Annotated in this window: 39 protein-coding genes (2 of these 39 running past the window's edge); 13 read left to right on the forward strand and 26 right to left on the reverse strand. The window is 45.0% G+C overall.

All coding sequences use genetic code 11. The features are described 5' to 3' along the window. From NB463_RS11055 to NB463_RS11085, 7 genes are all read right to left on the reverse strand, one after another. A protein-coding gene (locus NB463_RS11055; protein ID WP_258431206.1) for a vWA domain-containing protein crosses the window boundary here: on the reverse strand, nt 1–636 show its 5' portion. It extends 1,095 nt beyond the left edge of the window; the window shows 636 of its 1,731 coding nt (coding positions 1–636); the start codon lies at nt 634–636; its stop codon lies beyond the left edge, outside the window. Beyond that, on the reverse strand, nt 629–1,699 hold the full coding sequence (locus NB463_RS11060; RefSeq protein WP_258431207.1) for a vWA domain-containing protein: 1,071 nt from the start codon (nt 1,697–1,699) through the stop codon (nt 629–631). The genes NB463_RS11055 and NB463_RS11060 overlap by 8 nt, the downstream gene beginning before the upstream one ends. Further along, on the reverse strand, nt 1,692–2,270 hold the full coding sequence (locus tag NB463_RS11065; protein WP_258431208.1) for a DUF4381 domain-containing protein: 579 nt from the start codon (nt 2,268–2,270) through the stop codon (nt 1,692–1,694). Before NB463_RS11065 ends, NB463_RS11060 begins: the two co-directional genes overlap by 8 nt. Next, nucleotides 2,271–3,233 (reverse strand): DUF58 domain-containing protein, encoded by a 963-nt coding sequence (locus NB463_RS11070; RefSeq protein ID WP_015313118.1) that lies wholly within the window; start codon nt 3,231–3,233, stop codon nt 2,271–2,273. Nucleotides 3,234–3,245: 12 nt separating this feature from the next. Beyond that, nucleotides 3,246–4,229, reverse strand: a complete 984-nt coding sequence (locus tag NB463_RS11075; protein WP_258431209.1) for an AAA family ATPase — start codon at nt 4,227–4,229, stop codon at nt 3,246–3,248. 85 nt (nt 4,230–4,314) lie between these two features. Continuing rightward, the gene (locus NB463_RS11080; RefSeq protein WP_258431210.1) at nt 4,315–5,616 is read right to left on the reverse strand and encodes an anaerobic sulfatase maturase; all 1,302 of its coding nucleotides are present in this window, start codon (nt 5,614–5,616) and stop codon (nt 4,315–4,317) included. Between the two features lie 114 nt (nt 5,617–5,730). Continuing rightward, the gene (locus NB463_RS11085; RefSeq protein WP_258431211.1) at nt 5,731–7,257 is read right to left on the reverse strand and encodes an arylsulfatase; all 1,527 of its coding nucleotides are present in this window, start codon (nt 7,255–7,257) and stop codon (nt 5,731–5,733) included. Nucleotides 7,258–7,397: 140 nt separating this feature from the next. Between NB463_RS11085 and NB463_RS11090 the strand changes: the two genes are divergently transcribed. Continuing rightward, a complete protein-coding gene (locus tag NB463_RS11090; protein ID WP_005396661.1) occupies nt 7,398–8,255 on the forward strand; it encodes a LysR family transcriptional regulator in 858 nt (285 codons plus the stop codon). Between the two features lie 123 nt (nt 8,256–8,378). On the opposite strand, the gene NB463_RS11095 is transcribed toward NB463_RS11090, so the two are convergent. Continuing rightward, nucleotides 8,379–9,926 carry an arylsulfatase gene (locus NB463_RS11095; RefSeq protein ID WP_258431213.1) on the reverse strand — a complete coding sequence of 516 codons (1,548 nt, stop codon included), beginning with the start codon at nt 9,924–9,926 and terminating at the stop codon, nt 8,379–8,381. Nucleotides 9,927–10,256: 330 nt separating this feature from the next. Here NB463_RS11095 and NB463_RS11100 point away from each other — a divergent pair, with 330 nt between their 5' ends. The 3 genes from NB463_RS11100 to NB463_RS11110 all read left to right on the forward strand — a co-directional run bounded on the left by NB463_RS11100 (nt 10,257) and on the right by NB463_RS11110 (nt 13,282). After that, nucleotides 10,257–10,628 (forward strand): winged helix-turn-helix domain-containing protein, encoded by a 372-nt coding sequence (locus NB463_RS11100; RefSeq protein ID WP_258431214.1) that lies wholly within the window; start codon nt 10,257–10,259, stop codon nt 10,626–10,628. Nucleotides 10,629–10,717: 89 nt separating this feature from the next. Further along, nucleotides 10,718–13,072, forward strand: a complete 2,355-nt coding sequence (locus tag NB463_RS11105; protein ID WP_258431215.1) for a fatty acid cis/trans isomerase — start codon at nt 10,718–10,720, stop codon at nt 13,070–13,072. A gap of 18 nt (nt 13,073–13,090) precedes the next feature. Then, complete coding sequence (locus tag NB463_RS11110) at nt 13,091–13,282, forward strand: hypothetical protein (protein ID WP_005376565.1); 192 nt, start codon at nt 13,091–13,093, stop codon at nt 13,280–13,282. Nucleotides 13,283–13,331: 49 nt separating this feature from the next. Here NB463_RS11110 and torS read toward each other — a convergent pair whose 3' ends face one another. Next, nucleotides 13,332–16,295, reverse strand: a complete 2,964-nt coding sequence (gene torS, locus NB463_RS11115; protein WP_258431216.1) for a TMAO reductase system sensor histidine kinase/response regulator TorS — start codon at nt 16,293–16,295, stop codon at nt 13,332–13,334. Nucleotides 16,296–16,338: 43 nt separating this feature from the next. Between torS and torT the strand changes: the two genes are divergently transcribed. Both torT and NB463_RS11125 read left to right on the forward strand, forming a co-directional pair. Further along, entirely contained in the window at nt 16,339–17,388 is a 1,050-nt protein-coding gene (gene torT / locus NB463_RS11120; protein ID WP_258431224.1) for a TMAO reductase system periplasmic protein TorT, read from the forward strand. A gap of 64 nt (nt 17,389–17,452) precedes the next feature. Next, complete coding sequence (locus NB463_RS11125; RefSeq protein ID WP_005376571.1) at nt 17,453–17,908, forward strand: methylglyoxal synthase; 456 nt, start codon at nt 17,453–17,455, stop codon at nt 17,906–17,908. Nucleotides 17,909–17,985: 77 nt separating this feature from the next. Here the strand turns inward: NB463_RS11125 and helD are convergent, their stop codons facing one another. Beyond that, the gene (gene helD, locus NB463_RS11130; RefSeq protein ID WP_258431217.1) at nt 17,986–20,055 is read right to left on the reverse strand and encodes a DNA helicase IV; all 2,070 of its coding nucleotides are present in this window, start codon (nt 20,053–20,055) and stop codon (nt 17,986–17,988) included. 323 nt (nt 20,056–20,378) lie between these two features. Here helD and yccS point away from each other — a divergent pair, with 323 nt between their 5' ends. From yccS to NB463_RS11145, 3 genes are all read left to right on the forward strand, one after another. After that, nucleotides 20,379–22,532, forward strand: coding sequence for a YccS family putative transporter (gene yccS, locus NB463_RS11135; RefSeq protein WP_258431218.1), 2,154 nt, complete (start codon nt 20,379–20,381; stop codon nt 22,530–22,532). A gap of 184 nt (nt 22,533–22,716) precedes the next feature. Then, nucleotides 22,717–22,947, forward strand: coding sequence for a hypothetical protein (locus tag NB463_RS11140; protein WP_041853076.1), 231 nt, complete (start codon nt 22,717–22,719; stop codon nt 22,945–22,947). 80 nt (nt 22,948–23,027) lie between these two features. Then, nucleotides 23,028–23,330 carry a hypothetical protein gene (locus tag NB463_RS11145; protein ID WP_104973607.1) on the forward strand — a complete coding sequence of 101 codons (303 nt, stop codon included), beginning with the start codon at nt 23,028–23,030 and terminating at the stop codon, nt 23,328–23,330. Nucleotides 23,331–23,489: 159 nt separating this feature from the next. Here NB463_RS11145 and NB463_RS11150 read toward each other — a convergent pair whose 3' ends face one another. Continuing rightward, entirely contained in the window at nt 23,490–38,867 is a 15,378-nt protein-coding gene (locus tag NB463_RS11150; RefSeq protein ID WP_258431220.1) for a retention module-containing protein, read from the reverse strand. An 861-nt stretch (nt 38,868–39,728) separates the two neighbouring features. Between NB463_RS11150 and NB463_RS11155 the strand changes: the two genes are divergently transcribed. Further along, nucleotides 39,729–39,980, forward strand: coding sequence for a YgjV family protein (locus NB463_RS11155; protein ID WP_130546280.1), 252 nt, complete (start codon nt 39,729–39,731; stop codon nt 39,978–39,980). An 88-nt stretch (nt 39,981–40,068) separates the two neighbouring features. On the opposite strand, the gene NB463_RS11160 is transcribed toward NB463_RS11155, so the two are convergent. Further along, nucleotides 40,069–40,350, reverse strand: a complete 282-nt coding sequence (locus tag NB463_RS11160) for a DUF2218 domain-containing protein (protein ID WP_033906471.1) — start codon at nt 40,348–40,350, stop codon at nt 40,069–40,071. A gap of 42 nt (nt 40,351–40,392) precedes the next feature. Next, a complete protein-coding gene (locus tag NB463_RS11165) occupies nt 40,393–42,399 on the reverse strand; it encodes a TonB-dependent siderophore receptor (protein WP_258515991.1) in 2,007 nt (668 codons plus the stop codon). Nucleotides 42,400–42,515: 116 nt separating this feature from the next. On the opposite strand from NB463_RS11165, the gene NB463_RS11170 reads away from it, so the two are divergent. Together NB463_RS11170 and cueR are read left to right on the forward strand one after the other, a co-directional pair. After that, the gene (locus NB463_RS11170; protein ID WP_258430987.1) at nt 42,516–43,484 is read left to right on the forward strand and encodes a helix-turn-helix domain-containing protein; all 969 of its coding nucleotides are present in this window, start codon (nt 42,516–42,518) and stop codon (nt 43,482–43,484) included. Between the two features lie 87 nt (nt 43,485–43,571). Further along, nucleotides 43,572–43,958, forward strand: coding sequence for a Cu(I)-responsive transcriptional regulator (gene cueR / locus NB463_RS11175; protein WP_012842332.1), 387 nt, complete (start codon nt 43,572–43,574; stop codon nt 43,956–43,958). A gap of 54 nt (nt 43,959–44,012) precedes the next feature. On the opposite strand, the gene vctC is transcribed toward cueR, so the two are convergent. From vctC to rbsD, 13 genes are all read right to left on the reverse strand, one after another. Further along, nucleotides 44,013–44,768, reverse strand: a complete 756-nt coding sequence (gene vctC, locus NB463_RS11180; protein WP_005397181.1) for an iron chelate ABC transporter ATP-binding protein VctC — start codon at nt 44,766–44,768, stop codon at nt 44,013–44,015. Nucleotides 44,769–44,770: 2 nt separating this feature from the next. Further along, a complete protein-coding gene (gene vctG, locus NB463_RS11185; RefSeq protein ID WP_046875986.1) occupies nt 44,771–45,721 on the reverse strand; it encodes an iron chelate uptake ABC transporter permease subunit VctG in 951 nt (316 codons plus the stop codon). Further along, entirely contained in the window at nt 45,714–46,649 is a 936-nt protein-coding gene (gene vctD / locus NB463_RS11190; RefSeq protein ID WP_170892597.1) for an iron chelate uptake ABC transporter permease subunit VctD, read from the reverse strand. Before vctD ends, vctG begins: the two co-directional genes overlap by 8 nt. A gap of 22 nt (nt 46,650–46,671) precedes the next feature. After that, nucleotides 46,672–47,580, reverse strand: coding sequence for a siderophore ABC transporter substrate-binding protein (locus tag NB463_RS11195; protein ID WP_258430988.1), 909 nt, complete (start codon nt 47,578–47,580; stop codon nt 46,672–46,674). A 163-nt stretch (nt 47,581–47,743) separates the two neighbouring features. After that, nucleotides 47,744–48,424 carry a Crp/Fnr family transcriptional regulator gene (locus tag NB463_RS11200; protein WP_006741007.1) on the reverse strand — a complete coding sequence of 227 codons (681 nt, stop codon included), beginning with the start codon at nt 48,422–48,424 and terminating at the stop codon, nt 47,744–47,746. Between the two features lie 132 nt (nt 48,425–48,556). Continuing rightward, complete coding sequence (locus NB463_RS11205) at nt 48,557–49,288, reverse strand: nucleoside phosphorylase (RefSeq protein WP_005397170.1); 732 nt, start codon at nt 49,286–49,288, stop codon at nt 48,557–48,559. A gap of 10 nt (nt 49,289–49,298) precedes the next feature. Next, on the reverse strand, nt 49,299–50,030 hold the full coding sequence (gene pnuC, locus NB463_RS11210; protein WP_193447225.1) for a nicotinamide riboside transporter PnuC: 732 nt from the start codon (nt 50,028–50,030) through the stop codon (nt 49,299–49,301). 500 nt (nt 50,031–50,530) lie between these two features. Beyond that, the gene (locus tag NB463_RS11215; RefSeq protein WP_258431025.1) at nt 50,531–51,553 is read right to left on the reverse strand and encodes a substrate-binding domain-containing protein; all 1,023 of its coding nucleotides are present in this window, start codon (nt 51,551–51,553) and stop codon (nt 50,531–50,533) included. A 35-nt stretch (nt 51,554–51,588) separates the two neighbouring features. Then, nucleotides 51,589–52,506, reverse strand: coding sequence for a ribokinase (gene rbsK / locus NB463_RS11220; RefSeq protein WP_258431024.1), 918 nt, complete (start codon nt 52,504–52,506; stop codon nt 51,589–51,591). A gap of 224 nt (nt 52,507–52,730) precedes the next feature. Beyond that, entirely contained in the window at nt 52,731–53,609 is an 879-nt protein-coding gene (gene rbsB / locus NB463_RS11225) for a ribose ABC transporter substrate-binding protein RbsB (protein ID WP_005397160.1), read from the reverse strand. A gap of 77 nt (nt 53,610–53,686) precedes the next feature. Next, nucleotides 53,687–54,670, reverse strand: coding sequence for a ribose ABC transporter permease (gene rbsC / locus NB463_RS11230; RefSeq protein WP_258431023.1), 984 nt, complete (start codon nt 54,668–54,670; stop codon nt 53,687–53,689). Further along, on the reverse strand, nt 54,667–56,172 hold the full coding sequence (rbsA, locus tag NB463_RS11235; RefSeq protein WP_065645898.1) for a ribose ABC transporter ATP-binding protein RbsA: 1,506 nt from the start codon (nt 56,170–56,172) through the stop codon (nt 54,667–54,669). Before rbsA ends, rbsC begins: the two co-directional genes overlap by 4 nt. A 23-nt stretch (nt 56,173–56,195) precedes the next feature. After that, the gene (gene rbsD, locus NB463_RS11240) at nt 56,196–56,615 is read right to left on the reverse strand and encodes a D-ribose pyranase (protein WP_258431022.1); all 420 of its coding nucleotides are present in this window, start codon (nt 56,613–56,615) and stop codon (nt 56,196–56,198) included. Between the two features lie 472 nt (nt 56,616–57,087). Between rbsD and NB463_RS11245 the strand changes: the two genes are divergently transcribed. After that, a protein-coding gene (locus tag NB463_RS11245; protein ID WP_085344715.1) for an EAL domain-containing protein crosses the window boundary here: on the forward strand, nt 57,088–57,671 show its start. It continues 1,783 nt past the right edge of the window; the window shows 584 of its 2,367 coding nt (coding positions 1–584); its start codon is at nt 57,088–57,090; its stop codon lies beyond the right edge, outside the window.

A 57,671-nucleotide genomic window follows, 5' to 3' on the forward strand; every position in this document is an offset into this window, starting at 1 on the left:
CGTGGCCGGGTTCACGCCGTCGCTCACCAACAGAACGGTGGAGCCTGGTTGACCTTGCAATTGTTGATCAATTAACGGCAAGGCTTTTTCAGCAAGCTTACCTTGCACGGGCATGATTTCTGGCATAATGGCCGCCAAAAATGGGTCAAATACTTTGCTGTCTTGAGTCACAGGCATCGCCACATGAGCACTGCCCGCAAACACAACTAAACCCGTTTTTCCGCCTTTTCGAGCGGCTAACAGATCGCGTACTTTCTGTTTAGAACGCTCAAGGCGGCTTGGTGGGAGATCTTTTTGCAGCATCGAATCGCTGTTATCAAGCACCACAAGCAGAGAGGCTTTATCTTCGCCAAAGGGGGAAGATTCACGTTGCCACGTTGGGCCTGCACAAATCACAATGGCAATTAGCACAATCAGCATCAAGAGCTTAAGCGGCAGTTGCTTACGCCAACCTTGCTCGCCAATCGTCAAAGCATTGCGTAAATGTTCGGGCAGAATATCCTTCCAGCTTGGTTTGCTTTCTTCTCGCCAGCGCAACCACACCAAGAAAAACATAGGGATCAAAGCCAGTAACCACAGCGGTCGGATAAAATGAAACTGCGTAAAGAATTGCGTCCAACTAAGAGAATCAAACATCGCTCTCTCCTAATGATGATCGTGTTGCAGCCCTTCTTTTGAGTGTCGCGACGCTGAACGCGAGTAAATGCATGATGACCACTAACGCCATCAAGTAATGGTGAAGACTTTGTTTCGGCCGGTATGTGGTGCTTTCGTAAAGTTGAGGTTCCAGTTTGCCAATCTCGTCGTAGGCAGCCGACAGTTCATCACGGTTGAGTGCTTCAAACGCTTCACCGCCGGATTCTTTCGCAATGCGATGAATCGTGTCCATATCCAACGCGGTTTCACCTATCGTTTCCGGATCACCCATCGCAATCACGTGCACTCGCACGCCTTTGGCTTTCGCAACTTTCGCCGCATCAATCGGTTCGACAAAGCTGCCCGTGTCGTTACCATCGGTTAATACAATCGCGACTTTTTCACGGTTTTGATTTTGTTCTAAAGCACCACGCGACTTATCGCTTTGCTCAAAAACTTTAATCGCTAAGCCAATCGCATCACCAAGATGGGTACTCTGCCCTGCCATCGCCACATCGGTTTGGTTAAGCAGTTCGAGCCACACTTTTTGGTCAGCGGTAAATGGCGTTTGCACAAAAGCGGCATCACCAAAAAGAACCAAGCCTAATCGGTCACCTTTACGAGACTGAACAAACTCCGTCAGCACTTCTTTCGCCGCATCAAGGCGAGAAATTTTTTCGCCCGTACGAGAGGTGAAATCAGGCTCAGCCATGGAACCAGAAAGATCCACCACGACCATCACATCGCGCCCTAAACTCTCGCGTACTTGAGGCTCGCCTAGCACGGTGGGTTTGGCCATCGCACACACCACCAAAAGCCATGAGAGAATTAACGTTGCTCGTTGCCACCAGCTTGGGGTTAACTGGCTTGCACCCTCTGATGGCGTCTCGCCAATCGCTTCCACAAGCTGACTAAAAAACGGCACTTTGATCGCCATTTGCTTAGTGCGATATGCAGGCACCAAGTAGTACACCACCAATGGCAGCGGCAAAATCAGAAACCACATTGGGTGAGCAAATTCAAAACCAGACAAACCAGTTAGCGATACAAGAAGATCATTCATGTTGACCTCCCTGATGTTCTTTGCGTTTCAATAATGGAGATTTCTTTGCCGCGCTTTTTTGAGCATCACAACGGTGTTCACTCACCCAGTTTTTCGCACGAGCAATAAGTGTTACTCGTTCTTCATTGGTTAGCGTAACGCTGGGGTCAACAATACTTTGTAGCCAGCGCTTTGAAAGCTCATCGTTAAAGACCACTTGCGAGTTTGCTTGAGAATCTCCGGTTTGCGGATATAGCGCATCAAGCTTACGCAGAAAGGCGGTATCAAACAATTTCGCGTTACGGCTATCAACATGAATCAGCACAATTTTAAGCACAGAGAACAATGCTTTAGACATGCCTTTGTCGCTCGGTTTGATTTGCGAAATCGTCAACAGAGCTTCTTGTCGGTAGCGGTTACACCACCACTGTTGAGCCAAGCGATACGCGACATACACTAATGCAATGAGCGCAACCGCCGCTAAAATCTTCCAGCCAATAGTTTGCGGATACCAACTCACGCTTGGTGGCACGGCCACATCATGTAGGTCTCTGAGTATGTAGGTACTCGGAGGCGTAGGAAGACCACTCATTTAACGCCCTCCTACCAGTTTTTGAAATTGTTTAATGTGCTCGCCTGTCGTATCGAGTTCGATGTGCGGAAGGTGTTTCATCGCCATAAGTTGAGAGAGTGATTGTCGCTGTAAGCTAGTTCGAGCCTCAAGCTTTGCGCTCGCGGCTTCTACCTTTGCTTTGCTGTCTAAATTGAGTTGATACTGCCCATCACCAACCACCCATTTCGATTTTGCCAAATCGTCTGGTAGCGCTTGTTCTAATGGGTCACTGACCATCACTGCGAGAACATCGTTGTGCTGTTGTAGCTGTTTAAGGTGGTCAAGATGGTGCTCCTCGCAGTCGCTCCAGTCGCTGATAAAAATCAAAGTGGATTGTTTGAGCTTCATGCGTTTAATGAGCTCAATCCATTGACTGAACGTCACTTTTTCGGAATTGCGGGAGTCCACATTGAGCGATTGATTGGCTTTAGCGAGACGCTTAAGTTGCGCCAGAAGATCGTTTTGCGAACGCTGCGCCTTGCTGTGAAACAATGCCTGTTGGGATGCGATGACAAAACCAACTCGGTCGCCATCTTTTAACACGCGCCACCCGCACATGGCCGCGATTTCTGCCGCAACAACCGATTTCATTACTTGTGTCGAAGCAAAAAACATTGCGCTGCGCTGGTCGACACACACGATCACGTTGCGATCTTTTTCTTCGGTGTAGCTGCGCACATGCGGCTTGCCTGTGCGCATCGTGACTTTCCAATCCAGGTTACGAATGTCGTCACCCAATTGATAATGGCGCAGCTCTTCGAAGTTCAATCCACGACCGCGAAACAGCGAATTGTGGCGGCCTGAGAGTACGCTACCCGCTTTTAGGTGAGGAAGTAAACTGAATGATTCTGCTTGTGCTTGCAGACGTACTAAGCGAGCGTAATCGCAGTACAAACGGGGATCCATCCCCTGTGATTTTGGCGCAAGAGTTGGCTTAGCCATAATGCCTCCCGCTTACCCAATTTCTACACAATCTAGCAGCTCTTGCACGACGCGTTGGTGATCGACTCCGTCTGCTAATGCATCGTAGGTCAAAGAAAAACGGTGGCCCAGTACAGACGGAATCATGGCTCGCACATCGTCAGGAGTGACATGGTCACGTCCTTGCATCCACGCATACGCACGAGCGCATTTGTCTAGTGCGATGGAAGCACGAGGACTAGAGCCAATCTCAATCCATTTTGCTAAGTTTGAATCGGCATAACGCTCTGGCTTACGAGTCGCCATCACTAACGCGACAATGTAGTTTTCCACTAGATCTGACACAACAATATCAGGTAGTTGACGACGTGCTTCTAGCACCACGTCAGGTTCGATGTGTTTTGGCGTAATAATTTCGCTGCTGGTTTCCGCACCTAATTCTTCACTGCGCACCAAACGAATGATGTCACGTTCGGCTTCATCTTCTGGGTAATCGACGGTAACCTTCATGATAAAACGGTCCATTTGTGCTTCTGGCAGCGGATACGTGCCCTCTTGTTCTACTGGGTTTTGCGTTGCAAGCACCAGAAACAAGTCTGGCAATACGTGAGTTTTATCACCTACCGTGATTGTGCCTTCGGCCATGGCTTCAAGCAATGCTGCTTGTACTTTGGCTGGCGCACGGTTGACCTCATCGGCAAGCACAATGCTGTTAAAAATTGGCCCTGGCTGAAAATGGAGTTGCGGCTTGCCATCCAACTCTTGATAAACCTCGGTCCCCGTCACGTCCGATGGCAAAAGGTCCGGCGTAAACTGGATTCGACCAAAACTGGTGTTTAACAAGTTCGCCAACGATTTTACAGAACGTGTTTTTGCCGTTCCCGGCAAACCTTCTAGAAGAATGTGCCCGTTCGTTAATAACCCGATGACTAAAGCTCGAACCACGTGGCTTTGTCCAATGACGCTTTTTTCTGTTTGTTCGATGAGTTCTTTTATCGCTTGTTGTGCGTGGTTCATAGGGTACCTTTTCAGTGGTTTAAGCCGTCTTTTCAATAGTTAAGTATAAGAACAAATGAAATAACTTAAGGTTATATTCACTATGTTATCTTTGCGGTTCTTCAGATTGGAGAAGCTGTACAAGACCAACCAACATCGGTAATGCGTAATCAAAGAACATTTTGATTCCCGAACACAGATAGTTTAGTCCAGCCTCGCCATTCGGCGTTTTGATCAGACGGTTTTTCGGACACTCGCCCCAGCAATAAGGCAAGTAGGGACACTGCTTACAATACGTCGGCAAAGATTCGCGTTTTGCCATGCCAAAGGTGTATTGTCGTGTAGAGAAGGCCATGTCATTCAATGAGTGTTCATGAATGTTGGCGAGTTTGTATTCTGGGTACACATAGTGGTCGCAACTGAACACGTCGCCATTGTGCTCAATCGCCAAGCCTTTGCCACAAAACTCAGCTGTCACGCAAAGCTGAGACGGTTTCCCCATTACTTGCGCTACCGCGGTTTCAAACAGGTTAACCAGTACACGGCCAAGATCGTTATTCACCCATTCTTCAAAGGTCGCCATTAAAAAGCGTCCCCAGTCTTCAGGATCAACCGACCAATCCGTCACAACAGACATTGGGTGACCCGGTTTCGCCAGATCACTGCCTTTGGTTGGGATCATCTGTTCGTTCCAAAACTGCGGTGCGGTTGTTTGGAAGTCGTTCGCTTCTACCACCGGTGCAAACTGAATGTAAGTCACACCCAATTCTTGGGTTAAAAATCGATACACTTCGAGCGGGTATTTCGCATTGTGACGATTCACCGTGACCAACGCGTTGAATTTCACGCTATGTGCTTGGAGCTTATCTACCGCTTTCATCACCAGATCAAAAGTCGGCTTACCGCTGCGGGTTTTGCGATATTTGTCGTGCAGCTCTCGTGGCCCATCAATCGACAAGCCAACTAGGAAGTTGTGCTCTTTTAAAAACGCACACCACTCATCGTTTAGCAAAATGCCGTTGGTCTGAAAGTCGTTTTCAATGCGAACGCCTTTCGGCTGATGTTTCCTTTGCAGAGCTACAACATTGCGGAAATAGTCCAACCCAAGTAGAGTTGGCTCCCCGCCCTGCCATGAGAATACAATTTCTTCGCCATCCTGACTTTCGATGTAGCTTTTCACGAACGCTTCCAATGTTGCGTCGTCCATTTTTGGCTGCTTTTCTTGGTGCAGTAGATTTTCTTTATGCAGATAAAAGCAGTATTGACAATCGATATTGCATTTTGCTCCGCCTGGCTTTGCCATCACATGGAATCGACGGTCGTACGCACCCGGAATCGGTGCTTTAGACGCCGTTTTAAGAGGAACAATAGGCATGGTAGAAGAATGGCGAGGGGAAATCTTACTCATACGTTTCTCACTATTAAATATACCCAAATAACCTCGTAAGCGTAGTGCAGTAAACGGGAAGCTATTTGGGTATATAGCGCTCCGAAGAGCGCTATGGATTATCGATATTCTTAATTATTTCGAAGTTCTAGGTACGAACGTACCTGCTTCCATGCGAGGTGGGAACTCTTTGAACGTACCCATGATTTCTTTTGCTTTCGCCACTGCTGGCATGATCAAGAATGAACGCTCGTACATCCAACGAGAGTAGCCCATACCTTGGTCACCACGTTCGAATGGGTCGATGCTCAAATCGAAGATCAATGGAACACGAAGCTTGGTGAATGGTTTACGCCATACATCCATACCCGTTTCATTTTCTTGGATCATGAAGTGGAATTTGTATTTACCGTCACGTAATGCAACCAAATCACCTTCATCACTCCAATAAGCGAATTCGTTACGAGCAGATTTGTCTGACTTACCTGTTAGATATGGCAATTGGTTGTAACCATCTAGGTGAACTTTATAGTCCATATCACCAACTTTCTTGCCTTTTAGTAATTCATCTTTAACTTTGGTGTCACCCGCTGCAGCAACCAATGTTGGGAAAAAGTCCTCTAATGACATCATGCCGTTGAACGTTTTACCTGCTTCGATGTTTCCAGGCCATTTAATCAACATCGGCACACGGAAACTGCCTTCCCAGCCAGTGTTTTTCTCAGAGCGGAATGGGGTCATCCCTGCATCAGGCCACAAATCAACCATAGGGCCGTTGTCAGTGGTGTAAACAATGATTGTATTGTCATCCACACCCAACTCTTTGATCTTGTTAAGTAGCTGACCGATTTGGTCATCGTGCTGCTTCACGCCATCTGCATAAAAGCCAGCTCCTGTTTTGCCTTTATAATCATCAGGCACGTGCGTGAAGTTGTGCATGCGAGTGGTGTTAAACCAAGTAAAGAACGGCTTATCCGCTTTTACTTGTTTTTCTATGAAGGTTTCCGCGGCATCAAGGAATTCACCGTCAACATTTTCCATACGCTTACGCGTAAGTGGACCGGTATCTTCAATTTTGCCGTCAGCGTAAGAGTGGATTACGCCACGAGGGCCAAATTTCTTCTTGAACTCTGGATCTTTAGGATAATCCACGTTCTCTGGCTCTTCTTCCGCGTTCAAGTGATATAGGTTGCCGAAAAACTCATCAAAACCGTGGTTGGTAGGAAGGTGTTCGTCTCGGTCGCCTAAATGGTTCTTACCAAATTGTCCGGTTGCATAACCCATTTGCTTAAGCACGGTTGCAATCGTTGGATCTTTTTCCGAGATACCTTGCGGAGCGCCTGGTAAGCCCACTTTTGATAGACCAGTACGTTTTGGCATTTGACCAGTAATGAATGCAGAACGGCCTGCTGTCGAACTTTGCTGTGCGTAGAAGTTAGTGAACTTCGCACCTTCTTTAGCAATGCTATCGATGTTCGGCGTATTGTACGCCATCATGCCTTGGTTGTAGGTACTAAGGTTCCAGTAACCAACATCATCACCAAAGATGACAAGAATGTTGGGTTTGTCCGCTGCGTGTGCAACTGCAGATGCAGCGCCTAATGCTAACGTACATGCGTTAAGTACGAGTTTTTTACTGCTCGTTTTGGTCGCATTTTTCATATTATCTCCAAGAGTTCGCTAGTGCGTAAAAATGGTATTCGCTTTTCAATACCATTGTTGATATAAGATAAAGCACTAATTTCAGGCGATAAATGCAGTCAGAATTAGTTAACCTATAAATTAAATTTATGAGTAACGTTATGGACTTGAATTTGATCCAAACTTTTCTTGTTGTCGCGGAGTTCCAATCTTATACGAAAGCCGCGGAACAATTGGGGCTGACACAACCCGCTGTGAGCGCTGCAATAAAGCGTTTAGAACAAGTGGTCGATAAGCAATTATTTGTCAAAAAAGGGCGAGGTATCGCACTAACATCCACCGCCTATCAACTGCTACCACAATTCCAGCAAGCGGTTAATATCATTGATAATGCGATATCCGATAAGAATCATTTTGAAGTGTGTTGTTCCGAAATTTTATTGCACATTATGGATCCGATAAAGAACACTATTTTTTATGAATCGCCACCCGAAAAGTTCTTATTATTTGAGCTTCTAAGACAACAAAAAGTCGATCTTGTCATTGATACTGTTATCACAAAAGATGCCGCATTTATTATTGAAGATGCCTACGAAGAAGAGGCGGTGATTATCTGTCGTGAGAATCATCCCCGCGTGCAAGGCTCGCTCTCAAAAGAACAGTTTTATGAGGAAACTCACTGTTTGTTTTCAGGGAAATGGAACAACATGAGCGGTTTTGAACAGCTATCCCAAGAAACTATTCAAGAGAGAAAAGTCGATTTGATCACATCTTCGCTTGCTGGTATGGCGTTGTACGTCGCGCAACGCGATTGTTTAGGCTTAGTGTCTCAATCTTTTGCAAACAAATGGAGTAAAGCCCTTAAGCTTCAAGTTCTGCAGTGCCCTATTTCTATATGCGCTATCCCTTACAAGTTTGTTTACCATAAGCGAGAGATGAACAACCCTGCTCATATTGCGCTACGTGAAAAAATTAAAGCGAACTTAACGGCTGCCCACTACGAGCCAGTTTCCTTGTAGGCCTTGTTGATTCGCATTTTCTTTGCCATTCTTTGCTCTTGGGGCTTTTATTAGACGGAAAAAAGAGGCTCATATGAGCCTCTTTTCTATATGGTTGCATCGTATTGCTTACGTAGCACTAGCCTACTTATTTGGGTTCTCTTTTAATTTCTCCATCACCTGATCGAGCGAGAAGCTTGCCGCTTTTTGCCTTGGTGGGAACTCTTTAAACGTTTCGAGGAATCGTCCTACGTAAGCTTGGGCGGGAACCAACATATAAGCACGGTCTAGCATCCAATCATAGTAGGTGTTGGAAGTGATATCAGCGACTTCGTAAGGATCCATACGTAAGTTGAAGATCTTAGGAACTCGAAGTGTGGTGAATGGTTCCGCCCAAATGCGCAGCGTACCTTTTGCTCGTTGCTCCATGAAAACCAGTTTCCACTTGTTATAACGAAGTGCGGTTAAGTCTCCATCATCCGAGAAGTAAAAAATCTCTTCACGCGGTGCTTTCTCTTCTTCGCCAGTTAAATATGGCAGGAAGTTGTAACCATCGAGATGCACTTTGAATTTCTTACCATTCGCACTATAGCCTTTGAGTAATTTCTCTTTGATACTGTCATCACCCGCGGCAGCAACGAAAGTTGGCATCCAGTCCATATGGTGCATGATATCATTCGAGACAGAGCCAGCTTTAATTTTACCCGGCCAACGTACCATCGCTGGGACTCGATATGCACCTTCCCAGTTGGTATTTTTCTCTCCACGGAATGGCGTTGTACCTGCATCTGGCCATGAGTTCATGTGTGGACCATTATCGGTTGAATAAAAGACTATCGTGTTGTCTTTTATGCCCAAATCGTCCACTTTTTTCAGTAGTTGGCCGACATGATTATCATGCTCAACCATACCATCTGCATACTCACTGATGCCTGTTTTTCCCGAGTTCTCTTCTTTCACGTGGGTACGGAAATGCATACGCGTTGCGTTCCACCAGACGAAGAAAGGTTTTTCAGCTTTGACGGCACGATCCATAAAATCGAGAGCCGCATCCAACGTCTCTTCATCTACGGTTTCCATACGCTTGCGAGTCAGAGGCCCGGTGTCCTCGATTTTGCCGTCAGCGTATGAGCGAATAACGCCTCGTGGACCAAACTTTTTACGAAATTCTGGATCTTTAGGGTAATCGACGTTTTCTGGTTCTTCCTCGGCGTTCAAGTGATAAAGGTTGCCAAAAAATTCATCGAAGCCGTGGTTAGTAGGCAGGTGTTCGTCTTTGTCGCCTAAATGATTTTTACCAAATTGACCCGTCATATAGCCCATCGGCTTCAACATTTCGGCAATGGTGGCATCTTCTTCCTTCAAGCCAAGATCCGCGCCAGGAAGCCCTACTTTACTTAAACCCGTTCTAAGGACGGTCTGGCCGGTGATAAAAGTAGAACGACCCGCAGTACAAGATTGTTCACCGTAATAATCCGTGAACATCATGCCCTCTTTCGCGATGCTGTCTATATTTGGTGTTTTGTATCCCATCAAGCCGAAGGTGTAAGCACTGAGATTGGACTGGCCAATATCATCACCCCAAATGACGAGAATGTTAGGTTTCTCTGCCGCGATACTGCTACTTGTCGCGCCAATTAAGGCGGCAGCAAGAATCGCTAATCGACGTTTTACGCCATATTTCGCTGTCATATAAACCTCTGTGTGTATTAGAAAAGAGCTTCCTGCAACAGAATGTATAGTCTAGAAATAGTGGATAAGCGAATCTTAGAAATAAGAACTTTAGATACATTAACAGCTGCTCTAGTCCCCAAAATAGCTGATTATTTGCTTTAGAAATTGTGGTAATACCTATTGATTTGGCGATTTAAATTGGTGCTCTTTCCGTTGTAGAGTTATTTCTTCCATATCAGAATTTTGATATGACTCAGACATATTGCATTACAAATAAAATACAGCATTGATTTCAAGCTAACATTAATGATAATAGTTTTTACTATCATTATTAATTAAAATGCCAATATGTTTGAGTCTACCCTTTCGTCTGCTCCTAAGACGGCAGCTTCCGATAACGGTCTCAATAATGAATATGAGCTCGTACTGGATAAGCACAGCCATACTGTGATGATAAATCGTCCGCCAGACAAAAAGTTAGTTCAGCTTACAAGCGTTCAATTCGAGCTGCTCCGTACTCTGACTCATTATCAAGATCAAGTACTTAGCAAACCTTTCCTTTATGAAACGGTACTGAAGCGCACGTTCTCAGAGCATGACCGCGCACTCGATATGCACATTAGTAGAATAAGAAAACGACTGGTTAGCGAAGGGATTAACGCGGATCGAATTCAGACTGTTCATCGACAAGGTTATGTATTTAAGCATTCAAAAAAGTAAAGAAATCGCGGCGAATTGCTCCAACTTTTGGTAATTGACCGCTTATTTTGCTTTAATTAATGCAAATTCTAATCACGTAAAATAACTCAATGAATTTGCGCTTAATTTTTATACTTTGCATTGCTACATTGTTTGCTGGCTGTGCAACCTATGCGGGCCTTAACTATGACCAACTGTTTGGTCCACAGCTCGTTCGTGAACGTACGGCGGACGTGGCTACACCTCAAGCAAACTTCTTCCAAAGCGAAGTCAAACCCATTATGGATAACCGCTGTGTCGTCTGTCATGCGTGCTACGATGCACCATGCCAGCTTAAGCTTTCTTCCGTTGAGGGTATTGACCGTGGCGCGAGCAAAGCACTGGTATATGAAGGAACAAGACTTACTGCCGCCGCGCCAACACGCTTATTCGAAGATGCAGAAACAACCCAAGAGTGGCGCGATGCGGGTTTTCATCCGGTACTTAACGAACGTGATCAGAGCATGGCGGCCAACATTGATGCAGGCCTCATTGCACGTTTGCTACAACAAAAAGAACGCCACCCGCTGCCTGATCAAGTCCAGTTAGAAGGTTTTGATTTTTCGATAGATCGAGAACAAACCTGTCCAACAATTGAAGAGTACGAACAGTACGAAAAAGATAACCCAACCTGGGGAATGCCTTTTGGTATGCCAAACCTATCAAACAGTGAATACCACACACTGATGACTTGGCTGGAAAACGGCGCGATAATGAACGTTCACCAACCAATTAGTGAACAAGAGCAAGCTCAAATCGACAAGTATGAAACTTTGCTCAATCGCGCTGATCTAAAAAATCAACTGATGGCTCGCTATATTTACGAGCATTTGTTTTTGTCTCACCTCTACTTTTCAGAACTCACTGAAGATCCTCGATTCTTTACGTTAGTTCGTTCTTCTACTCCACCGGGGCAACCAGTAAAACGTATTTCAACACGTCGCCCGTACGATGCTCCCGGGGTTGAGCGCGTGTTTTATCGAATTATTCCAGAACAAGGGACGATTGTAGATAAAACACACATGCCGTTCGCGTTAAACAAGCAACGTATTGAAAACTGGAACACTTGGTTTATCGATGCTGATTACACGGTTAATCAACTACCGAGTTATGAACCTGAAGTTGCTGCAAACCCGATGACATCATTTATCGATCTTCCGGTTAAATCACGCTTCAAGTTTATGTTGGACAATGCGCAAAACACGATCATGGCTTACATTAAAGGGCCTGTTTGTCGTGGCCAACTTGCACTGAATGTTATCAATGATCGCTTTTGGATATTCTTTCTAGATCCAGATAAAGCAGATATCCCTGAAGTAAATGAGTTTTACCGCTCTCAGGCTGATAACCTAAGACTGCCAGCAGAGCAGGAAAGCAACACTCTGCCGGTTACCAACTGGGTTAAATACGCGCGTCAGCAAGCTCGCTACCTAGAAGCCAAGTCTGAATTTACCAATAACTGGTTTAAGGAAGGCGAAAACCTATCCACCGACGTAATTTGGGACGGTAATGGCACCAACCACAATGCGGCATTAACGATTTTCCGCCACTTTGACAGCGCGTCAGTCGTACAAGGGTTAGTTGGCGAGCAGCCGAAAACGGTATGGATTCTTGACTACGCGTTACTAGAACGCATCCACTATTTGCTCGTTGCTGGGTTTGATGTGTACGGCAACTTCGGCCACCAACTCATGACACGAATGTTCATGGACTTTTTGCGTCTGGAAGGCGAAAGTAACTTTATCTCGTTGCTGCCAACCGACATGCGTCATGAACTGCAATCAAGCTGGTATAAAGATCAAAGTCCACAGTTAAGTGACTTTTTACAACGCAACGTGAAGCCATTTAACCAACCAACCAGCGTCGAGTACAAAACTGACGATCCAAAAACAGAGTTAGTCGAGTTGCTTAGAGAACGAGTATCAGATGTTCTTCTTCCGCGCTACGAGATTAAAGATACTGAGCTTTCTGCTCAAAGTGAAAAACAGCTCAGACGTATTGGCGAAGTTCGTGGAGAAGGCCTGAAAACCGTTCCGCAAATCACCATGCTTATGGTGAGAAGCCAGTCTGGAAAAGATGAGTTATTCACCCTACTTCACAATAATGCACACACGAATATTTCTAGCTTGTTTGATGAAGAAAGCAACCGCGACTTTGCTAACGATGATATGACCATCGTACGTGGCGTTGTGGGAAGCTACCCAGCGGCATTTTTCTCTATAAACGAAAATCAAGTAAAAGAATTTGTCGATCAATTTAGTGCCATCCAAAATGAATCCGATTACGTTAAGTTATTGGATAATTTTGCGATTCGCAGAAGCTCAGAAAAATTCTGGCCGTTTAGCGATCGTCTGCACAATTGGTACCGTACAAAACAACCGATCGAATTTGGATTACTTGACTATAATCGTTTTGAGAATCGATGATGATTTAAGGGGGTTCTCATGGGTATCCGAGATAACATTGCCGCTCTTGAACAACAGATTTACGTTGCTTGTTCTGAGGGAGACTACGAAACGGTCAACATGCTTGAGCATCAACTCGAATACTTGCGTGGCAAAGTGGAGCATCCTTTTGATGACGACCCTTATGCCCTAGACACTCGATTCGAGTGGGAAGATGACATGACCGAATAGAAAAAACCTCCGGCTTGCCGGAGGTTTTTGTTTTTGGGATGCAATTGATTTACTTCGCCATCAACTCATCAAGAGCTTGAATTGATTCAGACACTTGAGACGCCAATTGATCTTTAGTCGCCATATAGGTATCTAAAGGTTGAGGCGCAGCTTCAATTGCTTGGCAAGAGTTCATTAATGCAGTAAGCCCTAAACTCCCTGCGCTGCCTTTTAGTTTGTGAGCAAGGTTCTTCACTTCTTTACTGTCATTACCACCAGCAGACGCTTGCAGTTTGCTTAGTACATCGGCACTGGTCGTTCTAAACAGATTAATGATGTGCAACATCTTCTCTCTGCCCAAGATTTTCATATCGGACTCAATCACGCTCGGGTTAATGATGACCACATCTGATTCCTCTGCTTTAGGGACTTGAACAACCTTTGATTGTATCGCTTGTTCTTGAGGCGAAGTTTGATCAAACGGGGTACAGTCGGCATTTTGTGGCAACAACAACGGTTTTCCATCCAGCGCATCCTGAATCAATGCCGCTAGAGCTTCTTTTGCCAATGGTTTAGGTAAATACCCGTCAAAACCTGCAGCTAAATAGCGCTCAACTTCTTCGGCAAAAACGTGCGCAGACACTGCAATCATAGGCGTAGCAGCAAGGGCTTTATTGGCTGGTTTGTTACATTCAATTTGTTTTAAACGTTGGATTAACTCGGTTCCATCACAGTCTGGCAAGTTGATGTCGACTAAAGCGATATCAAAATCCTGCGTGCTGATCAGTTGCTCTGCTTGTGAGCCGTTTTCTGCCATCACGACCTGGTGGCCCATGCTTTCTAAAAAGCCTTCCGCAACCACTCGGTTTACTTCATTGTCTTCTACCAACAAGACTTTCGCTTTCACTTTGCAGCGCGCGGTTGCCACTGCACCGGTTTCAACAGGTTCACTTTCCTCTAATGGAATGGAGAACCAGAATCGACTGCCATGTCCTTCTTCAGAATCGACTTCTAAAATGCCGCCCATCGCTTCAATGATTCGTTTACTGATGGCAAGGCCAAGCCCCGTTCCTCCAGTTTGACTCATCCCACCTTCGGCTTGCGTGAAGGCATCAAACAACGTTCTCTGATCTTTTTTGGCAATACCTATCCCGGTATCTGATACTTCGAATAGGACTTGCGACTCATCCTCTGGGTTGAGGCTAACATAGATATCAATTTCACCTTCGTCAGTAAATTTAATCGCGTTTCCGACGAGGTTGTTCAGCACTTGACTGATTCTGGTGACATCCCCTTTCCAATAGCGACTTACATCACTTTCAATATGATAGGAAAACAACAGCTTCTTCTCTTGAGCTCGGCTGTTCATTAACTGGAAAGTGTCTTCAATCATTTGGTGTAAATCGAAGCCCATGTGGCGAATCTCTAAATGCCCTGCTTCAATCTTGGAGTAGTCCAGCACATCATTCAGAATCGCGAGCAACGTTTTACCACTGCGGTTGATGATTTCCGCATAACGCTTTTGAATGGGGTTGAGGCCTGAGTCAATCAACAGACGTGCTGTTCCGAGCACTCCATTCATCGGCGTTCTGATCTCATGGCTCATGGTCGCCAAGAATGCTGATTTAGCTCGACTCGCTTGCTCTGCTTGCTTACGAGCTTTCGCGTGATTCAAAACCTCTTCATTCAAACGACGGTTCGCTTGTTTTAACTGTGAAGTGCGTTGCTCAACGAGCTCTTCCAAATGCTCTTTGTGCTCTTCGAGCTCTCGCTTGGCTTGAGCTTCTCCCTCTGCGACCACTTTTAGCGCTTGGGCTGTATTTCGAGCCGTGATGATAGCTTGCCCCATATGCGCTAGCTCATCTTTGCCTTTTACCTCCAGCTCGACGGCTAAGTTACCCTGCGCCACAGAAAGCAGCGCGGCAGAGTACTCTGCCAATCGCTTAACCACAGAAAGGTATACAACACGCCATAAAATTAGCACCAACACAATCAAACCAACAATTGAAATCACCGTTAGAGACCACTGAGCGAATTTCAGCGTGCTCGTCAATTCATCCACAGCGACGGTTGTCGTTTTGTTTGAGTCATCAACCAATTTGTTTACGGTGCCATTCAGCTCCGAAAACAATTCCAGTGTCTTTTGCATCAGTTGCTGAGATTGTTCGTTATTCTCATACTGCTGCATCAAAATAGTGAACACGACCTGACGCTTACCGAGCTCTGTTAGTAGTTGGCTCATTTGTTTAGAGCGAGTGGGATCTTCCACGGCAAGCACACGGCGCTTCATGATTTTTAGATTACTTTCAAAATCACTTTGCACCTGCTGGATTCGCTCAATATTGGTTAATGTGCGAGCTTCTTCAATTTGATTCAGCATTTTAAAAGCCAATAAGTGCAGCTCATGCAATCGCTCTGCCAGATCTAGATCCACTTCCACCAGCGCATCTAGTGCCTGATAAACTTGCGATTTTTTATTCGATTCTAATAAGTCATAGATATGTGTGACGTTAGCAACGGCAATGGTGCTCGTGTTCTGAACTTGCGTCCGAGTTAGCTGTTCCAACTCTTCACTCAGTAAGCGCATCTCTTCGACACGAGTATCAATCTCTTTTGCCAGCCACAGCTTTCTTTCAACCGAAACACCAAGTTCTGCCAAGTTGTCGATAACGTTCTGGACGTTATTCTCGAGATCTTCTAGCAATTGAGAATCAAACGACTCACTCCCCAGCTCTTTGATATGAGTAAGTAATGATTCGAGCTGTTCGAAAAGTACACGCCCAGACTCTTTTCTTTCCTGCTCGTTTCTTGCGTTTGATAACAGTTGTACAGACGAAATGATGCGAGTACTCAACTCAGAGACTTGCCTCGCTTCAATCATGGCGGGAATTGCAGAATCCACGACATTTCTTTCCGTCTTGGCAACTAAAGAAAATCCAGACACACCAATAAGTGCCGATAACATAACCAGCATTGCCATCGCAATGAAAGACAACAAGAGTTTACGACCGATGCTTGCGGTTGCTAGCAACATATTTTCATGACCTTAATGTTCGTGTTCAGCGACATATTACGTTATATTTTGCAGTGTTTACTTAATCTATGCCAACGAACTTCATTTCATGGTTAAAAATCAACACGCATTTCGCACAATTTTCAAACATTCTGCAGTCACATTAGCCCTTGTCGCTTCTTTACCAGTGGTTGCAGCAGAAAAAGTATGTGCCATTTACCCTCACCTAAAGGATTCATACTGGTTATCAGTAAACTATGGAATGGTGTCCGAAGCGAAAAAAGAAGGCGTCGAGCTGAGAGTCCTTGAAGCGGGTGGCTACCCAAACAAAACGCGTCAAGAGCAACAACTCGCACTGTGCAGTCAATGGGGAGCAGATGCGATTGTCCTTGGGACCGTGGACCCACAGGCTTACGAGCACTCACTTAAAAATTGGGTGGGGAATACTCCCGTTTTTGCTACTGTGAACCAACTCGACTTGGATGAAGAACAAAGTGAGTTGCTAAAAGGGACTGTCGGTGTTGACTGGCACTGGATGGGATACGAAGCAGGAAAATATCTGGCTGCTCGCCATCCAAAGGGATCAGGAAAAACAAACATTGCCTTACTTTTGGGGCCGCGTACTCGTGGAGGCACGAAGCCCGTGACTGCCGGATTTTATGAAGCTATCCAAGGAAGTGATATCAACATCGTTGACTCGTTTTGGGCAGACAACGACAAAGAGTTACAGCGTAATCTGGTTCAACGTGTGATTGATATGGGAAATATAGATTATATCGTTGGCAGCGCGGTTGCGATTGAAGCCGCTATCAGTGAACTTCGTAGCGCAGGCAAAGCTGAGGAGATCGGTTTGGTTTCTGTGTACTTAAGTCATGGTGTTTACCGAGGACTATTGCGTAACAAAGTGCTCTTCGCACCAACAGATAAAATGGTGCAGCAAGGCAGGCTTTCCGTCATGCAAGCAGCGCATTACTTAAGGGGCAAAGAGTATGACAAACATGCCTCACCAACCATCAAACCACTGACCCCGAAGACACTTCATGACGATACGATCGAAGAATCGTTATCTCCGTCAGAATATAGGCCGACATTCCGTGTTAAGGCTGTTGATTGAAAGACAAAAAACGTGTTCTATTGAATAACAACAATTTTAAAATCATACAAACGGAAACATCTTGATGCAAAAAACCATTCGTACCATGCCAACCCACAAACATGTGGCTTTGGTTGCCCATGACAACTGCAAACCTGAGCTACTTCGCTGGGTAAAAGAAAACAAAGAAAAACTGCAGAGTCACTTTCTTTACGCGACGGGCACAACCGGGCACATGTTGAGCAAAGAAACTGGACTGGCGATTAAGAGCATGATCAGTGGCCCAATGGGCGGTGACCAACAACTTGGCGCGCTCATTTCAGAAGGCAAAATCGACGTGCTCGTTTTCTTCTGGGATCCGCTAAACGCCGTACCTCACGACCCAGACGTTAAAGCGCTTCTTCGTATTGCTAGCGTTTGGAATATTCCTGTGGCAACGAACCGAGCCACCGCTAAGTTCCTGTTTAACTCCCCTCTTCTTGAGCAAGAAGTGGATATTGAAGTACCGGATTACGAAGCGTATCTTGCTGAACGCATGTAAGCTTTGATTCCAACCGAATAACGTAAAGGCGATACTGAGTATCGCCTTTATTATTTCTAAAATTCAGAACTCTGCCTTCAACGCGAAGTGATGATCGGATAATCACCATTGACGAGCTCTTGAACAAATGCGGATCCAGCGCCAGTGTGCGTAATCCAAACCTTCTCTTTCGCACGCGTAATCGCCACGTAAAACAGCCTGCGCTCTTCTGCGTGAGGGAATTTGTCTTTGGACTCGGTCAGTGCGCCATCAATGTGAATTTGCTTCTTCTTCGCAGGGAATTGCCCCTCATCCACAGAAAGAATAATGACAAAATCAGCCTCTCGCCCTTTACTCGCATGACAAGTCATAAAACGAATATCGAGATTAGGAAAACGTCGCAACCAATCGTCATACAAGTCGGGCTTGTGATAATGATTACGTCCTAACAATAAGACTGACTTGGTTTGCTTGGCTTGTTGATTCAATTGATCCAAGATTTTTTCAACTTGGTTGCTCGGTGCGGTATGCACACTCTTCTGCTTACGTTGCTTGTGGCTATTTAGTGTTTTCGGCAATTGCGATGGGTTTTGCTGAACAAAAGTGTTTGCCACATCACCAATCTGATTGTTGAAACGATAAGTCGTATCTAGATGATGAACGGTAGAGTGAGCAAAGCGCTCTTTAAACCCAGTGATAAGATCGACGTCCGCACCAGCAAACTGATAGATGGTCTGCCAGTCATCACCAACCGCAAACAACGTCGCACCCGCTTGTTTCTGTGTGGATTCACACAGTGCTTCAATCAGTGCTAAACGGTCTGGAGAGATATCTTGGTACTCATCGACCATAATGAAGCGCCATGGGGAGACAAATTTCCCTTTATTTACATAATCTGTCGCACGACTGATCATGGTAGGGAAATCCACTTGATTGCTTTCTTTAAGCATTTTCTGCCACGCCGTAAAACATGGCCAACACAAGGCGAGTTCGCTGTTTAAACGAGTATAGTCTTGGTGATTTACCAACTTTTCTTGCACTTGCTTTTTGGTTAGCCCTACCGCAGCTAAGTGAGACAGCTGAGAGTCTAGCCACGCGATCAGTTTTGGGTTTTCTGAGTGACTTCCTAACTCATCGTCCCCTTTTAAATAGGCAATCGGCCATTTGTCTAAATGTTTTTGCCAACGTTTAAAGTTAGTAGGCGTCATCCAATGCTTTTTCAGCCAATCTACACACCATGCTGTTCGCTGGTTGTCATCTAACGCCAACGGACTGATCTCAACAGGCTGTTGCTCAACTTGATTGAGTATATATAAGCCTAGTTGATGGAACGTATTCACACGCACACCGTCTGCGGCCATGCCTACTTTATCCACTAAACGCTCTTTCATTTCAGTCGCGGCATCACGACCGAAAGCCAGCATAAGCAACTCTTCTGCTTGAGCCTGGTGGCTTTGCAACAAGTATGCAACTCGAGCCGTTAAAACACTCGTTTTGCCAGAGCCTGCGCCAGCAAGGACTAAGTTGTGATCATCGTTGAGCAACACCGCATATTGCTGGGATAAGTTTAAAGGCGAAGATTCTATGCGATTAAACAGCACTTCCCAATTCGGACGTTCTTCCTCAAGCCAATCACGATTACGCTCACCAAGCGTCGCAGACGTATCAATAAGCCAAGGTTCGATTTCCGCCATGCGATTCGGCATCCGCATTTTGGCTTCTTCTAGAGTGGTTTTCATTTCGCTTAACTCTTGGTTAAGACTTTCCACCCAGGAGACCACTTGAGAGTGCGATAGATAAGCAGGAAGATGCTTAAGTTTGTAGAGCTCTTCTTCCCACTTAGGTAGATACTCAGCCAGTTTTCGGCACTGAGTATTGTGCCATTCTTGATACTGACGAACAGCTTCAAGAGCAAACTTACGGCATTGTGGCCACGGTAGCCCTTGTACTAGCCAACTTTGTTGTTTGCCTTCGTGCTCATGAGCAAAAAACTGCAAAGAGCTCCATAACAACCCACGCTTTACGCTAACTTTGCCATTCCAGATCGTAAAAGGAATATGTTCTTCACTGCCTATTGAGCTTAATAAAACACTGTTCTCTTTTATTTCGACGTGATGGTACTCATTTTGAATAAAAAACTGTGCTTTGCTAGTGGCAGTGAGCTGCATGAAACGTGCGCCTTTTAATTTAGAAGTTGTCGATTTATATCATTTTAAGGCGCCAAATTGTAGCAATGGCGAGCACCTAAGTAAGCATCTTATTTTATTCTTTAATAAAATTCACATTACTGTCGATTTAGTAACCTAAAGCTCATTCTATTTGAAGCTGACTTTACAATTATAGACACATTGCGTGGCTGCTTTAGTATAAGTCAATGACATCCCTGTTGATTTTATCAGCAACAACGAATTTTTCTTAAAGTAAATCATAAACGCGCTATAGTGGGTTTGGTAGTATTCCCCCGTTCTTCATCGGAAACATAAGGCGCATTGTGCAAGCAACTTCTAAATTTCGGCTCTACTGGGCAAACAAGACCATAAATTACAGCGTTCTTATCCTAATCACCTTACTGGGTGTGGTTATCCCGACTTGGTACTTCGAGCAAAACACGCTGATCACGCCGCTAATATTGGGCGTTATTGCTGCTGCTTTGGCAGAGAGTGATGACAGCTTCACTGGGCGCATCAAGGCGCTGATTCTGACCTTTCTCTGTTTTGCGCTCGCCGCTTTCTCAATTGAAATCTTGTTCGACACCCCTTGGGCATTTGCATTAGGGTTATTTATCTCAACCTTTGGTTTTATCATTCTTGGAGCGATAGGTCCTAAATACGCGAGCATTGCTTTTGGCTCTTTGCTGATCGCCATTTACACCATGCTTGGCGCACATGAAAGCACCAACATTTGGTTTCAGCCACTACTGCTTTTAACTGGTGCTGCTTGGTATTACTTCATGTCGATGATTTGGCAGATATTTTGGCCTCTTCAGCCTGTGCAACAAAGCTTAGCCAATGTGTTCTTCCAAATGGCAAATTATCTCGATGCGAAAGCCAAGCTTTTTCACCCTGTGACCAACTTGACGCCACAACCGCTGCGGATTGAAGCTGCAAAATGCAATGCTGCCACGGTTACGGCACTAAACGCTTGTAAAACCACATTACTTAACCGATCGAAACGGGGTCACATTGATGGGCCTAGTGACCGATTTTTAAATATTTATTTCATCGCTCAAGACATTCACGAACGCGTCAGTTCTAGCCATTATCGCTATCAGGATTTAGCGACCGAATTTGAACGTTCTGATGTGCTGTTTCGTTTTAAATATCTTTTGGAATCTCAAGCCCAAGCGTGTCGTGATATTGCATTAGCGATTCAGCTAGGGAATGAATACTCACATACCGATCAGTCCATCTTGGCCTTAGCTGAAGTGCAAAATTCACTTGCTTACTTAGAAGAACAAAAGCAAGGACACTGGAAACGTCTGCTAATGCAGTTAACATATTTATTCAATAACTTAGCGACGGTAGAAAAGCAACTGAATAACATTAACAACCCAGATGTTGAGGGCCTAGAGGAAGATACCCTCGCCGATACTAACCCGCACACATTAAAAGCCATGTGGCAGCGTATATCCGCGAATTTACACAAAGATTCGATGCTGTTTCGACACGCATTGCGTATGTCGATTGCCTTGACGATTGGTTATGGAATCATTCAAGTATTCAACATCGACCGAGGTTACTGGATACTCTTAACCACTCTCTTCGTGTGTCAGCCGAACTACAGCGCAACACGTCAAAAACTGACAGCGCGAGTCATAGGCACATTAGCTGGTTTGTTAATTGGCGTACCATTACTGACTTTCTTCCCTTCTCAAGAAAGCCAGTTAGTATTCATCGTTATTTCTGGCGTGATGTTTTTCGCCTTTCGGATGAACAATTACGGATACGCAACCGGTTTTATCACACTACTGGTCCTCTTCTTATTCAACCAGTTAGGTGAAGGTTACGCGGTTGTGCTTCCTCGACTGGCTGATACCCTCATCGGGTGTGTGCTTGCTGTAGGAGCCGTGCTGGTTATTTTGCCAGATTGGCAATCAAGAAGGCTGCACAAAGTCATGTCGGATGCGATAGATGCTAACAAACAGTATCTCGATCAGATCATTGGTCAGTATCGAATTGGTAAAAAGGACAACTTGAGCTATCGCATTGCTCGTCGTCAGGCCCATAACAGTGATGCCTCACTTTCTTCTGCCATCAGTACAATGCTTGCGGAACCTGGTAAATATCGTGCTGCCGTTGATGAGAGCTTCCGCTTCTTAACGTTAAATCACGCAATGCTAAACTATATTTCTGCTCTTGGTGCGCACCGAACTCGCATTGAAGATGAGTCAATTCATAAGCTCGTTTTAGATGCACACCGCTGTATTCATCAGCATTTAGACGTTCTCCATAAACAGCTTCACCAGCATTGCGAAGAGTGCGATTTATCTAATATTGACGACGCAGGACTTGAGCAACGCTTGAATGAGTGGCGAGATGAAGATGATAGTTCCGCTCGCATGGTATTGCAGCAACTTCACCTTATCTATCGCATGCTCCCAGAGCTACATTCACTCGCCAGTAAGTTTGCAGTGAGGGTTAACTAGTAACACACGCATATAAAAGGGAAGCGGATTGTCGCTTCCTTTTTTCTTTCTACTTTTCTATCTACCCCAAAGTGGGTAATTATGTACCTTCATAGGAAAAATCTGACGTATCACTTAACACACCTTGACAATATTCGGACAAAAAGCAATCGATCAAATTCTAATCTATCTAGGTTGAATAAATATGTTGTATCCAAAGGACGAAGAATTTCGGGAAATGAAGGATAAACCGAATTACAACGAGGGTATTGAGATGAACGCACAACAATTTAATGAACTTAAACAAAAGCTCAGCGATTTAACGGCGAGTCAGTTGAAATCATTACAGGGTGAGATAAGCGTAAAGTTAAACAAAACGCAAAACCCAGTACTTTCTGTTGAAGAGCGAGAAATGCTTTCTAAACTGTTTGCTTAATCAAATCATTGATATAAAACACTTGAACGTTTTATAAACTCCACCTATGCTCTCATTAGCATAGTATTGGGAGTGGTGATATGCCTGTATCAGGAATTCAATCTGGGCACCAAATTCTTCAGATGTCACAGCAGATGGCTGAAAAAGCCGCGCATGGCATTAATGATAATTTAAGTAAAGTGAAAGAAGAGATCGCTTCTCACAACATCGATTTGGCTAAAGTGGCAGATGTCGCAATAACCGCTTCAACTCCTAGCCTCCCCTCTCAAAAAGTTGAATCACTCATCAACCTGACGCAAGCTGCAGGTTACAACCGAGTGGGTGCATCCGTCATTGAGAAAAACAATGAAGTCATTGGCAGCTTACTCGATATCCACGTCTAAAACTTCTTAGTTCCGACCTGTCACTACAAATCCGTAACAAGCCCTCTTTTGCTACCTAATGTTGTGCTATTTCGATTCAATAAGTCTCGATAAAAACCAATAACTCCCAATAAAAACGGACGCCTTGTTAAAGCCGCCCGTTTTATGTTGAATCCAAACTTATCCGTTATCAATAACACCGTGATTCAGCAATGACTCTACAATCTCATTGGAGCTAAGACCGTTGAAGTCTATCGATGTACCTAAGTTTTCCACAACAATGGTTTGCTGGACATTTGCATCCGTCGTAATGTTCAGAGAAACATTTTCTGTTGATGCGTCGTAATCGGCTTGAATGTGCGCAAGTAAATCATCAATACCTGCCGTTGGGTCATTCAAATCAGCGATCACGTCTTTGAGGTCAATGGTGTCCTCATTGACGCTAAAGTCAGTGATGGTGTCAATCGCACCATTATCCACCGTGTCTTCTGTCCATTTAAAGATATCGCTACCCGCACCACCAGTGAGAATATCAGAGCCTAGTCCGCCGATAAGCACGTCATCTCCATCTCCTCCTAGGATATAATCATCTCCCGTACCTGCTGCTAAAGTAATGCCTGCATCACTACCAATAAGATAGCTGTCTTCACTTTCAGCAGACTGATCAATATCTTGACTATTTAGCGTAACGTTTAGATTAATATCTAATGGCGTTGAATACGCTTGGTCACCATTTGATGCAGTAGAAACCGCAGTCAATGTAATATCGTAATCTCCCGGGATCGCATTATTGATGTGTAGCGTATCAATTTCATCTTCTGGAACAGTCCATGTTGTACCATCAAAGCTGATATTCGATGTTGTGGCCTCACTCGTGATCGTGGCTCCTCTTGGCACGCCTGTGAGCTCTAAGGCCAGTACTTCATCGACATCGGTCAACGCAGCCATAATACCCACCAGCGCGATGCCTTGACGGCTTGCACTTTGACTCGCACTAATTCTTTGAATGTAACTAAAGTTCTGATCAATGGCCAAGTTTGGTACGTCAGCGACAGGCGTTACGTTAATATCAAACGTTTCTGATGTTTGTAGTGAGGTACCCGTTAAGTTGTCATAGAAGATACCATTGTCATCAGCGGTAACGGTAAGCGCAATAGAATTGCTGTTCACGTCACTGGCATCAATAAATACACCGACATCCGGATCCGTCGAAGCGAAAAGACTATTAAGCTTAGACAAAGTCCCCATCAGTACAGTTTCACCTGCTAAACCAACGCCTTGAGTAATGCCACTCCCCGCCGGGACAACGACACTTATATCACCCTCATCGATGCTGAGTGACACCGTCATGATTTCATTCTCATGAACACCTGCAAAATCAACATCGGTAATTTCGATACCTGAGATTTTTTGATCCGATGACTCCACAATCGTATTTGTGACCATTGAGCCATCAATCTCCGGAGCATCGTTAATCGCCTGCACTGTCATCACGGCTGAGCCACTGACGGTCTTCGGATCCGAGACGCCATTGGTCATGCCATCATCCGTAATATCGTAATTAAAGCTTACATCCCCGTAAAAATCAGGAGCAGGTTCAAAGCTCCACTCCGTTGAGCTCAGTTGAGTAAGCGTCCCTGCTGCAGGGTCGACAAGCGTAACATTGCTAACGGTTAAATTATCCGACTCAATATCAACCGCATTAACCAGCAAGTCCGCTGCGGTAACAATAACAGCGCCGCTGTCTTCATCAATACTTGTCAGCGTCACTTCCGATGTTGTTGGCGCATCATTCACCTCTGTGACTTCAATTACAAATTGGCTGCTATTTGAATTGAGTGTTTCATTGACACCGCTAATCACAATCCCTTCGTTGCCTTGGTCATCGACAGAGATGTCGACATTGACGTTACCAAAGAAGTTAAGCGCTGGGTTAAACTCCACTAGACCATCAGTGATAGCGGCGTTAAGGTCAGATACGGTTCCTTTCAGTTCAATTGAACCCGTGCCGTCTCCAGAAACCGTCAATCCGTAATTGGCAATAATCGATGGATTGAGCGCTAAGTAACCGCTATCGACAGCAATATTCAAGACATACTCTGCGGTAGGATCATCAAGTACCGCATCCACATCCGAAATACCAAATGTATCCAGCAGGATAGCGTTGTCTTCTGGTGTTTCAACGTTAATGACATTCACGAACTCCGGTCGATCATTCACCGCTTCAACATCAACAGCTACGTCAAACTCCTCGGCTGAACCTAAACTTTGTCGACCATCGAGCCCGGTATCAACCGCTTGCACTTTGAAATGCAGTGACCCTCCCCATGAGTTATCGTTTCGATCACCAGAATTAAAGACCACTTGATCCAAATCTTGAGCATCGATTTCTAATACGAAGACTCCATTTCCTTGATCAGTAAACACCGTTCCATCAGGTAATGAAACACTCGCCCCATCAGGGACATTTGAAATCTCAACTCTCAGCGTCTCTGGATCATTTTCCTGGTAGGTTGCGCCATCTCCGATGGACTCTTTGTTATCAACCACCAACGCATTGACGTTGATAACAATATCTTCTCCCTCATTCCCCGCAGCTGAAGTATCAGGATTCACATCGACATCATCGCCAATAGGATTCACAACCAGCGTAAAGTTATTAGTTCGCTCAGTTGGTACTTGTAACAATTCTTCTTGGATGAACACGGTAATGCCAATCTCTGCCTCGCCACTGAAGTTTTTCGGCGGTTTGATTTGGATGTCACTCAAATCAACGGATGTCTGAGTAAGGTCTTTTAGCTGAATACTCCATTCTCCTCCGCCGTTGTTCTTAACAACATAATCAGAGGAATTGGATTGCACGACAAAGTCATCAGGGATCCCTGTTAACTTGAGTGAAACGAAACTTTCAGAGCCATCATTATCGTTTAAGCTGATCGAAACCCCTGAGCCCGATTGATTCAACGAAATTAAAGTATCTTCGTCACCAACCACGGTAATTGGCTTCGTAGGATCGGCACCTGTAATCGTAATATCGTCCACCACTGGCGTAACTTCGAATGTCACGTCATCAGTAAAAGTTCTTATGTCGATATTATCGCCAGGGTTATTTAGGATAGACTGATCAAATACAGCCTCGTCCGTGATCTCTCCTTCGATATTAATCTTGACGGTGTTTTGTCCCCCACCTACGGGATAATTTTCTTTCGGCTTAAACAGAACATTATCAAGCGCACCCGCTAAAATCTCTGCTTCATTAAACTCAATACTTGTCCCTAAGCTATTGCCATTTGCGTCAACAAACTCCCCCAGTGTTGTGTCATCGAGCTCTAACTTGATATTCGTTAGCGTTTCCTGACCACCTTGGATATTGTTATAACGGTCGGCAAAATCGACATTTAGATTAAGTTGGATTAAACCATCTTCATAACCCACACCATCCGCCGTTGGTACATCGTTATTTAGGTCATCAACGGGTTGTTTGTTAGCGTCTAAACCGAGAGTACCTGTGATATCCACTGTCACATTTGGTGTAACATCACCATCTAATGGCTGATCACCCGCCGAACTCGGAACATCTGCAATCGGTAAAACCTGAACTGGAATTCGCACGTTGTTTTCTTTTTCGTCGCCAGACTCTGTGTCTTTGGTGACAAACCTCACAGGCAATTCGAAATCACCAGCATAATCTTCTGCCAAGTGCATCGTTAAACCGTCCAAACCTGTGATATTGCCACTAGCATCAATATCTGCTTGGAAAACGTATTTACCATTGACAAAATCGATATCAGTGCCTGTTATCACCAAGCCTGGAGGAATACCGGGTGCGGATGGATCAATAACAACAGTCAAAACATCTTCCACACCATCCGCATTAATCGCATCGACTTTCGACGTCAATTGAGTGCCAAGGTCGATCGCATTATCTTCCGATGCTTCAATTTGGACGTCATCAGCCACCTGAATTTCAGCTGCAACACTTATTTGCGGCGTGAGAACCGTCGGAAACTCAAGTGTCACGTCAGTTTCTCTTACTACTGTTGCGTCTTTTTCAACGGCATCTTCACCTAAATCGTTGACCTCGGCATAGATGGTTAACCCAATTTGAGATAGACCGCCGTTGTCACCATCATCGCTGTCGTCGTTTGGCGTTAAATCAAGACCCGAAGGCGCTTTAATCGAGAAGTTTTCTTCGTCAATGACTGTCCATCGACCGCCGCCTTCGTTCAATGCACCAACAATGACCAATTGATTGAGAATCTCAGGGTCGACATTGTGGAACTGAACAACAAGCTGAGTCACCACTTCATCTGAAGAGGCGTCAAACTCTTGGTATTTGATGATATTCGCACCAGACTCCCCACCCGTTGAAGTATTGATCGTAAAATCAATGTTCCCTTGACCGTCTGACTTCACGATGTCAGTGACAACGCCAGTGCTTTCAGTAACAAGCAAACGTGTCTGGGCGTCTAGCGATCCTGTTGTATTTTCTGGCTCAACGATTGGATTGACTTGGACATGCACCATGCCATTGATGGTTTTTTCTGCAATTCCCTGCCCTGGATTAGAAGCATCGACATATTCGTGGTCAATCTCTTTCACCGTCACCGTAGTATTCAAATCAAAGTCAGTACTGGAGTCTTGCTCTAATTGCACCTGGACATACCCGCTTTGAGAGATTCGAGCAGAAAAGTCTTGCTCCGACTCGTTCGCTAGTGGCGAAAGTGTTAATGTTCCAGAAACCAATGTTTGTGCTACGCCATCGACATAAACCGTGCTGCCTGGAGGAAATCCAGAAATCGTCACATCACTAAAGAACTCGTCTGTATCAGGGCTTTGAGCCAACGTTGGCTTCCAATCAATATTAAAGCGTGTATCTTCATCACCTTCTGATTGAACCGTGTAGTTATCTTGCGCATCAATGACAGGAGCGACAATAATTCGGATCTCACCCGATGAGGTTCGACTGTGACCATCATTCTCTGTGACGATCGTCGTCGCTGTAATATGAATGTTCTCCGTCGATGACGCTTCCGGTTTAATAACAATTCCAGAATTAATATTCGCCGTGGTGATATTGGCTTCATAGATTGGCTGATTTTGCGCGTCATAGCCTACAAAGGTCAGATCGACGGATGCACCATCGCTATCAAATACCTCGACACCTGCCGGAATATTGGACAGCAGAACCGTAACCGACTCTGAGTGATCATTCGGGTTATCTGGTAACTCGCCAGAGATGACACTAAAGCCCAACTCTACTTGACTATTCTCATCGATATTAGTCTCAATACCTCTTACATTGCCGTCATTAAACTCATGCCAGATCCCTGATTTATCATTAAGCTCAATAAATGGTATGTCAGCTACGCCTTTCACACCGACGATCACTGTTTTGTTGCCTAGTGACAACATATCTTCGGCAACCCCATTAGATAACGATGCCGTGTCTTTGACGATACCTTCAACGTTGAAAGTAAAGTCATCATTGCTGTGCAACGGAGGAAGCACTTCGACCTTGGCTAACTCAGATTCTGGCACTTCGTAATAGAGTACATTGCCGCTTGAATCGGTCACTTCCACGATTTGGCTTGGGTTTGCTGAATCAAGCCACACTAACGTAACGCCATCAATTGAGAAGTCAGAAATACGCACAAACAGTGCTTCAGAACCATCTAAATCCGCAGACGGCTTCATGGTAATCACTTCACTTAACTGAAGTGGGTCATGATCTGTGACAGGATTGACGGTGTCTTGAGTTCGAGCGCTATCCTCAAAGACATTGATTCGGTTGACTGTAAAACTACCTGGGTCCGCGATTGGGTTAACATCAATGATGATAGTTTCTGTCTCTGAACGTGCCGTTTCCTTCCCTGATAACGGATTATTGTTTTCTGTTGTAATGGCGGTTACATCAATCTTGATTTCGCCCGAGAAATTATCGATTGGGTCAATTTGAACGTCACCAATTCGGCTGGCATCTACGAGATACACACCACCAGTTTTTGGAATCGCACTACCATCCGAATATACTAACTCTGCGTTACCTTCCCCTTGTGTAAAGACGAGCTCGTACACTATATCTTCAGGATTACTAGTATCCTGAGTTTCCGCCGTGATATTAAGTGCGACGTTGTTTCCGTCTTCATCGACAGAATAGTTAAACTCGCTGCTCGTCGTCCAAGTCGCAATATCTGCAACGGCAGCAACTTCAATGTCTAAACGACCATTAATCGTATGATCTGGCGTACCATTGTTAAGAATTTCCACACGGATACGAGGATCGATACCAGAAGCATCGGTTGATGTATGACGATCTGGTACGAAGTACAAGTTATCTAACGAGACAAGCTCACCATTGAATGACTGCTCGACATTTGATGCGTCGAGAACAACCGTATTGCCCACAGATGTTAATTCAATGTAGTTGCCACTGCCGTCTCGGTAGTAGAACGTACCGTTGTGAGTATCAGCATCTCGAATAGTGATATCACCTAAGCTTTCGTTACGATCGATATCATGCAAATCGATAACCAAATCGACTTTCGCCGGCGTCACATCCAGCGTCGACAAGTTATCCTGAGTATTTGCAGAGTCAACGCCCACAACGACACCATCACGCCCTTGGTCCTCGAACGCAGTAACGGTAGACGTGTCAATTTGCGCATTACGGTCTCTTATCGAGATATCCACATCGGCATCAGCAATGTCGCCATCACCATCGGTTGCAACAACGTTGATGGTGAAATCAATCGAGTCGGTTTCGGTATGGTCAAGATCGTCATTCGGACGGAATGACACACGGCCATCAGTTCGAACAATCAGACGACCGATTTCAGTATCCACTCCGTCAAGAACCTTGTGAACGTACACAACTTGGTCACTGCCGTTCAAATCGACAGAATCGGAATCAACACCGTTTTGCTTAAAGTAAATGCCTGAATCATCAGCCGAAAATGAAGTTATTTGTGCGCCGTCAGCACCAAGATCGTCATCACCTTCTACAGGGTCTTGGAATAAATGAACCGTGCGGCTGCCTTGCCCCTCAACACGCGAAATAGATGCATCGTACAAGGTTGGAACATCATCGGTAATCGTCACTGGTAAGTTAATACCGGCCGTATCGCCATCGACATCGGTCGCGAAGACTGGGAGATCAAGTATGAGTGTATCTTCGCCTTGGGTTGAGTGGTCTAGCGCCCCCTCAAGCGTAAACTTGTAAGAGCCGTCAGCGTTCAAAACTAGCGTGAACACTGAGTTACCATCAGGTGTTTTACCTTGATAAGTAAAGTTGTTGTTGCTTACCGCGGTTTGAACTAACGTCACCGCGAGGCCACCTGAAGTTACTCCTGGTATCGGGTTAGAAGTAAGATCCAACTGGTAAGAGACAACGGTATCTGCCCCTTCCACCGTATCGAAATTACCCGTTGCTTCAAGGCTGTCTTTGTTGGTTGCCTGAGAACCATTAGCGAGGTCATCCTCATCAACAGCCAAAGCATCTGCTGATTTAATTTCGGGAACGTCATCAACGATGGTGATTGGAAGATTCAGTGATGATGACGTGTCACCATCAAAATCTGTAACTGTAATTGGGATATCAATGACAAGGTTGTTTTCACCTTGAACAGCGTCATGGTCGATTGGTCCCAACAGCTCAAATTGGTAGCTGTCATTATTCGCATCAAGAGACAGCGTGAAGATCTTAGTTGATGTGCCAGTAATCACCGCTTCGTAACTGGTTACACCACCAACCGAGCTCACCACATTCAACTCGATACTGCTGCCGTTCGAAGTTAAGCCAAACACAACTGCATTGAGATCAGAAATTTGGTAGCTGACAATCTCATCTGCGCCATCAACGACTTCAAATCCGCCAGTCAGTACCGTCGAATCGCCACTTGTCGTATCAGAGCCACCGGCAAGATCATCTTCATCAACGGTTTGTTGGCTAGAGTCTGTCACTTTCACAATCGCTGGAACATCGTCCACCACGGTGATCGGCAAGGTGATGTTATTGGACACATCGCCATCAAAATCAGTCGCGTTGACTGGGAAGTTAATGACCAACGAGTTTTCATCGTTACCCGCAGGATGATCAAGTGCACCCAACAGTTCAAATTCATAGCTGTCTGCTGAGCCATTTAGCGTCAGTTTAAAGACGGTATCCGTCGTACCTTGTACGTAAGCTCGGTACTCAATCACACCATTTGAATTTGAAAACTCAACCAATTCAAGCGGCTGACCACCTGAGGTAAGGCCCGAAACGGGCGATGTTAAACTATCCAACTGGAAGCTAACGATAGAATCGGCACCATCAGTAACGTCAAAGTTGCCACCAATGATATTGGATTCTGGCGTGTCGTCCGAACCTTGGTTTGGAATATCATCCTCATCCACAGACAAGGTACTACCAGAGCTAATAGCATCAATGGTTGGCTTGTCATCTACGATGGTCACTGGCAAGGTCGCAGTGATGGTATCGTTGTCGCCATCCGTGATCTTCACAGGTAGATTCAACAAAATCTCATCAGAGTTAACCGCATGATCTAACTGACCAGATAACTCAAAGTCGTATTTACCATCTTGATGAAGTGTCAACGTGAAGGCAGTCACTCCACCCGGAGTTTGTCCCACGTAAACAAGCGCGTCAGCAGTTGAAGCACCAACGTCTTGAGAAAGTGTTACCTCTTCTCCACCCGATTTCAGATTCGGGATAGGATTTGAGCTCAGATCCAATTCGAACGCATCAATACCATCTGCGCTAGTAACGTCAAATTCACCTGATACCGTTAATGGCTCTTTAGTGCCATCAGAACCAAGAGGTAAATCATCTTCGTCGACACGTAAACTTTCAATGTTGGTAACAACCGGAACATCGTCCACAACGGTAATTGGCAATGTGAAGGCTGGTGAAGTATCACCATCATTGTCCGTCACCGTCACAGGAAGGTTAATAATGATCTCGTTTTGCTGGTTACCATCTGGGTGATCAAGCGGCTTCTGTAAATCGAACTCGTAGGAATTGTTCGTTGCATCCAACGTCAGTTCGAACACCACTTCAGCAGGATTGCCAGAGACACCTTGGTATACGTTCACGCCGTTTGCACTAGAAGACAAAACTAAGGTGATAGCATCACCATCTGAAGTCAGAGAAGCAACAGGCGTGGTCAGGTCACTCAGCTGAATAGAAGCAACTTGGTCAGCACCTTCGGTGATATCAAAAGTACCTGAAATAACAGTATCTTCTGCACTTGCAGCATCAGTGCCTGCTGGTAAGTCATCTTCATCAACGGTTTGTTCACTGCCTGCTAGTAAACCATCAATGGTCGGAACATCATCCACAACCGTAATTGGTAAGGTGATGTTGTTCGACACGTCTCCATCAAAGTCAGTCGCGTTTATCGGCAAATTGATGACCAGTTCATTTTGGCCATCAGCATTTGGATGATCGAGAGGAGCGAGCAAATCGAACGTGTAGCTGTCATCAGAGGCATCAAGGGTCACTCGGAATACTGGTGTCGTCGTGCCATCAATACGCGCTTCGTAAACTGAAACGCCACCTGCGTTTGATACTTCAACCATGACCAGTGATTGACCACCAGAGGTCAGGCCTTGTACTGGCGTCGTTAGGTCAGAAACACCGTACTCGACAATGCCATCAGAGCCATCAGTCGCGATGAAGTTACCTGCAATGCTGTTCGACTGCGTACCATCAGATCCGACCGTTGGGATATCGTCCTCATCAACCGTTTGCACACTTGTTGCTTCGATGCCACCAAGCGTCGGCTTGTCATCAACAATCTTGACAGGAATTGTCTCAACTGACGTGTCGCCATCAAAGTCTGTCGCAATAATTGGGAAATTGAGTGTCAGCTCATCGCTATCAACAGCATGGTCGATTGGCCCTTCAAGCGTAAACTGATAGCTACCATCGGTATTCACCGTCAGCGTAAAGACCGCTTCAGAACCCGCTGTTGCTTTATAGGTAAAGCTTCCATCGCCGTTTGCGGTTTCAGCCAATGTAACTGCCACGCCTTGTGATGTGAGTCCAGCCACTGGTGTTGCAGAAGCGTCGAGCTGATAGCTTACCACTCGGTCAGAGCCTTGCGTTGTGGTGAAGTTGCCATCGATTGATATTAGATCGTTTTGATCCGAGCCAATCGTGGCTAAATCATCTTCATCAACGGTAATCGCATCGACATCAGTAATAGTCGGCTTGTCATCGACGATGGTGACTGGGATCGTTTCTGTGGTGGTATCACCATCAAAATCTGTCGCGATGATTGGGAAGTTCAGCGTCAGATCATCACTACCTGTTGCATGGTCAATTGGACCTTCAAGCGTGAAGTTGTAACTGCCGTCGCTGTTCACCGTCAAGGTAAATACGGCTTCTGATCCTGCGGTAGCGGTATAGGTAAAACTGCCATCCGTATTCGCGCTTTCCGTAATTGTCATCACTACCCCGTGTGAGGTTAAGCCATCAACAGGGTTAGAGGACGCGTCTAACTGATAACGCACAACATGATCAGAGCCCATCGTGACAAAGTGACCATCAATCGACACGGACTCGTTTTGATCAGAGCCAATCGTCGCCAAGTCATCTTCATCCACGCTGATCGCATCAACATTAGTGATGCTTGGCTGATCATCAACAATAGTGACAGGCAGTATTTTAGTTGAAGTGTCGCCATCAAAGTCTGTTGCGATAACCGGGAAATCGATTTGTAGGCTGTCGCTACTCATCGCATGGTCTAGTGGACCTTGCAGAGTAAAGGTGTAGCTGCCATCTGGCTTCAGCACTAATTCAAATACGGCATTGCCATCTGCTGTGGCAGTGTAAGTAAAGCTACCATCACCGTTTGCCGTCTCAGCAAGCACAACAGGTTCACCTTGAGAAGTTAACCCTGCTAGAGGATCCGCGGTTGCATCAAGCTGGTATTTAACAACGCTGTCCGAGCCTTCTGTCGTACTAAAAGAACCAGACATAAACGCATCATCGTTTTGGTCTGAGCCAATTGTGGCGAGATCATCTTCGTCTACTGTCAGTGGAACAACGTTGTCGATGCTTGGAACGTCATCAGTAATGGTGACTGGAATGGTCGCAGTAGTCGTGTCACCATCAAAATCCGTCGCAATGATTGGGAAGTTCAGTACTAACTCATCGCTGTTTAACGCATGGTCGACCGGACCTTCCAGACGGAAGTTGTATGTACCGTCTGCATTCACATTCATGGTGAAGACAGGGTTACCATCCGCGGTAGCAACGTAAGTAAAGCTGCCATCGGCATTCGCAGTCTCTACCAAGGTAACAGGCTCACCTTGCGAAGTTAACCCCGAAACAGGATCAGCCGTTGAGTCAAGTTGGTAGCTCACCACACGGTCTGACCCTTGAGTGGTCGTGAACGCACCTTCTACATAAACAGCGTCGCTTTGGTCTGAGCCAATACCTGAGAGATCATCTTCATCCACAGCCAGCGGCACGACGTTATCGATGACTGGTGCATCATCCGTAATCGTGACTGGAATGGTTGCCGAAGTCGTATCACCATCAAAATCAGTGGCAATAATTGGGAAATCAATCGTCAGGTTGTCGCTGTTAGCTGCATGGTCAATCGGGCCTTGCAGCGTAAAGTCGTACGTACCATCCGTTGCGACGTTTAACGTGAAGACTGGATTGCCGTCTGCGGTCGCAACATAGGTAAAGCTGCCATCACCATTCGCGGTTTCCACCAAGGTAATCGCCTCACCTTGAGATGTCAGCCCCGCAACAGGATCTGCTGTTGAATCCAGTTGGTAGCTCACCACTCGGTCAGAGCCTTGTGTGGTAGTAAACGCGCCTTCAACGAACAGATCGCCGCCTGGGTCCGAGCCCACACCGCCAAGGTCATCTTCATCGACACTCAACGCATCCACCGCTGTAATGGTCGGTACATCATCAACAATCGTGACTGGAATGGTTTCAGTAACGGTGTCGCCATCAAAGTCGGTTGTGATAATTGGGAAGTTGAGTGTCAGCTCGTCACTATCCACCGCGTGATCAATTGGCCCTTCTAGCGTGAAGTTGTAAGAGCCATCAGTATCTACTGTCAGAGTAAATACTGGGTTGCCACCCGCAGTCGCTTCATAAGTGAAACTACCATCACCATTTGCGATTTCTGTCAGTGTGACAGCCACGCCTTGCGACGTTAAACCGTCAACCGGTGTTGCAGAAGCATCAAGTTGGTAACTCACCACTCGGTCAGAGCCTTGTGTGGTAGTAAAGTTGCCATCAATAGAAATTGGATTGCTTTGGTCTGAGCCAATTGACGCTAGATCATCTTCATCAACCGTAATGGCATCCACGTCAGTAATAACTGGCTTATCGTCCACGATCGTCACTGGGATCGTGGCGTTTGTGGTATCGCCATCAAAGTCTGTTGCGATGATTGGGAAGTTCAGCGTTAACTCATCGCTATCTACCGCGTGGTCGATTGGCCCTTCAAGCGTGAAGTTATAAGAGCCATCGGTATTCACTGTCAGCGTAAAGACCGCTTCAGTCCCCGCTGTCGCCTCGTAAGTAAAGCTGCCATCGCCGTTTGCGGTTTCAGTTAGCGTGACTGCCACGCCTTGCGATGTGAGTCCAGCCACTGGTGTTGCAGACGCGTCAAGCTGATAGCTCACTACTCGGTCAGAACCTTGTGTGGTGGTGAAGTTGCCATCGATTGAAATCGGGTCAGTTTGATCTGAGCCAATCGTGCCTAAGTCATCTTCATCAACGGTAATCGCATCAACATCGGTAATAGTCGGTTTATCATCCACGATGGTGACTGGCAGTACAATTTGGCTTGTGTCACCATCGAAGTCTGTAGCAATAACACTAAAATCAAGGGTTAAGCTGTCGCTATCTGCCGCATGGTCGATTGGACCTTCCAGCTCAAAACTGTACGAGCCGTCGGTATTCAAAATAAGTGTGAAGACTGCACTGCCATTTGCCGTTGCGCTGTAAGTGTAACTGCCGTCTGCATTTTGAGTTTCGGCAATGGAAACGGTTTGCCCTTGAGATTGCAGGCCATTTAAAGGATCTGCATTTACATCCAACTGATACTGTACGACGCCATCAGAACCCTGAGTCGTCGTGAACTGACCAATCACAACCAACGTTGGCTGTGATTGGTCAGAGCCTACCGAACTTAAGTCATCTTCATCGACGGTAAGAACAACAACGTCGTTAATGGTTGGCACATCATCAGTAATGGTTACCGGTAGAACAAGTGAACTGGTGTCACCGTCAAAGTCCGTTGCGACAATAGTGAAGTCTAGAGTTAAGCTATCACTACCCACAGCATGATCGATTGGACCTTCAAGAGCAAATGAATAAGAACCGTCAGGGTTCACTTGTAAGGTGAAGATAGCGTCCCATTCTGCCGTTGCAGAATAGGTAAAGCTGCCATCTGAGTTGGCTGTTTCCGTCAGAGAAATAGATCGACCCTGTGATTCCAACCCATTGAGTGGATCAGTTCCGCTCTCTAATTGATAACTTACAACTCGGTCTGAGCCCTGAGTCGTCGTGAAGCTACCTTGCGCGAGCACAGAGTCGCTTTGATCGGAGCCGATGCTTGATAAATCGTCTTCATCGACGGCTAGTGCCTCAACGCCATCAATCGAAGGAACGTCATCTTGAACTTGAATGACAATTTGCGCTGCTTCTGGTGTGTTCGAACTCTCGGTAATCGAGGAACGGTCACCATCCGCATCTACCGCGTAAACTGGCAGTGAGAAAGTAAGCGAGTCATCGTTAGCACCCGTATGGTCAAGTTGTTCATACAAGTTGAATTGGTATTCGCCCAATGCAGGTGCATCAATCGCCACATCAAATACGGTAATACGCACACCATCCAGCTCGATGAAGCCTTCGTAAGTACGTACGCCGTTACTCTCGGACGCTAGTTCTAATTGAACAACTTGCCCTTGAGATTGGAGTTCTCCACCAACATTAAACTCTGTAGGTTCCAACTCATAGTGATCAATGATATCACTTCCGACCGCTGTCGTGATCGACCCAGTCCCACTTGTTACTACCGCGCCTTCCTGTGAACCTTGGTCAACCCCCGCCTCGTCCAAAGACAATCCCGTCACGTTTTCAATCACCGGATTATCGCCATCAAGGATGTTTAACGTAAAGGTGTTGCTTGCCGTATCTTGGTCGAAATCGACGATTGTGGTTGGCAAAGAGAGCTCAATCGTATCTTCACCGTTTGTTTGTTCTAACGGCTTAAATTGCTCAAATTGGTAGGTACCATCAGTGTTAAGACTGATAGTTAAAACGGTTTCATTAGAGCCCGCAATGGACAAGGTGATAGTGCTGCCGTCTTCAGATAGTACCGCCTCTGTCGCCTGATTATCACTCGATAGGCCATCAAATTGACTAAGTCCTTCTTGATTAAATGTGACCGTTGCCAATTGATCACTACCAATATCAACAAAGGTGCCAGTAATCGGAGTAGAAGAAGATTCAACGTTTTCGAAAGTAACGTTTTGCGGCGCCGGATCATCGCCATCAATAACGGTCGTCGTGAAATCGATAGGTGCTTGAATACTGTTACCACCAATATCTGCGCCTGTAATGTCAAAAGCGATATTGATTTGATCACCGGAGATGGAAACTTGACCATCAGCAACAGAAGCGACATGGTCAATGCCCTGGCTAATCGTGGTAACGACCTCTAACTCTAAATCACGGCCTAAAGATGTCGCTTCGATCTCTATACGAAGCACTTCGTTACCTTCTTGAGTGCCGATAATGGCATTTTGCGCTTCGTCATAAACGAACGCCACTGGCTGACCAGCAGAGGTAATATCACTATTTAACTCGGTTAACAAAGACTCTAATGAGGACGTTTCAGGTACAAATGAAGCGGTATCAAGTGCGAGATCCCCTGCTTCAACCAGCACACTAGAAGAAATGTTTTGCGGATAGCTTGATAGAGAAATTGAGCCTTCTGTTACGCTAGATTGCAATGATTGTCCGCCATCGGCAAAGATAGTGACATCTAAATCATCAGCTTCATCGCGTTCTTCTACACCGCTACGAGTCGCTGACGTCTCAAAAAAGGTGGAGGCAAGTACTTCCGGGTTATTATATTCAACCGTCACGTAGCCAGCATTAGCCGAGCCTTCAGCACCTGCGCCAGCAGCTGTTGCTTCTAAGATAGCGGTAGGGTCAGCTCCGTCTAAAATAGCTTGCTGGATAGCGGCAACATCGTTGGCGTCGAAGTCAGCACTTCCAATAGCCGTTGGGTCAAAAGTCACCAAGCCATTAACTGGAGATTGTACCAATACTGGTTCTAGTGGTTCAGAAGAAGGCACAGGAAGACAAGCAACACAATTTGCGTCGACCAGATAAAGCTCATTATTTATCTGTACGTCGAGAGAAGCATTATTTTCTGTGATAATAATCTCGCCAGGTCTTAACTCATCCCCCGCTTTTATGACCTTAACGTTTCCATCCAGGCCCAAAACCAAAACTTCACCTTTGACAGCATTTACAATCGCGCTCTGCGGTACCGTGTGCGTACTCATCTGACCTCCGCTAATGGCTTACGTTTCCCATTAACCTTTTTAGATAGTTTCTTATTAATTTAGTGCGGCATACTGCACACCTTTATACGATTAAACTAAGTATTGAATCATTAAACAATCGATAAATACCCTACTACCAAGCAACATAAGTAAAACTTACTCGTAGTCACAGAAATGTGACACATGTTCTGACGCGTAGATATCGAATAATTATATGAAATTGATACCTTATTCTGATTAAGTGTAGTTGTTTTAAGAAAAGAAGAGAGATGAAATCATTCAGCTAAACGCCAGACTGCCGGTTGCGATCAATAATGGAAGAAAAGCAATGAGAATGTTGTATACACCGGAGCGTGATGACAGCTTAATCAATATCGGTGACGAAAAAAACGTAACGATTAAATATTGAACAACATAAATTGCAGGACAAAATGCAACGATAAAAAAGTGGCTTACGATATGAATCCCCGCACACCACGAGTTCGGTTTTGTTCTGATATACAGCAAAAAAAACACGAGCAAGCTAATAATAAAATACATAAACACAGCACTTGAAAATAATTATCATTTTCAATCATATGTAAATATTCCCTTACTTTCAATGGTGTTTGAGCTATTAATGTCATCGTTATTATCAATCAACACAATAAGTAAAATTATCAGTAATTCCAGCCCTAAACGTTTGCGTAATCGCTAACCTTCTCTTAACCTTGATTTGAGGCTTTTATCACGGTTTTTCCATTGATATAGTGCGTCCATACAACAAAAAAAGACCATTCGAGGCATGGAGCTTCCTCATTAATCTCAAGATGAGAAGAATTGGTACCGACAAAATTCGGCAGATTTTAAGAGGGTCAAAAAATGGACATGAATATGGTTGAGATTTTAGGTTATGCAGCTTCAATCATGGTCGCTATTTCGCTAACTATGAAAGATATTGTTAAGCTTCGTATCCTTAACTTTATTGGTTGTGCGCTATTTACTGCTTACGGACTAATGATTGATTCTTGGCCTGTAGTACTAACTAACGGTTTTATAGCTTGCGTTAACATCTACTTCCTAGCAAAAATGCAGCAGGAAAAAAAAAACCTAGAGCCTGAGAAAGCGCAATAGCATTCAAACAATAAAAGCCCGCAAATCATAAGATTGCGGGCTTTTGCTTTTAATATTCCATTTCTATCACAGCATCCTTAAACGAGCGCTAACGAACCCAGCTAAGTGCTAATGTTTCTCGACGAGAAAACATATCCATATGCGATGAAATGATCGCCTTAACCGTATTCAGTTTCTCTTCTGAATCCGCCTCACAGGTTATAGTTAAGCTAGATGCACAAAGGTTAAACTCCGCTTTTCCCGTCGGAAATGTCACCAAACCGCTATTTTCATTCCAAGTAGCAGGAACTTTTCGTCCAAAATGCCGACAAAGTGTCACTAAGTATTTGTCAGCGTGTTCGCTATCTATTCGGGTGCTTTCTTTAATCATGAATTTACTCGTGTTTTGAAGCGCCCCCTCTCGGGAGCCCTATTAGAATTGATAAGCAGCAGAAAGTTTGAAGTTGCGACCCGGCTCGTAGTCATCAAGCGTGAAGCCACGTGCCGTACCCGAACGAGACGCATGAGAGCTGTACAACTCGTCAAATACATTATCAATACCAAAGGTCACCGACAGTCCATCAATATTAGACGGCACCCATTGAGCATATAGATTATGTACATCATAACTTGCTTTCTTTGGCTGACCATCAAAGACGTTGTCTTCCTCTAGAACAAACATTGAGTTCCACCCGAAGATCGTTTCTAAAGCGTCTGACTGGTAATCCAAAGTTAGAGCAATACTATCACCCATATCAATGCTACGCCCATTACCCCCAGCAACAGGGCCACCGGTATTCTTGTTTTTGGTGTCCGACTTAGAGTAAGAAAGTTTGCTGTTAAACTTGTCGTAGCCATAAGAAGCACTTGCCTCAAAGCCTTTAATCTCAACATCACCTAAGTTGTAAATCAGGTAAGTTTGAGTCGCGTTTTGGTACTGGTCTGCAATGTAATCATCAATTTCCGTTTGGAATGCCGTAATATTCGCTCCAAAGAAATGCTTATCAAAGGTTTTATCAAAACGGACACCACCCTGTGTGTTCAACCCCGTTTCTGGCTTTAGTCCATCCTCTAAAAATGCAACGTCTTGGTAAGCAATAAAGGTTTCCATCAGCTCAGGGCCTTTGAATAGAGAGCGTGCGCTCGCAAACAACGTCCAATCCTGAGTGACTGCCCATTCTGCTGCTAGGGCCCAGGTCACATCATCATAGTTACTCGTCCCCGTTTCAGCTTCACGTTTGTAATCATCAAAACGCATACCTGCGGTAACAAAGAAAGCATCAGAGAAGAAGAACTGGTCTTCTACAAACAATGCGGTTGAAATGGTCGATTCATCCATGAACTTACGACTACCGTAGTAACTTGAAGATGTCTTATCCATGTAGTCGAAACCATAGGTGATTCGATTATCAAACTCACCTAACATAACATCCGACTGGAACTTACCATTCAAACCAAAGTTTTGGTTTTTAGCGGTGTTCTTCGATAAACGGTTCGAAGGCCAGCGAGGAGCCATAACGCTCTCATCCCGTTTAATTTCCGTCTCGGTATTATAAAGTGTGACGTTACCTTGATGTTGTTCGCCTCGCAGCTCGTAACTCAAGGTAACGGTATCTCGGTCATAATCCGTAGGAATAAGTAACGTGCTCGATAAGCCATTGTTCGCACTACCCGACATATCAGGACGCGGACTGTAATCACCACTGTCTCGGTACATGTCATAAGAGAGCTCAAAACGATGGATGTCGTTTAGTTCATACCCCAACTTAGCCAGAATGTTGTAAACATCGCCCGCAGCGCCATAGGTTTTGTTGCCGTCACCATCTTCAAAGTCATCGCGCGTAACGTAATGGCCATAAACCATCGCATCAATGTTTTCGGACAAAAGCCCGTACAGTGTCAACGAGCCTTGTTGGTTGTCGTTGGATGCATAACCGCCATAAACACGAGCACCAAACTTTTCATCGTAACGAAGTAAATCGCGAGCGTCTTTCGTTTCAAAATAAACCGAGCCGCCTAAGCCATTTTGAGTCACAGAGTTATTACCTACCTGGATATCGGCAGATTTGAGAATGTCAGGGTTTAGCGTTAAGTTCCCAATGTGATGGAACATGCTCGCATGCTGAGAAGCACCATCAAGACGAATGTCCAAATCGGTTTCGCTCAAACCACGAATGGTAATACGTTGATTCACAGAGTGTGTTCCACCAACATCCACACCGGGAATATCGCGCAGTAAATCAGACATATGATCCGCTTGCTTCAGTGACATATCGTCTGCAAACATCGACTCGGTATTGCTAGAAACTTTTGTTCCCCATACAACGACTTCTTCAAAATGTGACTCGGTATCTTGAGCTAAAACAGGGGTTGATAGCGCCATTCCCACTGCAAGGCAAAGGCTTGAAAGCTTGATAGATGAACAAGCAGGGCTTTCCATAACTTCATTCCTAAATATTAATGATAATAATTCTCAGGTATAATAAGCATGAGTTTTATAAATACAAAGGCGATTTGATTATGCGAAATCGCACAAGTGTTATGAGGAAGTGTCAAATGCAGGAAGTCACACCAAAACGAACTAGAATTGCCAAGATCGCTTTAACCCAAAAACTGGAAGCCACAGAAAAGCAGTGGATCGTCACGCAAGGTCAACCTTGTCAAACTCAACTGGCAGAAGGCAAATTCCTATCATATCAGTACAATGATCAAATCTTTGTTCATGGTGGACGCTGCCTAGAGCTTGTTGATTCACATATTGTTTCTACTGCACACGCCTCACTGTTGGTCACTATTCTTTTAGAAGGTAAGCTCTCGTTTGGCTATGACGATTTGCAATTTGATTTAGACGCAAGCGACGGCCCTAAAGGTGTCGTGGTAAACCTACTCAAACCTGCAAACTTTCGTCGTTCACTGCTCAAAGATAACCTCATTAATAAGATCAACATATTGGTTAAGCCCCAGTGGCTAGAGGCTCGCCTTGACCAAACCTGTCGTCATCGGTCCTTTTTTAACTCTCATCAGGCGTTTCATCCTCTAGAGCTTAACCAGGCGTTGTGCGAACTGGCTGAAACGCTGACAAGCCGAGAAACACCACAAGAATTCCAAGATAAGTTGGAAGTTGAAAGCTTGATCTATCAAATTTTGCTTCAAGCGACTGAGCAAATCCCCAAGCACTTCAGTGCTAATAAAAATAACCTTGAACGGCACACAGATGGTCGAATAGAGGATATTGTTAGCTATATAGAAACTCACCTTGAGCAAGAACTAGGCTTAGAAAAGTTGGCAAGCGTGTTTTCAATGAGCGTTTCAAACCTGCAGCGCCGATTTAAACAATCACTGAATATGACCGTAAATGGTTATATTCGCTTTCGTCGCCTTGAGATTGCGAGGCAGCACTTGGAACGTGGCCTAGTGACGATCACGGAAGCTGCTTATGAAGCCGGATACCACCACCCTTCCAACTTCACCTGCGCTTTCAAAAAGGTATTTGGTGTACCACCGCATGAAGTGATAAAAGAGTAAAGAGGCCCCAGGTAACTGACTGTTATTTAGGAGTGTCTTATCCACAACATCGGTATATACTCGCCTTAAACGTTATGGAGGTTGAACATGAATATTGGTGCTGTCGCAAAGCTTACTGGGCTTTCATCTAAGTCGATTCGATTGTATGAAGACAAAGGGATCATATCTCCACCAGCGCGCAGCGACTCTGGCTATCGCGAATATTCAGATAATCATATTCAAGAGCTTAACTTAGTATCACGCGCAAAAAACGCTGGCTTTTCACTGCAAGAATGCAAAGAGTTTGTGCAGCTTGCCCATAATCCCAACCGAAAAAGCAGCGAAGTAAAAGCAAGAACCATGGATAAGCTGAGAGAGGTTGAAGAAAAAATCGCGCACCTTATGGAGATCAAAACGCAACTTGAAGGTTGGGTTTCTTCTTGTCCGGGAGACGCTGAAAGCCGATGCCCAATCATAGACGAGCTCACCAAGTAAACTCGCCTATCTATCCTCATTGAGGAATCGCTTTCATTAAGCCCTGAGGTCGGATTAGTGGTAAGTACACATGCGCTTGCCGTTTAATTCGATAATGTTAAACGGCGTTTCGTAGATATCCTCTAGCGTAGACGCCTGAATCACCTCTTCAACCGCACCACTTGCCACAACTTTGCCTTGCTTAAGCGCCAATATGACATCCGAGTAGCACGCTGCGAAATTAATATCATGAATAACCACCACCATGGCTTTGTTCATGTCATGAGCTAACCGCTGGACCACTTTCATGATCTGAAGAGAGTGTTTGATATCTAGATTGTTAAGTGGTTCATCAAGAAAAACGTAGTCTGTATCTTGTGCAATCACCATGGCAATAAACGCAAGCTGTCGCTGACCACCACTTAATTCATCCAAATATTTGTCTTGTATACCTTGTAAATCTAGATAGTCGATCGCTTGTTCAATCACCGCATGATCTTCTTTGGTCAGATTTCCTTTGGAGTATGGGAAACGGCCAAAAGAGACCAACTCTTTCACGGTAAATCGCATGGTAATCGAGTTGGCTTGACGAAGTACCGCCAGCTTTTTCGCTAACTCTTTAGTGTCCCATTCCGCAATTTCCTTGCAATCAATGATAACACTACCACCATCCCGCTCCGTTAAGCGCGAAGCCATAGATAACAGCGTGCTCTTTCCCGCGCCATTCGGGCCAATAATCGATGTTACCTTGCCCTTTTCAAACTGAGTATTGGCCTCATCAACTACTTTGTTTGAACCGAAGGCCTTCGTTAATTTGTCTATCACTATCATATTTATACAACTTTGTTTTTCAGTAGTAGGTATAAGAAATACGCACCACCAATAAAGTTAATAACGACACTCAACGTCGTCTCAAAACTGAACACGTTCTCGATAATCCATTGCCCAGCCAGTAACGAGCTGATGGAGAGAAACGAACAACCAACCAGTAGCGTTTTGTGTTGGTAACTTCGGAACATTTCTCGGCTTAAGTTGGTCACCAGCAAACCAAAGAACATAATTGGTCCCACTAGAGCCGTAGAAATAGCAATCAGAACCGCCGAGATAATGAATACATTTCGCGTCACCTTAGGTACGTCGACGCCCAAACTTTTTGCATTGTCTTGGTCGAGCCAAAACACATCTAAAGTGCGATGCATATTAAATAGCAACCAACATGCAAACATCAAAGCTGGTGCACTAAAGTAAACCAAATTCACTTTTACATTATTAAAGCTGGCGTAAAGTTTCGATTGAACGATTGCAAACGTATTTGGGTCCATCAGCAAAGAGAAAAATGACGCCGCATTGGAAAATAGCTGACCAAAGATCAAGCCGACCAATAACAACGTAATCAAGTTCTTGCTTCCTTTAGAAAAGTAAAAACCAAACAACAATAACGAAAACGACACCATTACAATTACGGCAATCGCGAAATTGACGTACAAGTTAAGAACTAAAGTACTCAAACCACCAAAAATCAGCACGATCAAAATTTGCGTCAACACATACAACGCATCAAACCCCATGATACTTGGCGTTAAAATTCGGTTGTGCGTAATGGTTTGAAATACAAGTGAAGACTGAGCAATAGCCACACCCGCTAGCACTATCGCCAATACTTTAGGAACTCTACGAGATAAAAAATACTGGTAGTTGTCAGCCGTTAGCCCAATACCAATAAACAAACATGCAAAAAGTACCGCAATGCCACCTAGCAGTAGGATTTTCGTTGAATCACGCATGTGGCTTACCTCGCAACAACATCGCGATGAATACCACGCCACCCAATATGCTGATCACGATAGAGATTGGCATTTCATGAGGGAAGATAATCAAACGACTCACCAAGTCGCAACACAGCACTAAAGTCGCCCCATACATGGCCGTAAGCGGAATGTTCTTTTTGAGGTTATCACCATAAAAGTGACTAACGAGGTTCGGCACAATCAGGCCAAGGAATGGCAGCTGCCCCACAATCATCACGACACTTGCCGACATGATGGACACCAACAGCACACCAATCGTGACAACCTGCTGATAATTTAACCCCAAGTTAACCGCGAAATCTTTTCCGATACCCACGGCTGAAATCCGTGCGGCAAAAAGATAGCTTAGAATAGCCATTGGTACCGCGATGTACAGTAGCTCAAAGTCACCACGTAAGATGTTGGCAAAATTCGCTACCGTCCAAGCGTTTAGACTTTGTAACGCATCGTATTTGTAAGCGATAAACGTGGTCATGGATTGGATGACATTGCCGAAAATAATTCCGACAAGTGGCACAAAGACCACACTCTTAAATTGAATGCGTTGAATAAAGAAAATAAATGCTAGCGTCCCGAACACCGAAATACCGAAGACAAGCCATAGGTGATTGTCGTTGCCAAAGAAAACCACGCTCAGTACATAGCCCAGCATGGCGCATTCGATCGTACCGGTTGTAGAAGGTGCAGCAAATCGGTTCTGGCTGATTTGCTGCATAATAAGGCCTGCAATACTTAAGCCTGCACCAGCAAGCAGTATGGCGAATAAACGTGGTATACGGCTGGTAAAGAAAAGCTCTAACGCTTTCTCATCACCCGAAAATAACTGTTGGGGCGTCATGTTTGCTACCCCAACAAATAACGAAACCGTGCTTAAAACCACAAGGGTTAGCAATAACTTTTTCAAAGTTAACCTCTGCTATCTTGGATTACAGTTCAACGGTTTGCTTGATCTCACTGACCATTTTTTCTGTTGCAGTAACACCAGACATCGACAAGTACCACGCGTCCACATCTAAATAAGAGATTTTGTGATTCTTATATGCCGCGGTTGCTTTGACTAAGTCATTATCCATGGACTTACGAATATCGTTATCTGGCGTGCCTTTTAGCGAATTGCGGTCAACTACGAGTATATTTTTCGGGTTAGCTTCACGAATAAATTCATAAGAAATAACATCTCCGTGAGTGCCAGTTTTCACGTGTTCAACCGTTTCCAAGAAACCGAAATCGTTATAAATCACACCAAATCGCGATTGAGATCCAAACGCACTGATGTTGTCACCCATGCTTAAAATCGTTAACGCATCATTGTTATTTGATTGGTTGTAGTCACGGATTGCTTTGAATTGAGCATCTAGCGCTTCAATTTTCTGCTCTACTTTTTCTTCGATATTGAAGATTTTACCAATATTGCGCCACTGTGCTTGCGTACCTTCCCAGTAACCTTGATTCTCTTTCGCAGCAAAAACGACCGTAGGAGCAATTTCACTCAGCTCTTCATATTTCGCAGACGCTCGCGGACCAACCAATATCAAATCTGGTTTTTGCATGTAAATGGTTTCAAAGTCAGGTTCAAACAAACTACCCGCAGAGGTGTAGTTATCTTTGCTGTATTTTGAAAGGTAGCTAGGCAGATTAGAAGAGTTAGAGACTGCAACAGGATCGATACCAAAGTTGTCCAGCGCATCTAGCGGTCCAAAGCCAATCACAACCACGCGTTCTGGTGATTGTTCTAGCTCGGTTTGCCCCATGTAATGGTCAATCACAACCTTAGCAGCGAAAGAAGGAGAAACAGTAAATAGCGACAGCATAGCCGCACCGACGAATTTTTTCATTTTGTTAAGCCTTAATGAGATCTATTATCATGCGCGTTCGCAATATAACGTTACTCTTTACTGCATTCAACAAAATTTAAGGTACTTTACATTAGTTACGCTTATTCGAGCTCCAACTATATCAAAGACTTATAAAAACCATTCATTGCAATATCTAGGCGTATCATTCATGCGCTTCGATAAATGCTTTGAGTGCAAGCTCATCAATAATCTCCAACCCGTTTTCCGTTTTTGCAATCAATCCCTTTTCAATCAAATCTTTAACTGCACGTCGATAAACACGACCAGAAGTACCAAATCGCTCAGCTTCTTGATTCACTTTGTCAAAGCCACCGAGCAATGTGTTGGTTTGATTACGGACGAAAAGATCATACGCAATATTATAAGTAATGGGATGCAATAACCGATTGGTATAGATATCCATAGAGTCTTGATAATCTTCGGCCAACGCTGAAGCAAAGAACACCATCATTTCTGGATGCTTTTGTAGCGCTTCAGTTAGTTTTTGGATGCAGATGACATCAACCTGCATGTGCTCGTCTGCAATCACGTTCCATTGGCAAGGAGTCTGAGTGAAGTACTCCATTTCACCATAGATATGGTAGTCGCAGTTTGCCTCTCCTAATTGAAAGCGTCGCCCATTCGCGGCCAATATGCTCATTGAAACTCGACCTACCGGCACAACATATAAGTACTGAAGTTGCTCACCTTGACGGAGAATTTCTTCCCCAGCATCAAAGTAACGCGTACTAATTTGACACTGATAGATCATCTCACGAAAGGCAACGCTCTTTTTTTCAAGGTATGTTTTGAAGCGGCCAGTTGGATACGGGCTGATTTTCATTCTCTGCTCTCTCAGAAAAGTTACTGATAACTATCTCAGGTGGATTGTACCCCGTAACACCAAATAAAAAAGCGACAGTGGCCTGTCGCTTTACATTCATTGATTTATAAGAGTTACTGAAGTTAGTACGGACTATCTCTGAGCAATCAGCGCTTCTAACGCCGTCATTGCAGCAAGCTTCTCACCTTGCATCATTACTTTCGCTTCATCAACGTACTGGCCAACCCCTTCTTTCACATCTTGTTGATACAAAACGACGTTATTTAAGATCGAAGCCACATGAAGGCCACGTAACCGGCCAACGGCAAGCAAAGCTGAGGTTTCCATATCAGCACCTAAGACGCCCTTCTTGTTCCAGTATTGGCATATCGCATCTTCGTCATCGGTATAGAAACTGTCGTGAGAACGTACCACACCAAAATGATAATGTGCCTCTTGTACTGACAGGTAACGCTCAACTTCCTTTAATAAGGAAAAGCTTGCGTACGCCGGATAAGCCGAATCCACATACGCTTTGGAGCCGCCTTCATCTCTTACCGCACCTTCGGCAATGATTAGCTCGCCAAGCTGAATCCCAGATTGCATCGCACCTGCCGATCCGACACGTACCACATGAGTCACACCGCACTGTTTTAGCTCTTCAACTGCGATGATCATCGATGGGGCGCCGATACCTGTGCTGCATACTGAAACAGGCTGGTCTTTGTATTTGCCAGTAAAAACACGGTACTCGCGATTTTCCGAGATCATTTCTGCATCATCCAACAATGCGGCAATTCGATTAGCTCGGTCTGGCTCACCACATACAATAACGAGTGGAGCGACTTGTGTTTCATCAACACCAATATGAGGTTGTTTAGCCATTTTTCGTTCCTTATGCTGCAGCTTGAGCTAAGGTTTTATCGCCATTGCGCTTGGCGCTACGGGCCCATTCACGCGTACCATTGGCAGCAATGAACATCAAAATCGCATACTGAACGGACATCGCATAAACACCCTGTGTCGCGTAGATGCCAACACTGATGATGTTAATCACAACCCAAAGAATCCAGTTTTCCACATATTTACGTGTCATCAGAATTTGTGCAACAACAGAAAGTACTGTCATGATTGCATCCCAAAACGGGAACGCATCAGGTTCAAGTACCGGATCAGCCAAACCTGCACCAAAGAGATTCAAGCTATCAACAGCAATGTTTGCTAATGCAAAGAAAAAAGGGTCGATGTAGATGGTTAACAACGCGATAGACACAACGCTAATAGAAGCAGTGGCGATGAGTTTCTGTTTGTTTAACCAGCGTACTTCCAGCGTTTCACCTTCCGCGTTTGGACGAGTCCACGCATACCAACCGTAAATGTTCGCACAGAAGAAAAACAGTTGAAGAAGTAATAATCCGTATAACTGAATTTGGAAAAAGATAACGGCAAAAAGAGTGACATTCAGCAAACCGAATAAGTAGTTGATGGTTTTTTCTTGGCTAGCAAACCAAATGCAAAGCAATCCAAAAACCGTACCGAAAGCTTCGATCCAACTCATTGCGTAACCGCCGCCAATTGGAATGTTAACCAGGGTGTTGTTTATATCGAGTAAGGCAAGTAGGTCCATGTCGATGTCCTTTATTATTTTGTTTGGGAATATGCCTATATTAGGGCGTGACACCTAACAAAAAGGAGGACATTTGTCCCCCTCTTGATGCACTCGATCATAATTCAGTTCAATATTTGCTTGAAAGCAATAAATGACTCAATTGAACCGCTTGGAAATTAACACGCCTAAGAATCCAAACCTAAATAGCGCTTTTTGAATGCGGAAGCTGATGCAAATAAAGCTGACGCCAAAAGTGTAATAACAAACCCAATTGCGTACTCGAATGCTTCATTCACCAAGAGCTGATAACAGCTCACAAAAAAAATCAGTATGACCGCAATAACATTAACTCGGTGAAACCAAGGATGCTTTACGGAGAACTTAGCGTAACCTTTTGATAACATTTAACTAATCCGCCAGACAACAATTAATATTTTTATTTATAATCAATGGTGATAGTAAGGCTTTATAGTATAAAGAGAAACGACTTTTTTGATTTTTTAGCTCAACATCACAGGTCATCTAGTGCTGCTTGACTTTAATATCTTGACACTTTTTCGTTCAACTAAGGTAGGTTCTAATTGCACGACTTGCGCTTCTGTTGATTTATTATCCAATTTTCGGACAAGCGTTTCCACGGCAGCTTGCCCAAGACGGTATTTAGGCTGGTGAATTGTGGTGAGTGATGGCGACATGAACTTCGCGATATGTATGTCATCGTAACCGATGATTGAAATCTGTTCCGGGACTTTAATATTGAGCTCATTTGCGGCGTTAATCACCCCCATCGCCATCATATCATTGGAAACGAAAATCGAGCTGGGTAAGGTGCCTCGCTGCGCCATTTTCATAAATGCTTGGTATCCGCCTTCACATTCGAAGTCCGATTCAATTATCCAGTTGGCATTAAATTCCAAGCCTGCTTCGTTCATCGCACGTTTGTAACCTTCGTATCGCATTTGCGCTTGGTGTTTAATCAAAGGGCCGGTGATACATCCTATTTCTGTGTGGCCACAATCAATCAGGTATTTCGCCGCTAGGTAACCGCCACGAAGCGAGTTATCTTGAATTTTGTCGCTCGTAAACAGCATCGGCCCCCAATCCATCACCACGACAGGGATATCAGGATAACGCTCAAATACATCAATACGCTCTCCCTCTAGCGAGGAGCACATCAAGATCAAACCATCGACACGCTTTTGCAAAAGCGTATTAATGGATTGGCGCATGCGTTCGTTATCACCTTCGGTATTGCATAAAATGAGGCTATAACCTTTGTGATAGCAACTGCGTTCGACGCCTTTTACGACTTCGCCAAAGAATGGGTTGGTTGAGGTTGTCACTAGCATACCAATGGTTTTGGTACGATTGACTTTGAGGCTTCGCGCCAAAGCAGATGGCGCATAGTAGTTGAGTTCTTTTGCGGCATTATTGACGCGTTCGGAGATCTCTTCACTCACAAAACGCGTCTTGTTAATAACATGGCTCACTGTTGAAGTGGAAACCCCTGCCAGTTTTGCGATGTCTTTCATCGTCGCCATGTTACTACTCCTATTTTAATGAGGCGTTGTGCGACTTATTGTTCAGCGAGAAACGCGTCCACCTCTTCGCGGGTTGGAATCGACGTTTGCGCGCCAAAGCGGGTCACAGAAATTGCAGCCGCCGCATGTGCAAACTTAATTGCTGATTCTAAAGGTAAATCCTCTAACAGGCCAGTGACGAATGCCCCATTAAACGTATCCCCTGCTGCGGTGGTATCAGTCGCGTCAACACGGAACCCCGGGATGAGCTCACCTCTACCATTTTGACTTAACCAAACACCCTTCGCACCGAGAGTGATCATGACAATTTCGATACCTTTGCTATGAAGAACATTCGCCGCTTCTTGCGCGCTGTCATTATCCGTTACCGTTACCCCCGTCAACACTTCAGCTTCGGTTTCATTTGGTGTAATAACATCAATACAAGCAAGCAGTTCGTCTGACAGTTCACGAGCAGGGGCAGGGTTTAAAATGACGTTAGTTTTTGCATCTTTCGCCACTCGCGCGGCTTTCTCAATGCCGCACATCGGCGTTTCCAATTGCATCAGCAGGTAATCCGCTTGGCGAATGCGATCTAAATCTGGCTCAATCGCTTCTGCTGTCAATTTGGCATTCGCTTCTGCTGAAATACAAATGCTGTTTTCACCACTATCCGATACTTGAATCATCGCAATGCCAGTTGGGCAGTTTGGTTGCATCTTCACACCAGTGATGTCGATGCCGTCCATATTGAAATTTTCACGAATATTGATGCCGAACGAGTCATCGCCTACACAAGCAATAAAGCCAATATCAGCCTTGAGTCGAGCTGCAGCAACAGCTTGGTTGGCACCTTTGCCACCTGGGATAACTTGATAGTTGCGACCATGTAGCGTTTCGCCAGGGCGAGGGAAAGAAGGCACTTGAAGAACATGGTCAGCGTTTACACTACCTAACACCACTAACTTATTCATACGGTTATCCTCGGTTCTGAATGAACCCTTTTTTGAAAAACTATTTTGGAAAATACATTAGATGACTTTAACTTCTCTTCCTAACGAAGGAGTCACGATAAAAAGTCAAAGGCATCTATACCCTGCATTTTTAAGTCTCTTGGGTATGTTTACCCTCTCCTCCTAAACGACAGATATAAACGGAGGAGAGAGCAAAAATTAGAACGCTTTATTGAACGTCAAACTTATTTAGTCACTACTTTTAGTGGTACCGGAATGTATTCTTCTACTTTTTCACCTTTCAAGACTTTGTCAGCCGTTTCAACACCTAAAGCACCGATAAGATCTGGTTGCTGTGCGATGGTTGCTGCTAGCTTGCCACGGTTAACTGCGGCAATGCCGTCTTCCGTGCCATCAAAACCAACGATAACGACGTCTTTGCCAGAAGCTTGAACGGCGCGAAGTGCACCTAGCGCCATTTCATCATTCTGTGCGAACACCGCTTGTACATCAGGGTTAGCCGCGAGTAGGTTTTCCATCACGTTTAGGCCTTTAGTACGGTCAAAGTCTGCTGGCTGGCTGGCAAGAAGATCCATATCGCTACCCTTCACGGCATTCATGAAACCTTCACCACGCTCGCGCGCCGCCGATGTGCCCGCAATACCTTCAAGCTGAATTACTTTTGCTTTTTCGCCAACTTTTTCCATGATGTAGTGGCCTGCCATTTCACCACCGATCACGTTGTCGGACGCGATGTGGCTCACGACTTCACCACGGCTTGCGCCACGGTCTAGTGTCAATACAGGGATCTTAGAACGGTTCGCCATACGAATCGCATTAGACACAGCATCAGAATCCGTTGGGTTGATAAGAATTGCTTTTACACCGCGAATACTTAAATCCTCGATGTTCGACAGTTCTTTGCTCGGGTCATTTTGCGAGTCCAGTACAATTAAGTCGTACCCCAATTCTTTCGCTTTAGCTTCCGCACCGTCTTTCATCGTTACGAAGAACGGGTTGTTTAGCGTCGAAACCACAATCGCCATCGTATCTTGGGCTTGTGCCGCTACTGATACAGTGGAAGAAAGAAGTGCAGCAGAGATAAGAGTTGCAAGTTTTTTCATCGTTCTAGTCCTTTGTGTAGGGTGAGCCAGCACACGCCCACTGGCTCGGTTTGTATTCAGGATTTAATGGTTATGGATTATTTGTTTTTGTTGTCTACCAGTACTGCGAGCAAGATAACTACTGCTTTGGCAATCATTTGGTAGTAAGAAGAAACATCAAGTAGGTTAAGAGCATTGTTCAAGAAACCGATGATCAGCGCACCAATCAAGGTACCCATGATACGGCCTTTACCGCCCATCAAGCTGGTACCGCCAAGAACAACCGCTGCGATAGCGTCTAGCTCGTAGCCCATACCCGCTGTTGGCTGCGCCGAAGACAGGCGAGAAGTTACGATGATGCCTGCAAGCGCTGCCAGCATACCGCAGATTGCGTACACACCAATCTTCACTCGGTCTACATTGATACCAGATAGACGAGTCGCTGATTCGTTGCCACCTAGTGCATAAACGTAGCGACCAAAGCGAGTGTGGTTAAGTAGGTACCAAGCCGCAGCGAATACAACTACCATCAACCAAACAGGTACTGGAATACCTAGCGCGTAGCCGGTACCAAACCATGCAAACGCATCAGCTGTGTCAGTAAAACCTGTCGAGATTGGACGACCTTCGGTGTACACCATAGTCACACCGCGTAGTAACGTCATGGTAACCAGCGTAGCGATAAAAGCCTGTACTTTGCCCTTCGCAATGATGATGCCGCTAATTGCACCTAACGCTGCACCTGCGACTAAAGCAGTCGGAACCGCCACCAGCACCGGGACTTCAAGCGCAATCATGCTTGCCGCAAAGGCACCGCATAACGCCAGTACGGAACCAACACTCAAGTCGATGCCTGCGGTTAAAATAACCAGTGTCATACCTACCGCGATAATGGCATTCACTGAGGTTTGACGAAGAATGTTGAGAATGTTGTCGACCGTAAAGAAGTTCGGGTTCAAAAATGACACAACAACAATCAACAAAATCAGTGCTATCAGTGATTTTTGCTCAATCAACCACTCTTTTGTGAACAACTTCTTGTTGCTAGCTTCGGTTGGTTTGCTCATGGTATTAGTACTCATGCTGCTTCCTCATTGATCTTTTTGCCTACGGCACAGGCGAGTAATTTTTCTTGATCGGCGTCTTTCGCATCGAATTCGCCAGTAATACGACCTTCATGCATAACCAGAATGCGGTCACTCATACCGAGCACTTCTGGCATCTCGGAAGACACCAAGATGATGCTCATGCCTTCGGCTTTGAACTTGTTGATGAGTTGATAAATTTCTTTTTTCGCACCGACATCGACGCCACGTGTTGGTTCATCGAGAATCAGAACTTTAGGTTTGGTCATTAACCCTTTCGCGATCGCCACTTTTTGCTGATTACCGCCGGATAAGTTACCAATGATTTGGTCGCGCGTAGGGGTTTTGATATTAAATAGCTTGATAAAATCTTCCACGGCAATCACTTCGTCGCTATGTTGGATTTGGAAGCCTTTAGTCAAATGATTGAGAGAACAAAGTGACATATTCTCCTTAACCGAGAGACCTAACACCAAGCCATCGCCTTTGCGATCTTCAGAGATATAAGCGATGCCATTTGCTAAGCCATCTTGTGGGCTAACCGGGTTAATGGTTTTGTTATCGAGGTTGATAACACCATGCTCACTTGGCAATGCGCCGTAAATCACTTTCATCAGTTCGGTGCGGCCTGCCCCCATCAAACCAGAAATACCCAAAATTTCACCGCGTTTCAGCGTGAAGCTCACATCGTGAACGCCAGAGCCAGTCAGGCCAATCACTTCAAGGCAAGTTTCGCCATGTCGCACATCAATACGTGGGTATTGCTCTTCTAACTTACGACCAACCATCATTTCGATCAGGCCGTCTTCATCAGTGTCGGACACCTTGCACTCACCGATAAATTTACCGTCACGAAGCACCGTAATATCGTCACAGATTTCAAAGATTTCTTTAAGACGGTGTGAGATATAAACAATGCCGCAGCCCTGCTCTCGAAGCTCGTTGATCACTTTAAATAGTGACTCCGTCTCGGTATCAGTCAGCGCGTCAGTTGGCTCATCCATAATGATGACTTTCGATTCAAACGAAAGCGCTTTCGCGATCTCCACCATTTGCTGTTCACCTAGGCTCAAATCACCAAGCAACGTTTTCGATGAGTGCTTTACGTTAAGGCGTTGAAGCAACTTGTCTGCTTCTTCATACATCTTGCCCCACTGAATACGCCCCATCGTGCCGGTAAATTCACGACCTAGATAGATGTTTTCAGCAATCGTTAGTTCAGGGATCAAGTTCAATTCTTGGTGAATGATGCTGATGCCCGCTTCCTGAGAGTCACGCGGCCCTTTAAACGCGGCAGGTTGGCCTTGATATTGGATGCTACCCGCATCCATGTGATAGATGCCAGTCAGCACCTTCATCAATGTTGACTTGCCTGCTCCATTTTCTCCCATGAGCGCCATGACACGGCCTGGGTAAACATTCAGGCTCGCTTTGTCCAGTGCTTTTACGCCCGGGAACGCTTTCTCAATGTCGCTCAGTTGTAGAATGGCTTGAGTCATAATCTGTCCTCAATATCTCTGGCTTAAAAAACCACGCCCGCTTGAAAGATAACGTTCGCGTATGGCGAGCATTCGCCAGTTCGAACGACAGCGCGGCTTTGTGTCGTGCGTGCTTTAAATGCTTCATGTGACACGTAGCTGATCTCGATAAATTTACCCGTTTCTTCGCTCTCTTTGCTCAGTTCGTTAAGCAATGCTTGATGCAAAACAGGGCTTACATCAGAAAACTCTTCCGCAATAATGACCCCTTCGATTTGCGACTCAGATAGAATCACGCGAACAGTATCAAGAAAACTTGGTACGCCATGCGTTAGCGCCAAATCAATTCGCTGTACATGCTCAGGGATTGGCAGGCCAGCGTCACATATCGTGATCTCATCGGTGTGGCCTAGCGTCGCCACCAAGTAAGAAATATCTGAGTTAATTAGGGTACTTTTTTTCATCTCATCGACCTTTCGGTTACACGTTCATACAACCATGAGCGCCTGTTTTAAAGTGCTTTCGTTATTAACAGAAAACTCATCGAAACGTTTCGATGAAATAGTAATTCGTTGTGGTAATTTGACCAGAGTGAGATCGATAAGGTGTGAGAATGATCCGTAATTAACGGGTCATCGAATAGTAAAAAGGTACATGAGTCACACTTTGCCATCGAAACGTTTCGATATCTGGTTTAATCGACACTTGAAGTGAGGTTTTTAAAGACAGTTGAAAAAGAGGTACGTCCCATTACTGAGAAACACTCTAGTTAATGAGATGGAAACCTTACACATCATCACAGTTCTTGGATGGTTGTCTGATTTTGGAGAACGCTCACCTTACAATCTGGTTACAATTTGCAAAACACATCATCCGTTCAGTACCTTATGTGGTATGCGACGTTTGTAGGGACACAAACGGAAACACAAAACCATAATGAAGTTAAGCAATCGAGTCATCTTGCTTGTCGCGCCAGTGATCTTATTAAGCGCGCTGGTATCAAGTTATATTATTTACAGCATTCAAAAAGTAACGCTCATCAAGCGAGAAGACAGCTATATCCAATTGCAAATGGAAAAGCTCGCAGGGCAGTTCCGACAAGCCAACATATTCCTCAATAGTTATGCATACACATTAAGCAAAAGTGATGTATTGCAAGACTACTTGGTGAATCATAGCAATCCGTATCGTGAGCGCGTGTTATTTAACCGACTCGATGAAACCGCAGATGTGTTAAGCCATGGCTATACAGGCGATGCAAGCATGGCGATTCTTGACGGGAAACAAAACCTTCTTTATTACACAGAAAATAAATACTACGAATCATCAGGTGTAGTCGACCCTAAGGTATTGGATTACATCTCGCGAAGCTTTAGTACGAGAGAAGCGTTTAACCATACTGGCTTTATTTACAATTCCAGCGGGCAAAGTATTCTTCTGCAATACGAACTCATCGACAAACGAACAGGGACACAACCTCTAAGTTTTGATCCGCAAAATGTCTTTTTCGTGGTGGTATC

The sequence above is a fragment of the Vibrio sp. RM-41-2B genome (genome assembly GCF_024744415.1).
Classification (GTDB): Bacteria; Pseudomonadota; Gammaproteobacteria; order Enterobacterales; family Vibrionaceae; genus Vibrio; species Vibrio diabolicus.

Excerpts from the sequence above, each read along its gene's own strand:
- NB463_RS11100 (WP_258431214.1), top strand. The coding sequence starts at position 10,257 with ATGTTTGAGTCTACCCTTTCGTCTGCTCCTAAGACGGCAGCTTCCGAT.
- NB463_RS11150 (WP_258431220.1), bottom strand. The coding sequence starts at position 38,867 with ATGAGTACGCACACGGTACCGCAGAGCGCGATTGTAAATGCTGTCAAA.
- vctC (WP_005397181.1), bottom strand. The coding sequence starts at position 44,768 with ATGATAGTGATAGACAAATTAACGAAGGCCTTCGGTTCAAACAAAGTA.
- NB463_RS11070 (WP_015313118.1), bottom strand. The coding sequence starts at position 3,233 with ATGGCTAAGCCAACTCTTGCGCCAAAATCACAGGGGATGGATCCCCGT.
- rbsK (WP_258431024.1), bottom strand. The coding sequence starts at position 52,506 with ATGAATAAGTTAGTGGTGTTAGGTAGTGTAAACGCTGACCATGTTCTT.
- NB463_RS11145 (WP_104973607.1), top strand. The coding sequence starts at position 23,028 with ATGCCTGTATCAGGAATTCAATCTGGGCACCAAATTCTTCAGATGTCA.
- NB463_RS11060 (WP_258431207.1), bottom strand. The coding sequence starts at position 1,699 with ATGAATGATCTTCTTGTATCGCTAACTGGTTTGTCTGGTTTTGAATTT.
- NB463_RS11155 (WP_130546280.1), top strand. The coding sequence starts at position 39,729 with ATGGACATGAATATGGTTGAGATTTTAGGTTATGCAGCTTCAATCATG.
- NB463_RS11095 (WP_258431213.1), bottom strand. The coding sequence starts at position 9,926 with ATGACAGCGAAATATGGCGTAAAACGTCGATTAGCGATTCTTGCTGCC.
- NB463_RS11125 (WP_005376571.1), top strand. The coding sequence starts at position 17,453 with ATGCAAAAAACCATTCGTACCATGCCAACCCACAAACATGTGGCTTTG.
- pnuC (WP_193447225.1), bottom strand. The coding sequence starts at position 50,030 with ATGGACCTACTTGCCTTACTCGATATAAACAACACCCTGGTTAACATT.
- NB463_RS11085 (WP_258431211.1), bottom strand. The coding sequence starts at position 7,257 with ATGAAAAATGCGACCAAAACGAGCAGTAAAAAACTCGTACTTAACGCA.
- NB463_RS11170 (WP_258430987.1), top strand. The coding sequence starts at position 42,516 with ATGCAGGAAGTCACACCAAAACGAACTAGAATTGCCAAGATCGCTTTA.
- rbsC (WP_258431023.1), bottom strand. The coding sequence starts at position 54,670 with ATGAGTACTAATACCATGAGCAAACCAACCGAAGCTAGCAACAAGAAG.
- NB463_RS11215 (WP_258431025.1), bottom strand. The coding sequence starts at position 51,553 with ATGGCGACGATGAAAGACATCGCAAAACTGGCAGGGGTTTCCACTTCA.
- rbsA (WP_065645898.1), bottom strand. The coding sequence starts at position 56,172 with ATGACTCAAGCCATTCTACAACTGAGCGACATTGAGAAAGCGTTCCCG.
- helD (WP_258431217.1), bottom strand. The coding sequence starts at position 20,055 with ATGCAGCTCACTGCCACTAGCAAAGCACAGTTTTTTATTCAAAATGAG.
- NB463_RS11110 (WP_005376565.1), top strand. The coding sequence starts at position 13,091 with ATGGGTATCCGAGATAACATTGCCGCTCTTGAACAACAGATTTACGTT.
- NB463_RS11105 (WP_258431215.1), top strand. The coding sequence starts at position 10,718 with ATGAATTTGCGCTTAATTTTTATACTTTGCATTGCTACATTGTTTGCT.
- NB463_RS11065 (WP_258431208.1), bottom strand. The coding sequence starts at position 2,270 with ATGAGTGGTCTTCCTACGCCTCCGAGTACCTACATACTCAGAGACCTA.
- NB463_RS11195 (WP_258430988.1), bottom strand. The coding sequence starts at position 47,580 with ATGAAAAAATTCGTCGGTGCGGCTATGCTGTCGCTATTTACTGTTTCT.
- NB463_RS11205 (WP_005397170.1), bottom strand. The coding sequence starts at position 49,288 with ATGGCTAAACAACCTCATATTGGTGTTGATGAAACACAAGTCGCTCCA.
- NB463_RS11090 (WP_005396661.1), top strand. The coding sequence starts at position 7,398 with ATGGACTTGAATTTGATCCAAACTTTTCTTGTTGTCGCGGAGTTCCAA.
- rbsD (WP_258431022.1), bottom strand. The coding sequence starts at position 56,615 with ATGAAAAAAAGTACCCTAATTAACTCAGATATTTCTTACTTGGTGGCG.
- vctG (WP_046875986.1), bottom strand. The coding sequence starts at position 45,721 with ATGCGTGATTCAACGAAAATCCTACTGCTAGGTGGCATTGCGGTACTT.
- NB463_RS11200 (WP_006741007.1), bottom strand. The coding sequence starts at position 48,424 with ATGAAAATCAGCCCGTATCCAACTGGCCGCTTCAAAACATACCTTGAA.
- torS (WP_258431216.1), bottom strand. The coding sequence starts at position 16,295 with ATGTTGCTAGCAACCGCAAGCATCGGTCGTAAACTCTTGTTGTCTTTC.
- cueR (WP_012842332.1), top strand. The coding sequence starts at position 43,572 with ATGAATATTGGTGCTGTCGCAAAGCTTACTGGGCTTTCATCTAAGTCG.
- NB463_RS11075 (WP_258431209.1), bottom strand. The coding sequence starts at position 4,229 with ATGAACCACGCACAACAAGCGATAAAAGAACTCATCGAACAAACAGAA.
- NB463_RS11160 (WP_033906471.1), bottom strand. The coding sequence starts at position 40,350 with ATGATTAAAGAAAGCACCCGAATAGATAGCGAACACGCTGACAAATAC.
- NB463_RS11140 (WP_041853076.1), top strand. The coding sequence starts at position 22,717 with ATGTTGTATCCAAAGGACGAAGAATTTCGGGAAATGAAGGATAAACCG.
- NB463_RS11080 (WP_258431210.1), bottom strand. The coding sequence starts at position 5,616 with ATGAGTAAGATTTCCCCTCGCCATTCTTCTACCATGCCTATTGTTCCT.
- rbsB (WP_005397160.1), bottom strand. The coding sequence starts at position 53,609 with ATGAAAAAACTTGCAACTCTTATCTCTGCTGCACTTCTTTCTTCCACT.
- NB463_RS11165 (WP_258515991.1), bottom strand. The coding sequence starts at position 42,399 with ATGGAAAGCCCTGCTTGTTCATCTATCAAGCTTTCAAGCCTTTGCCTT.